The organism is Mycobacterium sp. PO1 (assembly GCF_017312405.1).
GTDB lineage: Bacteria > Actinomycetota > Actinomycetes > Mycobacteriales > Mycobacteriaceae > Mycobacterium.
On the sequence record NZ_BLTG01000020.1, the window covers coordinates 1 to 57,671 of the forward strand.

General features: G+C 65.2%; 46 protein-coding genes, 1 tRNA gene, 1 other RNA gene and 3 pseudogenes (1 of these 51 running past the window's edge). 28 read left to right on the forward strand and 23 right to left on the reverse strand.

Going from position 1 to position 57,671, the window contains the following annotated elements; translation table 11 throughout:
- The 3 genes from J3476_RS09510 to J3476_RS09520 form a co-directional block, all read right to left on the reverse strand.
- Positions 1-1,459, reverse strand: a 1,459-nt coding sequence (locus tag J3476_RS09510; RefSeq protein WP_207066249.1) for a P-loop NTPase fold protein, incomplete at its 3' end; no start/stop codon positions are given.
- 403 nt (positions 1,460-1,862) lie between these two features.
- Positions 1,863-4,955, reverse strand: coding sequence for an Eco57I restriction-modification methylase domain-containing protein (locus J3476_RS09515; protein ID WP_207066250.1), 3,093 nt, complete (start codon positions 4,953-4,955; stop codon positions 1,863-1,865).
- Positions 4,956-5,473: 518 nt separating this feature from the next.
- Complete coding sequence (locus J3476_RS09520; RefSeq protein WP_207066251.1) at positions 5,474-6,892, reverse strand: hypothetical protein; 1,419 nt, start codon at positions 6,890-6,892, stop codon at positions 5,474-5,476.
- A 480-nt stretch (positions 6,893-7,372) separates the two neighbouring features.
- On the opposite strand from J3476_RS09520, the gene J3476_RS09525 reads away from it, so the two are divergent.
- Positions 7,373-8,299 carry a hypothetical protein gene (locus J3476_RS09525; protein WP_207066252.1) on the forward strand — a complete coding sequence of 309 codons (927 nt, stop codon included), beginning with the start codon at positions 7,373-7,375 and terminating at the stop codon, positions 8,297-8,299.
- Between the two features lie 20 nt (positions 8,300-8,319).
- Here J3476_RS09525 and J3476_RS09530 read toward each other — a convergent pair whose 3' ends face one another.
- The 4 genes from J3476_RS09530 to J3476_RS09545 all read right to left on the reverse strand — a co-directional run bounded on the left by J3476_RS09530 (position 8,320) and on the right by J3476_RS09545 (position 14,446).
- Positions 8,320-8,997, reverse strand: coding sequence for a hypothetical protein (locus J3476_RS09530; protein WP_207066253.1), 678 nt, complete (start codon positions 8,995-8,997; stop codon positions 8,320-8,322).
- A gap of 552 nt (positions 8,998-9,549) precedes the next feature.
- Positions 9,550-9,780 carry a DUF2188 domain-containing protein gene (locus tag J3476_RS09535; protein ID WP_207066254.1) on the reverse strand — a complete coding sequence of 77 codons (231 nt, stop codon included), beginning with the start codon at positions 9,778-9,780 and terminating at the stop codon, positions 9,550-9,552.
- Positions 9,781-10,053: 273 nt separating this feature from the next.
- Complete coding sequence (locus J3476_RS09540) at positions 10,054-12,579, reverse strand: hypothetical protein (RefSeq protein ID WP_207066255.1); 2,526 nt, start codon at positions 12,577-12,579, stop codon at positions 10,054-10,056.
- Between the two features lie 604 nt (positions 12,580-13,183).
- A complete protein-coding gene (locus tag J3476_RS09545) occupies positions 13,184-14,446 on the reverse strand; it encodes a hypothetical protein (protein WP_207066256.1) in 1,263 nt (420 codons plus the stop codon).
- 122 nt (positions 14,447-14,568) lie between these two features.
- On the opposite strand from J3476_RS09545, the gene J3476_RS09550 reads away from it, so the two are divergent.
- The 13 genes and pseudogenes from J3476_RS09550 to J3476_RS27905 form a co-directional block, all read left to right on the forward strand.
- On the forward strand, positions 14,569-15,459 hold the full coding sequence (locus tag J3476_RS09550; RefSeq protein WP_207066257.1) for a hypothetical protein: 891 nt from the start codon (positions 14,569-14,571) through the stop codon (positions 15,457-15,459).
- A gap of 1 nt (position 15,460) precedes the next feature.
- The gene (locus tag J3476_RS09555; protein ID WP_207066258.1) at positions 15,461-16,549 is read left to right on the forward strand and encodes a hypothetical protein; all 1,089 of its coding nucleotides are present in this window, start codon (positions 15,461-15,463) and stop codon (positions 16,547-16,549) included.
- Positions 16,546-17,340: a vWA domain-containing protein gene (locus J3476_RS09560; protein WP_207066259.1), complete on the forward strand. Its 795-nt coding sequence runs from the start codon at positions 16,546-16,548 to the stop codon at positions 17,338-17,340. The genes J3476_RS09555 and J3476_RS09560 overlap by 4 nt, the downstream gene beginning before the upstream one ends.
- Entirely contained in the window at positions 17,337-17,885 is a 549-nt protein-coding gene (locus J3476_RS09565) for a hypothetical protein (RefSeq protein ID WP_207066260.1), read from the forward strand. Before J3476_RS09560 ends, J3476_RS09565 begins: the two co-directional genes overlap by 4 nt.
- The gene (locus tag J3476_RS09570) at positions 17,882-18,085 is read left to right on the forward strand and encodes a hypothetical protein (RefSeq protein WP_286182822.1); all 204 of its coding nucleotides are present in this window, start codon (positions 17,882-17,884) and stop codon (positions 18,083-18,085) included. Before J3476_RS09565 ends, J3476_RS09570 begins: the two co-directional genes overlap by 4 nt.
- 103 nt (positions 18,086-18,188) lie before the next feature.
- Positions 18,189-18,485, forward strand: coding sequence for a hypothetical protein (locus J3476_RS09575; RefSeq protein WP_286182823.1), 297 nt, complete (start codon positions 18,189-18,191; stop codon positions 18,483-18,485).
- Positions 18,478-20,676, forward strand: a complete 2,199-nt coding sequence (locus tag J3476_RS09580) for a type IV secretory system conjugative DNA transfer family protein (protein WP_207066261.1) — start codon at positions 18,478-18,480, stop codon at positions 20,674-20,676. Before J3476_RS09575 ends, J3476_RS09580 begins: the two co-directional genes overlap by 8 nt.
- Complete coding sequence (locus J3476_RS09585) at positions 20,673-21,668, forward strand: replication-relaxation family protein (RefSeq protein WP_207066262.1); 996 nt, start codon at positions 20,673-20,675, stop codon at positions 21,666-21,668. The genes J3476_RS09580 and J3476_RS09585 overlap by 4 nt, the downstream gene beginning before the upstream one ends.
- Complete coding sequence (locus J3476_RS09590; RefSeq protein WP_207066263.1) at positions 21,665-22,696, forward strand: site-specific DNA-methyltransferase; 1,032 nt, start codon at positions 21,665-21,667, stop codon at positions 22,694-22,696. The genes J3476_RS09585 and J3476_RS09590 overlap by 4 nt, the downstream gene beginning before the upstream one ends.
- Positions 22,697-22,782: 86 nt before the next feature.
- A complete protein-coding gene (locus J3476_RS09595) occupies positions 22,783-23,109 on the forward strand; it encodes a hypothetical protein (RefSeq protein WP_207066264.1) in 327 nt (108 codons plus the stop codon).
- A 138-nt stretch (positions 23,110-23,247) separates the two neighbouring features.
- Positions 23,248-23,865, forward strand: a complete 618-nt coding sequence (locus J3476_RS09600) for an antirestriction protein ArdA (RefSeq protein WP_207066265.1) — start codon at positions 23,248-23,250, stop codon at positions 23,863-23,865.
- A gap of 61 nt (positions 23,866-23,926) precedes the next feature.
- Entirely contained in the window at positions 23,927-24,472 is a 546-nt protein-coding gene (locus J3476_RS09605) for a helix-turn-helix domain-containing protein (protein ID WP_286182824.1), read from the forward strand.
- Positions 24,473-24,546: 74 nt separating this feature from the next.
- Positions 24,547-25,509 (forward strand): annotated as a pseudogene (locus J3476_RS27905) (recombinase family protein); the annotation flags it as partial.
- 682 nt (positions 25,510-26,191) lie between these two features.
- Here J3476_RS27905 and J3476_RS09615 read toward each other — a convergent pair.
- The 3 genes from J3476_RS09615 to pgm form a co-directional block, all read right to left on the reverse strand.
- Positions 26,192-26,267, reverse strand: a tRNA-Ala gene (locus J3476_RS09615).
- 56 nt (positions 26,268-26,323) lie between these two features.
- Positions 26,324-27,598 carry an MFS transporter gene (locus J3476_RS09620; protein WP_207066266.1) on the reverse strand — a complete coding sequence of 425 codons (1,275 nt, stop codon included), beginning with the start codon at positions 27,596-27,598 and terminating at the stop codon, positions 26,324-26,326.
- A gap of 13 nt (positions 27,599-27,611) precedes the next feature.
- Positions 27,612-29,258, reverse strand: a complete 1,647-nt coding sequence (pgm, locus tag J3476_RS09625; protein WP_207066267.1) for a phosphoglucomutase (alpha-D-glucose-1,6-bisphosphate-dependent) — start codon at positions 29,256-29,258, stop codon at positions 27,612-27,614.
- Between the two features lie 71 nt (positions 29,259-29,329).
- Between pgm and crcB (J3476_RS09630) the strand changes: the two genes are divergently transcribed.
- From crcB (J3476_RS09630) to mbtN, 6 genes are all read left to right on the forward strand, one after another.
- Positions 29,330-29,725 carry a fluoride efflux transporter CrcB gene (crcB, locus tag J3476_RS09630; protein WP_373889045.1) on the forward strand — a complete coding sequence of 132 codons (396 nt, stop codon included), beginning with the start codon at positions 29,330-29,332 and terminating at the stop codon, positions 29,723-29,725.
- Positions 29,722-30,090, forward strand: a complete 369-nt coding sequence (gene crcB, locus J3476_RS09635) for a fluoride efflux transporter CrcB (protein WP_207066269.1) — start codon at positions 29,722-29,724, stop codon at positions 30,088-30,090. Before crcB (J3476_RS09630) ends, crcB (J3476_RS09635) begins: the two co-directional genes overlap by 4 nt.
- 5 nt (positions 30,091-30,095) lie before the next feature.
- Entirely contained in the window at positions 30,096-31,118 is a 1,023-nt protein-coding gene (locus J3476_RS09640; protein WP_207066297.1) for a DUF190 domain-containing protein, read from the forward strand.
- 261 nt (positions 31,119-31,379) lie between these two features.
- Positions 31,380-31,703 (forward strand): acyl carrier protein, encoded by a 324-nt coding sequence (locus tag J3476_RS09645; RefSeq protein WP_286182835.1) that lies wholly within the window; start codon positions 31,380-31,382, stop codon positions 31,701-31,703.
- Positions 31,700-33,277: a long-chain-fatty acid--ACP ligase MbtM gene (gene mbtM / locus J3476_RS09650; protein ID WP_207066271.1), complete on the forward strand. Its 1,578-nt coding sequence runs from the start codon at positions 31,700-31,702 to the stop codon at positions 33,275-33,277. Before J3476_RS09645 ends, mbtM begins: the two co-directional genes overlap by 4 nt.
- A complete protein-coding gene (gene mbtN / locus J3476_RS09655; protein ID WP_207066272.1) occupies positions 33,274-34,446 on the forward strand; it encodes a mycobactin biosynthesis acyl-ACP dehydrogenase MbtN in 1,173 nt (390 codons plus the stop codon). Before mbtM ends, mbtN begins: the two co-directional genes overlap by 4 nt.
- A gap of 1 nt (position 34,447) precedes the next feature.
- Here the strand turns inward: mbtN and J3476_RS09660 are convergent, their stop codons facing one another.
- The 4 genes from J3476_RS09660 to J3476_RS09675 are packed head-to-tail and all read right to left on the reverse strand — an operon-like array spanning position 34,448 to position 39,425.
- Entirely contained in the window at positions 34,448-35,056 is a 609-nt protein-coding gene (locus J3476_RS09660; RefSeq protein ID WP_207066273.1) for a GNAT family N-acetyltransferase, read from the reverse strand.
- Positions 35,057-35,103: 47 nt separating this feature from the next.
- Positions 35,104-35,526 (reverse strand): hypothetical protein, encoded by a 423-nt coding sequence (locus J3476_RS09665; protein WP_207066274.1) that lies wholly within the window; start codon positions 35,524-35,526, stop codon positions 35,104-35,106.
- 26 nt (positions 35,527-35,552) lie between these two features.
- Positions 35,553-36,515, reverse strand: a complete 963-nt coding sequence (locus J3476_RS09670) for a DUF808 domain-containing protein (RefSeq protein ID WP_207066275.1) — start codon at positions 36,513-36,515, stop codon at positions 35,553-35,555.
- A 42-nt stretch (positions 36,516-36,557) separates the two neighbouring features.
- Positions 36,558-39,425 carry an MMPL family RND transporter gene (locus J3476_RS09675; RefSeq protein ID WP_207066276.1) on the reverse strand — a complete coding sequence of 956 codons (2,868 nt, stop codon included), beginning with the start codon at positions 39,423-39,425 and terminating at the stop codon, positions 36,558-36,560.
- Positions 39,426-39,605: 180 nt separating this feature from the next.
- On the opposite strand from J3476_RS09675, the gene J3476_RS09680 reads away from it, so the two are divergent.
- On the forward strand, positions 39,606-40,568 hold the full coding sequence (locus J3476_RS09680; RefSeq protein WP_207066277.1) for a DNA polymerase domain-containing protein: 963 nt from the start codon (positions 39,606-39,608) through the stop codon (positions 40,566-40,568).
- A 1-nt stretch (position 40,569) separates the two neighbouring features.
- Here J3476_RS09680 and J3476_RS09685 read toward each other — a convergent pair whose 3' ends face one another.
- Genes J3476_RS09685 through J3476_RS09695 form a run of 3 tightly spaced genes read right to left on the reverse strand, consistent with a single transcriptional unit; the run spans position 40,570 to position 45,729 of the window.
- Positions 40,570-44,700 carry a SpoIIE family protein phosphatase gene (locus J3476_RS09685; protein ID WP_207066278.1) on the reverse strand — a complete coding sequence of 1,377 codons (4,131 nt, stop codon included), beginning with the start codon at positions 44,698-44,700 and terminating at the stop codon, positions 40,570-40,572.
- On the reverse strand, positions 44,697-45,056 hold the full coding sequence (locus tag J3476_RS09690; RefSeq protein WP_286182828.1) for an anti-sigma factor antagonist: 360 nt from the start codon (positions 45,054-45,056) through the stop codon (positions 44,697-44,699). Before J3476_RS09690 ends, J3476_RS09685 begins: the two co-directional genes overlap by 4 nt.
- Position 45,057: 1 nt before the next feature.
- Positions 45,058-45,729, reverse strand: coding sequence for a PAS and ANTAR domain-containing protein (locus tag J3476_RS09695; RefSeq protein ID WP_207066280.1), 672 nt, complete (start codon positions 45,727-45,729; stop codon positions 45,058-45,060).
- Between the two features lie 164 nt (positions 45,730-45,893).
- On the opposite strand from J3476_RS09695, the gene J3476_RS09700 reads away from it, so the two are divergent.
- From J3476_RS09700 to J3476_RS09720, 6 genes and pseudogenes are all read left to right on the forward strand, one after another.
- Entirely contained in the window at positions 45,894-46,748 is an 855-nt protein-coding gene (locus J3476_RS09700) for a class I SAM-dependent methyltransferase (RefSeq protein WP_207066281.1), read from the forward strand.
- A 29-nt stretch (positions 46,749-46,777) separates the two neighbouring features.
- Complete coding sequence (locus J3476_RS09705; RefSeq protein WP_207066282.1) at positions 46,778-46,996, forward strand: DUF2945 domain-containing protein; 219 nt, start codon at positions 46,778-46,780, stop codon at positions 46,994-46,996.
- Positions 46,997-47,045: 49 nt separating this feature from the next.
- Positions 47,046-47,936: pseudogene (locus J3476_RS27910) on the forward strand (transglycosylase SLT domain-containing protein); the annotation flags it as partial.
- A gap of 135 nt (positions 47,937-48,071) precedes the next feature.
- Positions 48,072-48,683, forward strand: a pseudogene (locus J3476_RS27915) (DUF1460 domain-containing protein); the annotation flags it as partial.
- A 51-nt stretch (positions 48,684-48,734) separates the two neighbouring features.
- The gene (locus J3476_RS09715) at positions 48,735-49,895 is read left to right on the forward strand and encodes an LLM class flavin-dependent oxidoreductase (RefSeq protein WP_207066284.1); all 1,161 of its coding nucleotides are present in this window, start codon (positions 48,735-48,737) and stop codon (positions 49,893-49,895) included.
- Between the two features lie 62 nt (positions 49,896-49,957).
- A complete protein-coding gene (locus tag J3476_RS09720; protein WP_207066298.1) occupies positions 49,958-50,635 on the forward strand; it encodes an alpha/beta fold hydrolase in 678 nt (225 codons plus the stop codon).
- 4 nt (positions 50,636-50,639) lie between these two features.
- On the opposite strand, the gene J3476_RS09725 is transcribed toward J3476_RS09720, so the two are convergent.
- The 3 genes from J3476_RS09725 to J3476_RS09735 all read right to left on the reverse strand — a co-directional run bounded on the left by J3476_RS09725 (position 50,640) and on the right by J3476_RS09735 (position 53,676).
- Complete coding sequence (locus J3476_RS09725; protein WP_207066285.1) at positions 50,640-51,692, reverse strand: phosphotransferase; 1,053 nt, start codon at positions 51,690-51,692, stop codon at positions 50,640-50,642.
- Positions 51,693-51,695: 3 nt separating this feature from the next.
- On the reverse strand, positions 51,696-53,126 hold the full coding sequence (locus tag J3476_RS09730; protein WP_207066286.1) for a DUF2252 domain-containing protein: 1,431 nt from the start codon (positions 53,124-53,126) through the stop codon (positions 51,696-51,698).
- A 70-nt stretch (positions 53,127-53,196) separates the two neighbouring features.
- Positions 53,197-53,676, reverse strand: coding sequence for a DUF309 domain-containing protein (locus J3476_RS09735; protein ID WP_207066287.1), 480 nt, complete (start codon positions 53,674-53,676; stop codon positions 53,197-53,199).
- A gap of 157 nt (positions 53,677-53,833) precedes the next feature.
- Between J3476_RS09735 and J3476_RS09740 the strand changes: the two genes are divergently transcribed.
- On the forward strand, positions 53,834-55,186 hold the full coding sequence (locus J3476_RS09740; RefSeq protein ID WP_286182831.1) for an amino acid permease: 1,353 nt from the start codon (positions 53,834-53,836) through the stop codon (positions 55,184-55,186).
- A 161-nt stretch (positions 55,187-55,347) separates the two neighbouring features.
- On the opposite strand, the gene ssrA is transcribed toward J3476_RS09740, so the two are convergent.
- The 3 genes from ssrA to J3476_RS09755 all read right to left on the reverse strand — a co-directional run.
- Positions 55,348-55,717, reverse strand: a transfer-messenger RNA (tmRNA) gene (gene ssrA / locus J3476_RS09745).
- Between the two features lie 463 nt (positions 55,718-56,180).
- Positions 56,181-57,032, reverse strand: coding sequence for a maleylpyruvate isomerase family mycothiol-dependent enzyme (locus J3476_RS09750; protein WP_207066288.1), 852 nt, complete (start codon positions 57,030-57,032; stop codon positions 56,181-56,183).
- A gap of 10 nt (positions 57,033-57,042) precedes the next feature.
- Positions 57,043-57,671, reverse strand: the 3' portion of a protein-coding gene (locus tag J3476_RS09755) for a bifunctional diguanylate cyclase/phosphodiesterase (RefSeq protein WP_307726960.1). 1,618 nt of this gene lie beyond the right edge of the window; only the last 629 of its 2,247 coding nucleotides appear in the window; its start codon lies off the right edge, out of view — the gene reads right to left on this strand; its stop codon occupies positions 57,043-57,045.

Sequence of the window (57,671 nt, forward strand, 5' to 3'; positions counted from 1 at the left end):
CATTCAGCGGGAACACGCCATACGAAGCGATGTCCTTATCGCTCAGAGAAGGCAATACCCGCGCCCATCGGATGAAGTTGTCTGTGAACTTCGGCTTGCTCGCATCGCCTGCCTTCGCGCCTTTCGTGGTGGCGGCAGCCCTAGCCACTTCCTTCTCACCGTCGGCGTCAGGTGGGCTCGCAGGCTCACCCGACTCAGTATCACTCGGTGTTCCCGCCTGCCGCTCAAGCTCACGAACGTTGTCGCGTAGCGAGTTATTGCTTAACCAGCCGGCAAGCATGCGGAACTCATCGTCGAAGTACGCCTCTAGAATCATCAGCTTGGCTATGGCGGTGGGATCGAGCGTGATTCCACGCTTCGCCGCAACGTTCTGGCGAACGGACAGGTCGTTGAGGAAGCGTTTGATTCGTCGCGGATTGCCCTTCGTCTTCTCGTGCACGATCGGCTTCAGCCTGGTCGCGGTCGCGCGCGCCGCAACGTACTGTTCCGCCGACAGTGCCTTGACATCATCAAGCGGATTTCCACTGCGCCGGGCGTCAGAAACCTCGTTAACCAGCGTGTCGTAGTCTTCCCGGGTCATGCCTGACTTCACCTGCAGGAGAACGAGATAGGCTTCTGTGTCAAAGTCGCTGAGCGCAGGAACGGGGACTGACGTCTGAACGATCTTGTGGAGATACAGCTTTGATGGAGACTCCTCATCGTCGTCAGTCTGATCGGTCCGTGGGAAATGAGCGGCAATCGCTTCGGCGATGCGCGTCTCATCAGCCGCGATGACGAATGACATCTTCGGCACGGACAGGAACAGCCGGATCGTCTCAAGCGTCTCGACGACGGTTGGCGGTAGGCATCGATCGAGATCATCTACAAGAATGACCACGTTCTGAATATGTGCCAGTCCGTCGGATTGCAGCAGCTCGTTGAACTCCGCCCGGAACTCCACCATGTCGGAAATCGGCTCGGGATCATCATCGTCCGGCTTCGGCTTGATAAGCCCAAGAACCGAGTCGACATCGGGGAGCGTCATCGTGATCGAAGATTTAGCCGCAACCTGGAGCGCCTTCCCCCAGTCCACCCGCTTCGCGAGCCGCTTCACAAGCTTTTTTGCCTTGCTGCCAGTGTCCTCATCTTCGACGATCTGGCCACTCAGCTTGGTGAGGATCTCACCGATCAGTGATTCCTTCGCGCCGATCGCCGGGTCGTAACGCCAGGGGTCCGTCTCAATCACCAGCGTTGACACCGGCTGCCCCTCGGCCGGCTTCAGCTGTTTCGCAATCAACCGAAGCACCGAGGTCTTGCCACTCCCCCACGATCCCGACAACCCCAATGCGATCGGGTCCAGTGTTTCGTCCCGGAGCGCGTCCGTGACCGCGCCGGCTACAGCATCAAACGAAAGCAGATCGACATCTGCGGGCTCATCCAGGTAAATCGGATACTTCGGATCGGAACCCGGCTCGCTCATGTCTCCCCCTTAACGCTTCATGCGCATTCTATTTTTAGCTGTGTTTCATTATGACAGTTTCGCAGTAACTGTAAATACGAACTCAAGCATAGCGGCGAGGTCCGACATGTGGATATACCGTCCTCGAACTGCATCTTTACCTCAGCATCGCCGTTCAGTAGCGGCGAACCTGACTACGTGCCGCGTTGCTCAGATAGGGCAGCGCGAACAAAGGCGATCACGGATAAACGGCGGATTAGATTTCGTCTCCTTGGTCCAATAATCCCCGCCGGGCATACCATTCGCACCAATCTCCTCGGCTACGGGTTTCGCAAATGCATGACCATTGGGCGAACGTCAAACCAACACATCGATCGACGCACAGGGAGGTCTAGATCGACAGTGCTCCGACATCAATCGAACATCAGAGGATGGTGAACTCCATCGCCTCCACGAGTTCAATCTCCCGCCTGGTCAACCCGAACAGCTTGTAGAAGGACCTGTCGATCTGCTGAGTGAGCTTCGCAATCTCGGCCACCTTCTCTCCGACCACTGCACCGTGTTTGGCATGGGCACCCATGAGGTCCTCGACTTCCGAGATGTTGAACCGCCTGCGGAAGTTGGACACGAACGCCGGACTTTCTAGGCTCCACCATGCACCGTTGGCAGTCGGCCATGAAGTCAGACCGAACGTTGTCTTGATCAAAGTCTTGAACGCGTCGTCTGCCTCGGCTCTTTCTCGGTACAGGGCCGACAGCCGGCTCGCAACCTTGACGAATGACTCCTGCGCGTCGGTATCGATCCGCTTAATTGGCGTGCATCGGAGGTTGGGGGCGGAGAATCCGAGGTAGCCGCCGGCCATCCGGGCGCCGTCGAACAGGCACGTGAACACGTAGTTATAGAGGCGTGAGTTGACCCAAGCAAGAACGTATTCCGGAAGGAAATCGTCTTTTATCGTGTGAATGCAGTTGGTGTCGATTGACGCGTATTCCCCCAGGCTGTCGTACACAGCCTCCGACCGCAGTGCGATCTTGGCGAAGATGATCTTGGACGACTCGTAGAGCCGCCGACGGTTCTCGCTCACCTGGTCCAGGTCGAGATAGGGCTTCGCAATGACCCGACCTTGCTTTCTGAAACCGCGAAGACCCCACAGGCTTGTGTACTGATCGATCGTGCCCGTGTTGATAATCTTGTGTCCCGGAACGTCGCTGACGTGGGCTGCGTACTGATCGGCTTCGGCTGCCGTCGACGTTGCGTTGATCTCGCCAACGATCCCCAGACGGGCAGACTGACCGAAAACTTTCTCGGTGATCGGCAACTTGTCGTTGAGCAAGAACCCCATGATGTTGTCCGGGAGTGAGGACAGTTTGGTCGAATCATGGTCTGTCCCAAGCGGAACAGCAGACATTTCTTCCAGGCGTCCGGCCGTGATCTTGTACGGGACGCCTGTCGCGCGCTTGTTCAAGATAGTGATGACGGGGTAAACGTCAGCATCCTCGAAGACGTGGGTGTCGGACGCGTTGAGAATCGAGTCGAACTCGGTATTGTCGATCAACCATTGACGCAAGGCCGCTCCATAACTGACGGATAGCCAGCGGTTCGGTGTGATGAACCCGAGCTTGCCGCCCGGCTTCAGCAGTTCAATGCCGCGCTCAAAGAAGTAGATGTAGAGGTCGACGGCACCGACGGCCGTCGTGTAGCCCGACCGCATGAACCTACGCTCCGGCGCGGCGATATTTCGAGACATCTCAATAGCGTTGACGTACGGCGGGTTCCCTACGACCACATCGAAGCCGCCCTTGGCGATGACTGCGGCGAAATCTTCCGACCAGTTGAATGGCTTGTCGGTGAACATGGCGTTGTCGATCAGCGAATTCCCGCACTTGATGTTGCCGTCGAGCGAGGCGAGTGGCTTGTTCTTCTCGGCCGTCTTGAGCCACAGACTGAGCTTGGTGATCTCGACGGACTCACGGTTCAGGTCGACGCCGAAGATATTGGTCGTCAGGATATTGCGCACGAAATCGTCGGTCGAGTACAGCGCCGCGTCGCCGAGGATGTCGGCTACGCGCTGATTCTCTCGGAACAAGTAGTCGAAGACGTAAACCAGGAAAGCACCTGAGCCGCAGGCGAGATCGAGCACTTTGATGTCCTGCAAGATGAACTGAAACTCGATGTAGGCCTTCTGCTGGCGCTCCGCGTAGCCCTTTTCGCCAAGACGTCCAGTCAGCCGGTGCTTGGCTTGTATCTCGCGTTCCTTCTCGCGTAAGTAGGCGCCGACCGTGTTATCGACGATGTACCGGACGATGTAGTCCGGGGTGTAGTAGATCCCTTCTCTGTGTCGCTGACCGTCGTGCGTGGCTGCGTCCGGCCTTAACTCATCAGGATCTACGTCGTCATGTACCTGGCGACGAATACTTTCGAGGTCGGTGATCGACTGCTCGAAGATGTGTCCCAGGACATTGACGGGGAGTTGTTCCTCGAACTCGTATCCCGACAGTTTGGCGAGACGCCTCATCACATCGTCCGAGATGTCAAGGCTGTCGATGACAGAGTCAGTTGCGAAGAGGCCGCCGTTGTATCCGTTGGGAATCTCAAGCGTCGCGCTGCCTTTGTCGATCGCCGCGAACAGTCGCTTGAACGCGTTGAAGATCGAAGTGTCCACCTTCGATTCTTCGGCTTCTCGGACCACAATCTCAACGATGTCCGGCGGCAGTAGCCCGATGTCTTCCGCGAAGCACGCGAAGACCACTCGGTCGATGATCGTCTGGGCCTTTTCGATGGCAAGGTCGGAGTCAACCGTTGGGTTCTTCTTGAGGATGTCGCGCAACAGTTTGATGCGAGCGTCCTTGTACCGCTCGTAAAACTCCTTACCGATCTCTTCCTGCGCCGTCAGGACCAGACGGAGAAGAGTTTGGGTGTTCGACAGCCCGCGCGCAGCAGTGAAGTTATCGACGTGCATTAGCACGTACCAGGTCTTGAACTTGATGTAATCGTCTTCGGGGTCGACAAGATCGTCGAGCGTCCAAGACTCAAAGACCAGCTCGTTGGTGTTGTAGAGCCGGAACTCCCAAAAATTGCTGACCACGACGAATGGGCACGTCGGGTATTGAGGCTTGTACTTGAACGCTTGTTGGACCGGCGTCAGGTTGCCTTCCCGCTGCTGCGGCTTGTCGAGGGGTGTGCTAGCTCCTTTGAGTTCCACCACGGCGAAAATGTTCTTGATGTCGGCCGATGGGTCCTCGTACTTCAGTACTGCGTCCGGGAACTGCTTACTCTCGGTCGTGTCCTTCGGTTTGAAGGTGGTAGGGACGATCGGCGCCTGCCGATATCCCAGAATCGTGACGAAGAAGTCCTGGTTATATCCCTGCTCACGGCTAGTCTCGTTGTCCGTTTTGAGCTGACCCTGGTGGTAGTCGGAGTGCCAGGTCCGCACCAAATCAATATGAGCCTGCACGTCCTGCGTCTGAATCTGCTGCGCGCGCTCCCGCAACTTGGACTTCCCAAACAACCCCGCCATGACTCGCAGCTTAGAGCGAGGTACGGAAACGCCGTCGGTGATCCAGGCTTCCGCGGTGCCAGCCGCATCGAGCCCAGGCTCCGACTCATGTCTGTTCATCGGCAGGCGCCCGTCGTCCCCGACGCGGATGGACGCAGGTGTGGCAGATTCGGTCCGTCGTGGTTCCTGCCGATAGCGGGTCGGAAGGGGTACCGGCGGCAGGGCGTGAGGACGTCATCCATCGACGACGCAACCGGACCGTGGAACCCCCAACGACCTGTTCGACGGTCAGACGGCACAGGTGGCGATGGTACGTCCTTCTGACCGTGAGAGACAAGGCATAGCAAATTGATCGACCTCCCCGGTGGTCACTTAAATAGCACTTCATTGACACAAGAAGCCAAACAACCTCAGGTATACAGCTAACTACTCGACTGAGGTAGTTCGGCGATGGCGCTTAACCCGACTCTGACAGAGACCACCGACAAGAAATTCAGATGTAGCCGGCGCGCTCAGGTCAACGGGTAGGGCGGTGCACCTCACCACCGATGGGCGAAGCCGAGGCGTTGTCGGAAGTCGCGAAGCTCGGTGTAGTCCGGTGGCTTGACCTTCGGCTGGCGAATGGGCTTCGTCAGCGGGTCACGTTCGCCGCTGTAGCGCTCGCACCAATGCATCCACTCGATGGCTGCCGCTCGTTGCTCCTCGTCGGCGATGGTTCCGATGCGCTCGGCCATGTCAGCGAGGTAGAGGCGCAGCCGGCCAGCCAACTCCCAGTCCTTCATGTCTGCGATCAGCCGCTCCCCCAGCGCGTGCTGCACGTAGGCCTGGCGGGCGAGTTCATCTTCCCGTTCTTGCCGCTTCTGCTTCTCGACCTCCGCCAGTCGCTCGGCTTCGGTGCGCTCGGTATGAATCAGCGACCAGCGCTCGAACAAGGTCATGACATCCGGCAGCCGCGACTCCAGCGGGATCGTCTTGGTGTCCGCCCACGACACCTCCGAGGAATACCGGCTGTCGGTGTTCAGGGTGATCGACAGTCGCTTGGACGGTACGTAGTCATGGGTAGGGATTCGGTACCACGACTCGCGCTTGGCCCGTTCGAGTTCCTTCAGTGTTGCCTCGTGGGGCGCCTTGTCCTGCAGCTGCTTAATGCCGATCCCGCACTTGACCGGCGTCACGCCGACGATCACGCATCCGGGCAGCTCGTTGCGGTCATGGTAGCCATAGCCGCGGTGCTCCCGTTTCGGTGCTTCATTCACGGTGTAGCCGCGTGCTTCTGCCTCACGTGCCAGGGCGTGCAGCAATCGCAGCGCGCGCTGCCGCTGTGGTGATTCGATCGAAGTGAGCCGGTTCTCGCTTCGCAGCGCCGCCACCGCGGAGTGCCAGCGCCCAATGCGGTCGGCAGCCACGACCTCGGCTGGTGGCTGCGTCTTCCACTCGGCGACCGACGACAGCCGAAACACCTTCTGGTAGCAGCTGGCGCCATCCATCAAAATCACTTGCTGGCCGTCCGGAGCCATCTCCCTCCTGTTGATGATCGCGACCAGATTGCCGTAGTTGGTGTCATCGCCCTTGGTATTCAGTTCCAGAACGCCACCAGCATCGATGATGTCCTGCAACAACTTTCGGGTCGGCGTGGGATCGTCGGGACCTGGACGGGTGAGCGATCGTTGTGGATTCCCTTGCTCTGAATGCGCCAACCGAATCGTGCGACTGTACGACCGACGCTTGTTCGGGAAGTGATCCTTCGGGTAGTCGCCGTGCGTCAGGTAGTAGGTGCCGGCTGGTTCGATCGTCGCCTTCCAACCACCTCGCTTGCTGATCGTGACCAGACGCCGGTTCTGCAAGGCGGCAGCAGTCGCCTTATAGCCGGTGTTGGTCCATCGACCGTCGGGACAGCCGTCACCGATCCAGCGGAGTACGTCGAGCTGGCGTGTGTTGAGGGGAGTATCCAGCGCCATACGGAAATTCTCGGCGACCGACTACCGCAGCGCGATCCAAGCAATCGGACGGCGGAGACTGCCCTGCACGCAGAACGTCGAACCCGCGGCGAGCCGTGTTCTGCCAGCAAGCTGAGGTGGGTAAGAACTCAAGCGTGTGCATTCGGCTGGAGCGGTTCAACGAAGACAGTTGTCGGCACCCGTCGATAGGGTCGCGGTGAGCACAACGTTGGACGCTGCGAACGGAGGGTGGGCGATGGTGAGCACACGTGGTGATGGCGGGGTGTCAATCCTCGCCGAGGAGGTAGTCGCTGGCGACATCGTACTGGTGCCTCACGAAGGTGGCGGGCGGCGTCCGCTCCATGTCGTGTCGGTACGCCAAGAGCAGATTGTGGGAGGTCGTCCAGTGGTGCTCCTCACTCTGGAAATAGAACCACCGGCCGCACGGCCGGTGGTCGTTCAGGCACCCGTGGGCAGCAGGGTCATCCGCCTTCCTCGCGCATGACCGAGGCGCAGCCGAGCGCATCGCCACCGAAGCAGCAGATTCAGCTCCATGCCGAGTACGTGGGATCAGTGCAGCTGCGCATGCTGTTCAGCCCGTCGGGGCCGGATGCCAAAGCTGACGATAAGGACTTCCGGCTGCTCGCGCACGGGAGTGCTTTCGTATACGAGTGCGATGGCCAGACCTATCTCGTCACGGCAAGGCACAACCTCACCGGACGGCATTGGCAGACAAACGTCTACCTCGGTGAGTACGAAGTCAGTCCGACCCATCTGCAAATCACGCTGCTGACCAAGCCACCAGCTGAGGGATGGCAACTTCAGCCCACCGGCGATGACGCACGCACGGCATCGACGGCTTTTCGTGCGCGGCAGTTTCTCGTCTCGCTGATCGGCGAGGATTGGGCACCCCTCTGGAAGCAGCATCCCGTACACGGAGGTGACGTCGATGTCGCGGTGCAGGCCATCAACTTCGATGACGATGACCTGATATACCCGTGGAAGTATCCGGTTGAGGAAACCGATCCTCGGGCGACGAAGTGGTCGAATCTTGCTCCAGCTCAGGACGTTTTCGTGGTCGGGTATCCGTATGCGCTATCGACCGGCCCCTTGTTCCCGTTGTGGATACGCGGCACGGTTGCCTCGGACACTCACTTCGGTGTCGTCGTTGACGGCAAGCAGCTGCCACTGATCCTCGTGGATGCGCGGACACGAACCGGCCAGTCTGGCTCAGTTGTCATCAGACACATCCCCGAAGGCGCCGTGGTCCCCACCATGGGCAACAGCATCGGCATTACGCAGCGGCCACAGTCGCAGATTGTCGGCGTCTACTCGGGTCGAACCAGCGACGAGTCCGATCTTGGATACGTATGGCCGATCGCCGAGGTCGAGGACATCTGCCGCCACGGGAATGCCGGAACCATCTAACTCGTCGACCTGCCGTCGCGTTACTGACCGCGTTGGTAGTTCCAGATCGCATGGTCCAGTGCGCTGGCGGTCATCGATAGTTCTTCTGCGACCGCGGTCAGCAGGCCGACGCAGAAAGCTGCACCGACAGTCTTGAGAGGACGATCGAGCGCGTTTGCGACAAACCGGGCGATCATTCGGTCGGGCTTGATACCGGGAATCCCGGCCAGCATCTGGACGTAGTGCCACGTGACACCCGGCCCCTGACCGGGAACCTTCAGCCAGGCCTTCTTGACCTTCGCAAGCGCGTCAGGGTCCTCCGCGGCAATACGCAGATCCTCCGCATTCAGGACGCCGAGATCGATCATGTTCTTGGCTTCGACTTCGATGGCGTAGGCCTTGAGAGGCGCGCCCCGGTGTGTCGACGTCCGATTGCCATTGCCGATGCGTTTGGCCCAGGCTTCATGACCGCCGAGCTGAGCGAACGTGGCCGCGAGGTCGGCGGCGCTGTCTGCATTCGGGTCAGCGCCGTGCTCACGCCGGTAGGCGCGATAGTTCTTCACGACCTTCTCGACGGTCGGGTAGCGGACCATTGTCGACTGCACGGAGTCCACGATGCAGAGCGCCAGACTGTTCGGATAACCGTCCGGGGCCTTGGAGCCACGGAACTGTTCGCACCGCTCGGCGACGACCCGGACCTGTTGGGGCGACAAGCTCATGCCGGAACCGTCTCACACTGGTCCGACAGGGCGGTATCAATTACCAGATCGACGATTCGGTTAGATGCCGCTGCCCCGAGCGATGAAGACACCGTCTGCACCGCATCGGGGGCACGGGTAGTCGTCGAACTCAAGCAAGCACGGGGCGATCACCCATAAGACATCCTCGCAGAGCAAGAGGGTGCACCCACACGTGAGGATGCAGCGCCACGAGGCCGGATGGGCGGCGACTGCGCATCCCGATGTGAGGGCGTCGCATTCCATGACCGGTGTGAAATCCAGCGCCAACAACACGGGGTCGTGCCACCAGTCGGGATCAGGGCGGGTGTCGGCCATTCCAGAACGTCGGTCTTCCGATCGTCGGTCTACGCAGACGGGCATGAATGCGGATCAGACCGCCCGATCCTACGGACATCCCACCCAACCGGCAAGGTTCTGGCTACCGAAACATTCCAAAGGATAGCTACGAATTATTCTGTATCAGAACCTTTTTCGAGAGACACTCTATGTCGCCAGCTAAATCAAACAAGCTAGCCGCGTGGCAACAGGCGGTCAGCCCCTGGGTGGATTCTTGTCACGACTCCGCGGGTAGGTGTTCCGCTCGCCAATCGTGCCGTCCATCTTCTTGATGACATGCTCCACGCCACGATCGCGCGCCATGTCGCGTCCTACTGCTTGCGCCTCGGCCTTCGTCTCAGCCGTGTTCGACGCCCGCTGGCCACCTTGGACGCGGTTCTTCCACACCCCATCCTCGTTGTAGGTCTCGATGTCGCCCTTTACCATGACTAATCCCTTCAGCTCCCTAGACACACGCTAAACCTGGCCAACGACACATACGGGGACCTGCGATGTGCGTTGCCGCGCGATTGTCGGGCTCGGTGAGACGATGAGCCTTATGCAGCAGACCTCGGCGCAGGCCTACCAGGCCCTACGTATGCGCTGCCCGCGATCATGTGGCACAAGCGGGCCTTCAAGTGTGCCAACGCGCGACGCGGCAGGCCTTCAGCCGTCGCGCGAGACGCTCACGCGATGGTGGCAGCTACCCAGAAACAACGATTACAGCGCGCCTTTATCGACCGTGACCCATGCCGACCCGGTCCACATGCGGCGTAGCCACGACCCGGCCGCGGTCAACGAATCCGCGCCGATGTTCCAGTTGAACGCTCCTGTCGCGTTGGCGGTGCGGACGTAACGGATCTCCCGCCCGGTGGCCATGCGATAGGTTGAAATCGGTTCGGTGATCGTTCGCGTCGCCGTCAGGGGGGTATCGAGAAGCTGTGTGCCCTTAGCAAATCCATTGAGCGATACGCTGCTGTCGCCTCGCGTGTCGATACCCGTGCTGATCGCTTGCTGGCTGACAACGAGATCATCGAAGTATGCCGTCGCGGAGACTCCGACCGCGATGAAGCCTCCGTTGCTGACATTGGGCGCGGTGTCGGTTTCGATCCTGCCCACGGTGATTATGCCGTTGTTGCTGGTGAAATCACCAATGCGCCATGTTGTTCCGCTCGAACGGACGACGAGCCGGTTCACTCTCACGGCAGACGTGCTGTCGGTGAGGTAGAAGATGCGTTGATCCCCGGTCGATCCGCGCAGATCCATAACCAGCGTGTCGATGATCAGTTCGCTGTTGGTGAGCTGAATGGGGCGGAACGGATTTTGTGTACTGGCGACTACGATTTCCAAGAGAGGTATCCGCACGGTCGCGTTGTTGACCGTCACTAGAGTCCCGTTGTAACTCGGTGCATAGATCCGTCCGGACAGCTCAGCATTACCACGCGACGACATGCCGCTGTAGTTGATGTTGATGGCGTTAGTTGCCGTGTACGGGATGGGGATAGTGTGGGTGTGGTTGATAATTTTATGGTCACCGCCACCGTCATCGGCGGCGACGAGTTCAATTCCACTCGGGCCAAAACTTGTGCAGTCACGGACGATGTTGTTGCGGCCGCGGATTTTGAACGCATACAGCGAACCCTCTGGCTCTTTGTGATTCCATCCGACGTAGCAAGAATCGTAGGTGATGAAGTTGGCGTCTTCGTGAGTGTCGAACGCTGCATGACCGACCTCGCCGGCATTGCCGCCAAACACCCGATGACCAATATTTGACCCATAAAACCGCAAGGTGGATGAGTCCGCACCGCTCGCGTGCCCCGTCGTGGTAACGAGGTGTCGCAGATAAGACCCCTTCGCCCCCGCGATGTAGAAGTCGTTGCAGCACTCCAGCCTTATTCCGTATCCAACCCTGCTCTCAGCCGAAGACGTTAATAAATTGTGCATATTACCGCCATCGACCAATCCGCCGACGCACCCGGCGAATCGGATCGCCTGACCCACCAGGTTTTGACACACCGGCCCGATAACTTGCGGCTCTACCGCCTGCAATATGTCGATGGCGGGAGTGGTCCTATCCGCGGTAGGGGAACCCGGTTCATCCTCTACCCAAGGGGATTGTAGCAATACATCCTTGACGGTGAGACGAGCGATACGGATGTTCGTGGTCAGCGTGACCCGCAACAACCGGGCCAAATACAGGTAATTCCCCGACACGCCAGCAACTCGCACCCGCTCACCGTCACGCCAGGTCGACGCCGCAGGAGTGCCCGGGATCAGGTCGTCTGCGACTATGATCGCCCAATCACCCGCGGCCCAACCCACCGTGCTGGAAAGCTCGATCCTGGTGGCCGAGGTTGTCGTGCCCGATCCGCTCCAGTCCCAGAGGGTGTTAGTCAGGCCGACAACGTTCTGGATGGTGCTGTTGCTATAGGTAAGCGTCAGTACCGGATTGTTCGGCATCCCCGTGGAGCGAAGGACCTTCGCGCCGTTGAAGTTGACCCGTGCATCAATGTCGGTCTTCGTCACGCCCGAATCGGCTGTGTAGGTTTTCGCCGTTTCAAAAACCACTGTGCCGCCATTTGCGTCGGCTTCGTCGAGCGCTGCCGATAGGGCTGCGGCGAATCCGGCGTCGGGGTTGAACCGTTCCAGCGGCACGATGCCGCCGGTAGCCTTCTGGACTGCCGGGTCGAATCCGACTGCATCCCTCGCTTCTTGTTCGGTGCCAGCAGTAAGTAAGTCCCGCCCCGTCGCCGTCGAGTCACTAATGTCAGTCGAAGCCGGATGGTAATCGCCGGCCTTGGCTGTGCTTGATGTCGTCCCGATCGTCAGATTGCTTGTGCCTGCGCCGATGGCTGTTCTCGCCGCAACGCCATCAGCGGCAGTCAGTACAGCCCGGCCCGTTGCCGTGGCGTCGGTAATATTGTTCGAATCTGGCTGGTAATTACCAGCTTTAGCGGTAACAGAAGTTGTACCGAGTGTCAGGTCACTTGTACCCGCACCGATCGCCGCCCGTGCGGCGGCCTGATCTCCTCCGGCCGCGATTACTACAGGCTTGTCAGTGATGTCATCCCATTCTGGGATGCCGCCAGTCGCGTTAAGTTTCGACCGAACAGAACTGTCGAGTAGTCCCTCAGAAACTATTCCATCTCTCAATGTGCCATCTGGCTTGTGCGCTTGCGATAGATAGTCATTGAGTACATCGCCCCACGTACCGGCGTCCTTGCCAGGGATCGGAAGCCTCGCCATCAGGCAGTCCTCCGCGTCGGCTGATCACCACCTTGCTTCACGCCGCCATAGGCGCTGCCACCGTAGCCGGACTGTTGCGATACACGGCCAGATCCGCTGCCCGACATACCTATTCGTAGTAGGGCACCGCCCCCAACCACCGCGACGGCTCCTATCGCAATGTGCTTGATGAAATCCTGCCGATTCATCGGCTTGCCGAGAAGTTGGTTCAGATTCTTTTTTATTTCCATACCCATATAGCAGTGAACTGCTACCTCAATTACATTTGTAATACTGTCAATATTAATGCGTTTATGTTATTTTGACAAGAGCAATAATTGCGAGAACGAAATGGCGACATACAACTGCATTGATAGCACAAACAACGCATATGGCTCGGGCGGGTACGGCACCTGCACCGGCCAGACTATTGGTGCGCCAAACACGGGATTCTTTGACCACGCACTGACGGGTGGCGGCTTCACCGTACTATTGCCGCTCGCTGTGGCCATCCTCATCGTGGGCGTCGCAACGCTACTGTTTCGCCGTCGCCGATCGCGGCAGCATCCGTCGAGCTGACGCCGCCGATCGTGAACGTCGCGGACGTTGGTTCAGACTTGTCTCATCACCATTCAGCTTCGCCTTCCATTCCCGCCTCCGTGGAACCAGTTGCCTGATCAGAACTTTGGGCCGAAGCGGGACCGGCTTGGGCGGGCGGGGCGAGGCGCGGTGTGTCACTGCCGTCGGGATCAATGAACGCTGCAATACCGATCTTCATCACGGCGTCGTAGTCGACGTCTATCCCGATGCCCTTCGCGCCGTAGTCGGTGATCCGCCACAGTCCGTACCGGTCGATACGGACCACGATCCGTGCAAGCAAGCGAGCCGTCTGCTCTAGTCCGTCCATAAAGAGATCGTTTGCCGCTGTGTCCTGGTAATTGAAGAAGCGCTTGCCATCGAGAAACAGATCTTTTCTGTACCGCGGCGGGAACCATACCGGCACGTACCCGGCGTCACGGAGAAGCTGGTCGGCTGCTTCGGCTGCGTAGGCGTAGTCGCTGTTCGTGGGCCAGCGACTTGCGGTGACCAGCTTGATGATGACGTCAAAGGGCAACAGCAAGGGCTGACTGCTGCGTAGGACATCTGTGATGGTTGAGATCGACGGGTCGTACACCTGTCGGCCAACAGCGACCACTGCGTCGAAGAACAGTTGTCGGGTCTTTGGTAGCGGATACTTACGCCCCTTTGCTGATGGCAATGACTGCGACAGGTTCGGCAGCATGTCACCGAGCCGAGGGGTCGGTGCCGCCCGGTCGTTGAAGGTCGCAGCGCTGCACATTAGAGCAGCGAAGATCGCACGCTCCCGCAGGGATTCGGGCAGCTTGTTGATCCGTGCTGCCTCGTTTGCCTCCCACTCGCCGGGTGTCCAGCACAGTGATCGCACGAGCTGGAGAAGTTTTACCGCAAACGCTTCAATGATGGCCGACGATCGACTCTCGTACTGTTTCTCGCCGAGATCACCCAAATCTGCTCGTGCACGGAGCTGCCGGTCCCCCAGATTGAAATGGAAAGCGGCTTCGAGGTTCAGCTCGTGGTTTAGCACCACCCATCGCTGGTCGAAAGCTTCGCCTGGAACTGGGTGTGCCGTGCGATAGCTGTTCACGACGCATTTGAGCGCCTCGACGGTCGCGATGGCGAGATCGACACCATGGTGTTGCGTTCGTGCGTATTCATCGCGGCTGATCGGTAAACGCTGCAGGTTGGCTCCATCACGCCGCACCTTCGCCGGCGTGATGCCTTCGCGCTTCTTCAGCTCCTGTAATTCACGGAGCAGGTCGTTAAAGACGGGCGGCCGGGTGCCGGAGGTATCGCCCAGGGTCGTCGTCATCGGGCCATTACACCATCCAGGCATGCCAAAGAACCTCAGCTCATAGCCCGTTTTGTCCCCACATCTGCCGACAAAGTGACCCCCAAATCTCGGTTCCGACGAGTGCGCGGTCTGCGGCTCAATTGATCCCGACGTTCCCGCGTCAATCGTCATCGAGACCTGGCTGGCAGTGCCGCGAGCCACCCGTCGTCAGCGGTACTGGCGCCCACTACTCGAAGGAGGAAGCGTTGTATCGACTCACGAGTACGCACACTCTCGCGGCATTCACCGCTGTCGTTGCCCTGGTGACTGGCTGCAGTACGGGAGGAGTATCCGATTCCCTAGCGCAGGCCGAACGAGTCGCCGCGTCCTGCCCGCCCGATGGAGCGCGCATCGCCGCCCTCGTGCAGGTGGATTGGTCCGGCAGTCGCCGCAGCCTGGCAGCGACGCCTGCCGAGGAGCAGGTAGTCCGTGCGGCTGCCGAGCGTGCGCTGATCTGTGGCGGCCATCTGCGGATGACCGTGTTCTCAGGCTCGATGATCGCAGTCACGGTCTTCGACGCCAATCTCCACCTCGACGGGGCGACAACGAACGCGCGGCTCCGCAAGGCACCGAAAGCGGTCGACGCGGTGATGGCGCAGGTCACCTCCGCATTCCCGGAGGCGATCGAGCGGATAAGTGACGGCGCAACCGACATCGTGGCCCAGTACCAGCTCGGTGAGGAGTACTGGACGCAGCTGTCCGCAACCGACCACAGCGTGTTGGAACAGACGATCGTGACCGACGGCATCCAAACCGCCGGCCAGGACCTCAGTGACCCGTCCCTCACCATCGCCCACGCCGAAGCGCTGGCTGCCGCCGTCTCGGTGCCGGATTTGACCGGCGCGACCGTGCGTCTGATCGGCATTGGTCGCCAGGCTGACGACGCTTCGCTCCCGACGCCCTACATCGCTGCCTTGCGGGCCTTCCACACCACTGTCTGCGACAAGACCGGGGCGGACTGCTCTGTCGTCACCGATGCGGCGGGAGCCTGACATGGCACTCATCCCAGCCGCGACCCGCAACACGCTTGGTCGCCGGTCGCCCGATCACGCGCCGGTATCCATCGAAAGCGTCAGGTTGATTCCGGTCGAGTCCGCATCGGCCTTCGCTCGTCCGAATGCTGTCGAGCAGACCTACCTCGAACTCGCACACGACAAGCTGGCGCTCGAACAGCACCACCTCTTCGCCGCCGAAGGCGAGGCGAGATGCCGCGCAGACATGGCCGCCGCGAAATCGTTGGCCTATGCGGTCGCCGAGACCAAGGCGTCCGTCGCGCGGGCGGCGGTTGCTGCGGACAAGGCGTTCGAGCGTTACGAACAGCTCCGCGACCTATTGGGCTGCTTTATGCGCCGCAAGGCAACCTCCGCTCGGGGATATATGGCACGCACTGCGGCACTGCTGCTCGGGGACATCGCCGGGTTATCCGGGGCGGCAATCGCACTGGGCGAGTACCCGGTGCTGGCAGTGGCGCAGGCGATGTCGGCCGGAACGGCAACGGTGACCGCAGGGTTGGCAGCAACGCAGCTTCGTCATATGCAACAGGCCGTCGACCGACAACAAGACGTGCTGCCCCAAGATCTCGAACCATATCGACATCTCTTCGGCGGTCCGCCGAAGGGGAAAAGGCTGCAGGCCACGGTGTTCGGCGTCGCGGCGCTGGTCACGCTCCTGCTATCGGTCGGGATCTTCGCGCTGCGGACCACCGTTGAGGGTCCGATCTCGGGGCTGACTTTCGGCGGCTTGGCCGCAGCCATCGCGCTGGCCAGCTTCATCAACAGCTGGTACTACGCCGATGCGGTAGCCGACATCATCGAATCCGCTTACCACGAAGCGGTTGTCGCCGACCGCCGTCATCGACGACTCGCAGGCTCACGGTCGATCAGCCGCGCTGAACACGCTGAGACACAACAGAAGTCGATCGTGACCGAGTACACCCATCGCGGCCTGGCTGCAGCTGGGCACATTGAGGCGAATAAGTACCGCGCCTTGCTGGCGAGCCCTGATGTGGTCGGGCACGGGCCTGCCGCAACGCCACCAGCAGCCAAGCCGGTCGCACCGACGAGGCGAGCGAGGTCGGCATGAACACGACATCGCAGACAGTCGTCTCGCCGCTGCCCACATACCTCCAGCGCGGGCGGCTGCTTCCATCGGTAGTCCACGGGGGTGGGGGTGGTCGCAGTACTGATCAGCAGCGAGCGGAGGGTACGCCCATCCAGCTTGGCGACCCCGGACCCTGCCCAGCGGGCGGCACGACCGTCTTCATCGTCCTGGACGAGTCGGCGAGTGTCGCAGCCAGTGACGGCAACGATCCACTCTCGCGTCGTCACGTTGAAGCAGCGCTGGCAATCCGTCATCTTGCCGCTGCGTGCCACTGCCGCCGTGACAGGGTTGCGCTGCTGCCCTTCGACCGTTTCTCGGCCGGATACGTTGCGCCCCAACCACTGAGCGCTAAAGGGGTCATCCGGCTGCGTCGCGGGCTGCGTCATTTATCCCGAGGGTGCGGCACATCCAGCGAACTGGGGCCGGCCTTGAACGACATCGAGGCGAAGGCTGGTCGTGAGCCTGGCGCCGTGGCCGTGGTCGTACTCTCCGACTTCCTGCTCACCGACCGCAATCCGGCCGCGGTCCTATCGCGGCTGCGATCCATTGGCGATTCCGTCCACGCTGTCGTGCTCGGCGCATACCCACCGGCCGCCCTGCTCGACGATCCGAACGTCACGGTCACTCGGCTGACCCCCAGTTCGGCACCCGGAGCAGCCGCCCGCGCGGTCTTCAGCGGGCTTATCAGCTTCCGCACCCACAGCACCACCGATCAGGGCAGCGCCGCCCGCCACCACCAAACCGACGACGAAGAAGGAGAACTCATCACATGACCATTCTCGACAACAGCCGCCATCACCTCAGGGACGACCTCCTCGACGCCGCCGACACCTTGTCCGCCTTCATCCTGAGTGCCGCCGCCCGTACGACCGAGCAGGTGGGTTTCGGCTATGTCCTGGTGTCAGACGCGCCGAGTACCTTCCCCACCTTGAGCGCCGCCTACGCCCACAGCGTGGCGACGGGGGATCCGCTGCCGATCTCGAATGAAAACAGCGACGACGTGATCTACACCCCACCCAGCGTCAATGGAGCCCTGCGGTTCTGGCACGACGTTAATCACATCCGCCGTCAACTTGACTTCGGGCTGGTCGATGAACTGGAGCTGTCACTGTGGCACCTGGGCGAACTGGAACACGCCGGCCACCGTCCGGGATCGCTGGTCTGGCGGCTGCTGCATGCGGATTTGACCGGCCAGGCGTACGTTCAGGCGTTCGCTTCCCGGTTCCCGTTCGACCAGCGGCGCTTCGTTACTGGTTGCGTCACTGCAGGATTCGACCACGGGCTCCTGGCTGAACTACGCAGCCGGGAGTCGGAGTGAGCCAGGAACCGAGCAAGTGGATGGACAAGATCATCGGCTGGTGTTTCGGCATTTTGCTCGGCGTCATCGCGCTCTACTGCGCGGTCAGTTTGATCGAATCAATCATGCCGACGCTGATTGTGATCATCGGCGTGATCGCGCTCATTGCGGCCGTAATTGGTGTCTTCGTTGTAATTTCTACATGGCGAAATAGGTGGTGATAATAGGACATTCTACCTCTATTGACAGATAGTCAAAGTTGTTGTGCTGCAACATAAAAGTATTGACTATTGATTCAATTCAATAGATAATGCGCATACGGCATTGAACGAATTCAATAGCCGAAATCAATTAGCAACTAATTCTCAGTGGAGGATACCTATGTCTAAAACAGGAAGAACCAATTACCGCCGCGGCTCCCGCGGCACCCCGAAACCCGAACGGCAGATCGTCGTACGCAGCATCCGCCGCGACCCGCCCGACCTTCGAAAGTTAAGCCGCGCGGTCATCGCCATGGCACTACGCGACGCCGAAGCCGCAGCCGAGGTGCGCGAAGCCGAAAGCATGACCGCCGCAACGCCGACCACAAGGGATCTGAGTGTGGAGTCCGTCGATGACTGATCCCAGTGATGCCACTACGTCAGCGGGATCGCTGATGTGGCAGCAGCTGTTTTGGCCGCAGCCACTTAGTGAAGCAACAGCGTTCGGGCTCCTGCGGTATTTCGCCGCACGGACCCACGCCCCGCAACTCATCCTGGAAGCGCGCGCCGACGTCACCGGCGTGGAATACCTAATCGGTTGTCAGCTCCGGCACCGGGCGGCCGTCCGCCGTGCTGTCGAGCAATTGGTCGATGGATCCATTGTCACCACCTTTGATGCAACCGATAGGGACCGCGTCGTTACTGCGCGCCGAATCCAGTTGAGCACTACCTCTCGCCAGCTTGAGCCCGCTGACGCAGTGGCATCACAACGCTCCATCCTGCACGCACTGACCGCCGTGCAGAAAGGTGAGCAGCTCATCATCCAAATCGTGCTCGGCCCGCGTCATCATCCGAAATCCGCACCACACGAACCAAAGCGGGAGCATCAACCAGTCGCGTCCAAGCTGCTGCACGGCATCCAGGCCGACACCAGTGCCGGCGCCCGCCAGGCCCTGGCCCACAAGCTCGGCCAGCACGCCTTCACCGCTGCCGTGCGCCTCGGTGTCCACGCCGCGACTGCCGACCGCCGCCGCAGTCTCTTGCTGAGCCTGGCCTCAGCCATCGGAACCGCCGAGTCGCCGGACGTACGCGTCACCTTGAAGAACGAGAAGGCCGACCGGATGAACACGCCCCGCGCCTCGTGGTCCGTGTTCACGCCATCGCAGCGTCTGACCGTGACTGAGATCGCCCGGCTGTCGGGCTGGCCGATCGCGGATAAAGACGAACGCTTTCCCGGCCAGCCACCGCTGCACCCGCGCCCGGTACGTCCCAGTAGTGCCGCCGCGGCTGGCGCCCGCGTGGTCGCCGACGCCAGTGCACCGGGGGCGAGCGGCACCATCGGCTACGACCCGACCGACGCCCTCAGGCACACCTGGGTCATCGGCCCCAACGGCGTAGGGAAGTCGACGCTGCTCCTCAACCTGATCGTGCAGGACCTGGAGGCCGACCGGCCAGTTGTGGTCATCGAACCCAAAGATCTGATCGCGGACCTGCTGGCCCGCATACCGGAGAAGCGCCAGAAGGACATCGTGGTCCTCGATCCCTTTGACCCGGCACCGGTCGGCATCAACCCGCTCGACGCAGCGCACCGGCACGGACGCCCACCAGAAGTGGTCGCCGACAGCTTGTTCGGCACCTTCAAAGCCATCTGGGGTGACAGCCTCGGCCCGCGCAGTTCGGACATCCTGCGCAACTGTCTCGATCTACTGGCGCGCCGCGACGACGCCTCACTGGTCCAGTTGCCGCTGCTGCTGACCAATCCCGGCTTCCGGCGCCGCCTGACCCGCGGCGTCATCGAGCGCGACCCGTTTGCTTCCGGTCCGTTCTGGCAGTGGTTCGACAGCCTCTCCCCCGAGGCCACCGCCACCACCATTGCGCCGCTGTCCAACAAGCTCCGCCCGCTCCTTGGCAAACCGCTGCGGGACGTCCTCGCACAGCAACATCCGAAGTTCAACGTGCGCCAAGTCCTGCGCGAGAAGAAGGTGCTGCTGGTCCCACTACAGAAGGGTGTCATCGGCCCGGAGAACGCCCAATTGCTCGGCGCACTGGTTGTCGCGGAACTGTGGCAGGCCATCCGCGAACGTGCTGGAACACCGGAGAAGTCGCGTGATCCCGTGATGGTCTACATCGACGAGGTGCAGGACTACCTACGGCTGCCAACTGATCTCGGCGACGCACTCGCCACCGCCCGCAGCCTCGGTGCCGGCTTCCATCTGGCCCACCAGTACGAGAAGCAGCTGCCGCCGTCGATGCTCGATGCCTTTAGAAACAACGCCCGCTCCCGCATCTGCTTCGCGCTGCAAGCCGGGGATGCCAAGGAGATGACCGCCGGCCAATCCGTGCTGTCGGTCGAGGACTTCACCAAGCTCCCGGCCCATCATGTTTACGCCAGCCTCGTCCGCGATAACGCCGTGCAGCCCTGGGCCTCCGGCGTCACCAAACCGGCACCCGCCCCGTCAAGCGATCCCGCTGCCATTCGCCGCCGCAGCCGCGAAGCCTACGGCCAACCCGTCGCCGACATCGAGGCCGGATTCACCGCACTCATGGAGGGTGCAGCAGCGACCGACGACACCACCGACATCGGCGCACCCCGGCACAGGAGGCAGTCATGAACCACGAACCGCAGCAGCCGAATACGGCCGATGGTAGTAGTCCGATCGCTGGTCCGCTCGCGTCGAATCCACCGACGCCATCACCGCTGGCAGACCGCCAATCTGCCGGATTACCGTCAGGGAATAGTGGTGCCCTACAGGGCACCACAGCACGGTCCAGACGGACCACAGACACCCGTCTCTCCGCTGCCGCTGTCGACGCCATCAATCAACGTCTGTCCGATCGTGACCGCAACATCCTGCGCTCCGTCGACGACCATCAATTCCTGACCGTCGGTCACATCGAATCGCTTCATTTCGGCACCATCGCCCCGGATGCTCGCAGCCGCATCACGCGCCGCGTCCTGGCACGGCTGCGTGGCATGCGCGTGTTGGACACCCTCGACCGCCGCATCGGTGGCGTCCGCGCCGGATCTCAGGGCCTGATCTATCACGTCGGCGTCGCCGGAGACCGGCTCATACAGCGACCCGTGCGGCGCGGGGCACGACTGCGCTATGAACCCTCAGCCCGATTCCTGGCTCACCGGCTGGCCGTAGCGGACACTCACGTTGCACTGATCACCGCTCATCGCAACCGGCTGTTTGAACTCACCGACAGCGCCGTCGAACCCGCAACCTGGCGCACCTACACCGGCATCGGGGCCGCCCGGCGCACCCTCAAGCCCGACCTGTTCGCCGAGACCGCCGACGCTAGCGATCTGGTGCGCGCCTGGTTCGTCGAGATCGACCTCGGCACCGAGCACCTGCCGACGCTGCTGACCAAGTGCCGGGAGTACGAGAGCTATCGCCAGACCGGCATCGAGCAGGACCGCCACGGCGCCTTTCCGCTTGTCGTGTGGTCCATGACGCACCCCGACCCAGCAACCGCTGAGCGCCGCCGCGACGCGCTCATCGAGGCCATCGCCAAGGACCGCCAGCTACCGAGTGCACTGTTCCGCGTCGTCACACCCGAGCAGTTGCTGCCGCTCATCCAGCGGGGAGGCTCCCAATGAGCGCGCCACCTACACTGCCGCGTAACTGCATCGTCGTCGGTGACGCCCTCACGCGGCTGACAGCCCTGCCGAATGCGTCCGTGGACTGCATCGTTACCTCGCCGCCGTACTACGCGCTACGGGACTACGGCGCCGATGGACAGATCGGCCTGGAGCGCACCGTCAATCACTGGGTCGAGAACCTGGCGGCCATCAGTCGGGAGGCCGCCCGCGTGCTCGTGCCCACCGGCACCTACTGGCTCAACGTCGGCGACACCTACTCGGTCCATGCGAAGCAGGGCGCTGCTCGCAAAAGCCTGCTCATGGCACCCGAACGCTTGGCACTGCGGCTGCAGCAAGACGGCTGGATCGTGCGCAACAAAATCGTCTGGGCCAAGCCGAACCCGATGCCCACCAGCATTCCGGACCGACTCAACACGTCCTATGAGGTCATCTACGTGCTGGCGCGCCAACCGCAGTACTTTTTCGACCTCGATGCCATCCGTGTGCCACATGTGTCCGCCCGTACGCCAATTGCAGGCACGGCACAGCGGCCCGTACGGAAGGAGTCGTGGCGTGGCCCGAACAGCGATACTGTCACTGGCCTTGCGTCGCTCAAGGCCCGCGGGAAGGTCGGGCATCCGCTCGGCAAGAACCCCGGCGACGTCTGGACCATCACCCCCGGCGGCTACCGCAGCGCCCACCACGCCATCTATCCGCTTGCCCTGGCCAAGCGCATGATCGCCGCCGGCTGTCCTGAAGCTCGTTGTAGCGGCTGTCGGCTGCCGTGGAAACGGCGTGTCATTCGGGCAATCGGCGGAACGGCGACGCGCGCAGCGCTGGCCCCGAGTTGCGACTGCGACGCGGCCAGCGAGCCCGGTCTGGTTCTCGATCCGTTCGTGGGCAGCGGCACCAGTGCCGTGGCCGCCGAACAGCTTGGTCGGGACTGGCTCGGCATCGAACTGAACCCCGCCTTCGCCAGCGCCGCCCGAGCACGGATCGCTGAATCCCGCGATGAACCAACCGCACCCGGAAGGGCAGCCGCATGAGCCCGCGGCTGCCTCGTCGGTGTCATGCGGCCGCACCTGTAAGCGCACCAAGCGTTTACCGGCCGCAGTGCACCGAGGAGGTCACGATGTCCACACCCAATGAGTCCGTCAAAGGCGTCAAAACCCTTGGCATCCGGCTCCAACCGGACACTCACGCCCAGCTGAGCTTCATTGCCCAACTGCGCGACGGCACCATCACCGATGAAATCCAGATCGCCATTGCCGCCCACATCGCGGCGGCCAAGAACGATCCGGACCTGACCAGCAAGGCAGCTGAGGCCCGCGCCGAAATCGAGCGCGAAGCCGCAGCCCGCCAGCAGGCCATCGCCACCTTGTTCGCCGACAGCGGCGAGTCCAATGGCACCCGGCCCCGCCGGACCACGAAGGGAGGCGACACCTCATCGGAAACCTGACCGTGCCCATGGGACACGGGCGTCCGTGATACCTCACGGCGCACACCGGGGCCGGCGGGGAGCAGATCGAGCCAACCGCTCTCTGCTTCCCGACCGGCCTCATACAACCTCAGAAACAACACCAGAAGGGAGGTGAGAATGAATGAAACCCACCACGAACCAACACAATCCGAACCGCAGCCAGAAGCTGATCAGCAGCATGAGACGGAGCCGAAACCGTCCCCAGCCATCTACATCGCCAGCCTGGCCGATTACAACAACGGCATCCTGCACGGTCGATGGATCGACGCCGCCCGTGAGCCCGACGCCATCCAGGCCGACATCGACGCCATGCTGGCCAGCTCCCGCGAACCGAATGCCGAAGAATGGGCCATCCACGACTACGAACAGTTCGGCCGCTGGAAAGTCAACGAACATGATTCCGTCGAACAGATATCCCGCATCGCCAAGAACATCGCCGAGCACGGCTACGCCTATGCGGCCTGGGCAGACGTGTTCGAGGGCGAAGAGGCGAGCTACGACATCGACAGCTTTCATGAGGCCTACTTGGGCCACTACGACTCAGTGCTCGATTATGTCGAGCAGATGGCTGACGACCTCGGCTACGAAGATGAACTCGCCGAATTGCCTGAGCATCTGCAGAGCTACGTCCGCTTGGACTACGGCATGCTCGCCCGCGACCTGCGCCTGTCAGGCGACATCGCGACGGTTGAAGACCCGAACGGCGGAGTCTGGATCTTTCGTACCAGTCTGTAGTCAAGGACTGGCCGACGGGCGGACTCAGCCGTATTTCAGAACTGCAATAAACCATTATGAAATGGTCGGATTTTGCGTTAGAGAATTGCATATTCGTATTGATTATGTTCAATACGCCATTGTACAATTACTGGTACAAGGGGATGCAATTTTTATGACACCAGAACAAACAGTCAAGCTTATCAATTTACTCAAGGACACACGCGAAAAGTTGCGACTCAGCGTCAACGAAGTTGCACGTCAGGCCAACGTCGATCCAGGCACGGTCTGGCGCATCGAGCAGGGCATGATTGCCAAGCCGCGAATGGAAAGCCTGGTCGCTATCGCCCGAGTGCTTGACATCAACACTGTCGATCTATTCACGGCGGTGGGCTGGCTAACCGAGGATGATCTTCCCGCACTTGATATCTACCTACGGGCTAAATTCGGCAATCTGTCCGATGCGGCAATAACCGACATCGAGCATTACGTCCACCGAACGCAGTACGTCTACAGCCTGGCTGACAGTCACACGCGCAACGCGCCAGCCGCTGCCAGGCTCGCGGACCACCGCGCCCACCGTCCTCCGCACGCGCCACCATCGACACCACCACGTAAGGGGAACTAGACATGAGCTTGCCGAACGACATCGAGTCTGTCGCCAAAGCTGTGCTTTACCTGCGCGTGTCGAGTAAGAAGCAGATGGATACTGCAGTCGACATTGATCCTGACGGCAACTCCATTGCCACGCAACGCGAGGTCAGCACCCGCAAGGCCAATGGCCTTGGCGCGAATGTTGTCCATGAGTTCGTCGAACCCGGCGTTTCCGCCTCAACCATCGAGAAGCGCAAAGCGTTTCAAGAAATGCTGACGTTCCTACGTGAGAATTCGGACGTGCGCTACGTCATTGTCTACGCCCGCTCCCGCGCATTTCGTAACTATATTGACGCCGCGATCACCAAGCGACTGCTCGACAAGCTGGACGTCAAGTTGGTCTCAGCGCGTGAAGATTTCGGCGACGGCGTGTATGCCGACATGATGGAAGCTGTCACCGACATCTTCAACGACGTCCAAAACAAGCTCAGCGGCGAAGACATCCGAATCAAGCTGCAGCACAAGGCTCAGAACGGCGGCACTACTGGTAAGGCGCCCCTCGGCTATCTCAACGCGCGCGTCGAGCACGAGGGGCGACTGATCAACACGATTCAGGTCGATCCCAAACGTGCACCGCTGGTGCGGAGGGCTTTTGAACTGTACGCAACGGGCGAGTATGGACTCGAACGCCTCGAAGAGGTGATGGCCGACCTTGGGTTGACCGCACGGGCCGCGGGCGACCTTCCCGAACGGCCGGTCACATTTAAATGGCTACACCGCATGCTGCAAGACCGTTACTACATCGGCTGCGTGGTCTACAAAGGCGAGGTCTACGCCGGACGCCACGAACCGATTGTTGATCCGATCTTGTTTGACCGCGTACAAGAAGTAATGGCGTTCCGAAGCAAGAGTGGTCAGCGTGACCGAGTGCTCCAGCACTACCTCAAGGGCATGCTGTACTGCGATCGTTGCGAACAAAACGAACGCACCTCGCGCCTCATCTATACCGAAGCAAAGAACCGATTCGGGAACCGATACGGCTACTTCCTCTGTCGCGGTCGCCAAGACGGCCACTGCGATCTCCCATACCTCCATGCGGACAGAGTGGAACAGGCAATCGTGGACCACTACGCGACGCTGAACCTGCCCGCGAACTTTATCCACGACATCCGCAAGCTACTCGACGACGCTCTGGGCGAGGAGCAACGCAGTGTTGCCGAACTTCATGCGGCTGTGAGCCGCAAGCTCAAGGAGTTGGAGACGAAGGAGGACCGACTCCTCGACCTGCTCACCGACGATCAACTACCTCAAGCAAAGGTCCGGGAGAAGCTGCGCAAGATTCAGATCGAGCGAGCTGCTACGGAGGCGAGACTGGCAAACACAGGCGACGTGCTAGCGGTCGGAACGAAGGTCCTTCTCGGCGCTCTCGACTTCATGTCCGACCCTGCGGCCACGTATACCTCCGGCACCGATTCGATTCGTCGGAATCTCAATGAAACCTACTACCAGCGCATATTCCTCGACGAGCAAGGAGTTCAAGCAAGTGACTTGAAGCCGCCGTTCGGCGACTTTCACGCCGCGCTTCGCATGACGAGGACTAATCGATCATCCGAAGCCGCAGAATCATCCCCAGACACGAAACGAGGCCCCCTCGCGGGAGCCTCGGATCGAGCACTTGATCATTGTGATACTTCTGGGTTAGCTCCTACTCTCGCCGGCATCCTTTCGGGCACGGGTTCGAGTAAGACCTCTTTGGTGGAGCTAAGGGGACTCGAACCCCTGACCCCCACACTGCCAGTGTGGTGCGCTACCAGCTGCGCCATAGCCCCGTGAAGTTGTGCCCACCGAAGTTACACCACCAGGGGTAGCCGCTCAAAATCGCTGGTCACGGCACCTCACCTCCGGCTTCGGGACCCAGCGGGCGGGCTTCGGTGGGTTCGGCAGCGGGGCGGGGGCGGGTTTCGGGGGCGAACACCCAGCCGAGGGAGGCGAGCGCCAGGATCAACCCGCTGATGGCAAATGCCCACGCGAACGACGTGTACTGCGCGATCAGGCCCACCAACAGCGACCCGCCGATCGAGCCGAAGTCCGCCATCATCTGGAAGGTCGCCACCGCGGTGCCACCGCGAGACTTGTTGCCCACCACGTCCGCCACCGCGGCCTGCTGCGGGGAGACGAACACCCCGGTCGCCGCGCCGGCAACGTAGGCCGCGACCAGAAACAGCGGAAAGGACGGGGTGAAGCCGACGACCGCGGTCGAGACCGCCGCCACCGCCAACCCACCGATCAACAATTTGCGTCGCCCGATCCGGTCCGAGAGGTATCCACTCGGGATCACCACGGAGATGTTGCCGACCGCGAAAGCGGCCAGCGCCACTCCCGCCGCTCCGGCGCCGCGGTCGAGCACCTCGACGACGAACAGCGGCACCAGCGCGATGCGCAGCCCGAACGACGCCCACCCGGTCGCGAAGTTGGAGAACAACGCCGCCCGGTAGGCGCGGTGCCGCAGCACCGCTCGCACCGGGACCGGGTCGTCGGTCTGATCGTTGCCAGTCACCACTGTCGAGTTCCGCAGGCTGACGAACACCACGACGGCGGCGACGAGCAACGCGGCGCCGTAGATCAGGAACGGCGCGGACAAACCGAGGCCGACGGTCAGACTGCCCAGGATCGGCCCGGCGACCGAGCCGATCATGAAGCCCGACGAGAACAACCCCGCGACGCGGCCGCGCGCACCCGGCGGCGAGATCCTAATCATCAGGCCCAGCGACGACACGGTGAACATCGCCGAGCCGACACCGCCCAGCGACCGGAACAGCAGCAGCTGCCAATACGTCTGCGCGAACGCGCACGCCCCGGTCGACAGCGCCACAATCAGCAGACCGCTGATGTAGATGCGCCGCTCCCCCAGCCGCTGCACGAGCAGACCGGCCGGGGGCGCACCGATCAACCGCATCACGGCGAACGCGGTGATGACGAACGTCGCCGCGCTGATGCTCACCCCGAAGTGCCGCGCGTACTGCGGCAGTACCGGCGCCACCACGCCGTAGCCGAGCGCGACCACCACATTGGCGACGACCAGCACCCAGACTTCGCGGGGCAGCCGCTGTTTGGCTTCGGCCGAGGCCGCCGGCGGAACGCCGCGGGACCCCGGCGTCACGAACGAACCGGCCTCAAGAGATGACCTTGTTCACCACGTCGCGGGCCGCCTCCTGGACCTGCGCGAGGTGGTCGGCACCCTGGAACGACTCCGCATAGATCTTGTAGACGTCCTCGGTGCCGGATGGACGCGCGGCGAACCAGGCGTTCTCGGTGGTCACCTTCAGCCCGCCGAGGGGCGCCCCGTTTCCGGGGGCGGTGGTCAGTTTGGCGGTGATCGGCTCGCCGGCGAGTTCGGTGGCGGTGACCTGTTCGGGTGACAGTTCCGCCAGCCGCGCCTTCTGCTCCCGGTTGGCCGGTGCGTCGATGCGGGCATAGGTCGGTGCGCCGTACTTGTCGGCCAGTTCCGCGTAGCGCTGCGACGGGGTCGAGCCGGTGACAGCAAGGATCTCCGAGGCCAGCAGCGCCAAGATGATGCCGTCCTTGTCGGTGGTCCAGACGGTGCCGTCGGTGCGCAGGAAGGACGCTCCGGCACTCTCCTCGCCGCCGAAGCCGATCGTGCCGCCGAGGAGTCCGTCGACGAACCATTTGAACCCGACCGGCACCTCCATCAGGTTGCGGTCCAGCCCCGCCACCACGCGGTCGATGATCGACGAGCTGACCGCGGTCTTGCCGATCGCCGTTCCGGCGGGCCAGGTGGCCCGGTGCGTGCACAGGTAGTCGATCGCCACGGCCAGGTAGTGGTTGGGGTTCAGCAGCCCGCCGTCGGGGGTGACGATGCCGTGCCGGTCGGAGTCGGCGTCGTTGCCGGTGGCGATCTGGTAGAGGTCAGCGTCGCCGACGACTTTGTGCACCAGCGAAGCCATCGCGTTCGGCGAGCTGCAGTCCATCCGGATCTTGCCGTCGCCGTCGAGCGTCATGAACCGCCAGGTCGCGTCGACGAGCGGGTTGACCACCGTGAGGTTGAGGTCGTACCGGTCGGCGATGGCCGCCCAGTAGTCGACGCTGGCGCCGCCGAGCGGGTCGGCGCCGATGCGGATGCCCTCGGCTTTGATGGCGTGGATGTCGACGACGTTCGGCAGGTCGGCGACGTAGGCGTCCAGGTAGTCGTGACGCTCCGCGGCGCCCAGGGCACGCGCCAGGGGCACGCGGCGCACTTCCTTGAGACCGTCGCGCAGGATCTCGTTGGCCCGCGTCGCGATGGCACCGGTGGCGTCGGTGTCGGCGGGCCCGCCGTGGGGCGGGTTGTACTTGAAGCCGCCGTCGCGGGGTGGGTTGTGCGAGGGCGTGACGACGATGCCGTCGGCCAGTCCCGTCTCACGTCCCCGGTTGTAGGTCAGGATCGCGTGGCTGACCGCCGGGGTCGGGGTGTAGCGATCGGCCGAATCGATCTTGACGACAACGTCGTTGGCCGCGAGTACCTCGAGCGCCGACACCCACGCCGGCTCGGACAGGGCATGGGTGTCGCGGCCGATGAACAGCGGCCCGGTGGTGCCCTGGGCGGCCCGGTATTCGACGATGGCCTGCGTGGTCGCCAGGATGTGCGCCTCGTTGAAGGCCGCGTCGAGGCTGGAGCCGCGATGCCCGGACGTGCCGAAGGCGACCTGCTGGTCGACGTCGTCCGGATCGGGCGACACGGAGTAGTAGGCGGTCACCACCTGTGCGACATCGATGAGGTCTTCGGGTTGTGCCGGTTGCCCGGCCCGGGGGTTCGCAGCCATGCCCTCGATTCTGCTACGCGGCGGCCCGTCGCAGTACCCGGGCGGGGGTCTGCTGTGCATACTCTTCGGTGATGGCTGTCGACCGGCGGGAACTGGCTGCGGTGTTCGCAGGCGGTGCGCTGGGCACCTTGGCTCGGGCGGGTTTCGAAGAGCTCGCCGCCCCGGATCCCGGCCGCTGGCCGTGGCCGACGTTCACCGTCAACATCGTGGGCGCGTTCCTGCTCGGCGTGTTCGTCACCCGACTGCTGGAACGGCTGCCGCTGTCGAGCTACCGGCGACCGTTTCTGGGGACCGGCTTCTGCGGCGGTCTGACCACGTTCTCGACGATGCAGGTCGAGACCATCGCCATGCTCGAGCACGGCCACTACGGACTGGCGGTCGGCTACACCGCGGCAAGCGTCGCACTGGGCCTGCTCGCCGTCTACCTAGCCACGGTGTTGGTGCGCCGGGGGTGGATGCGGCGATGACGACGGCGCTGAGCTGGCTGGGCGTACTGGTGTGCGGCGGGCTGGGCTCGCTTCTGCGCTTCACCGTCGACCGCGCGGTGTCGCGCCGCTCGGGGGGCAGCTTTCCGGCCGGCACGCTGGCCGTCAATCTCACCGGAGCGCTGCTCTTGGGTTTCGTCGCCGGCCTGGCCCTGAGCCCACACCTGGCGTTGGTGGCCGGCACCGCCTTCGTCGGCGCCTACACGACGTTCTCGACGTGGATGCTCGAGACGCACCGACTGGCCGAGGAGCGCCAACTCGCACCGGCGGTGGCGAACATCGTGGTCAGCATCGCGTTGGGCCTGCCCGCGGCCTACGCCGGGCAGACGATCGCGGGGTTGCTGTGAACCCGATAGGTCAGGAGATCCTCACCCTCACAGCGTATTTCGCCGAACGCGAGCGGCACGGCGGTCGCTTTCTGGCCGAGGAGCTGTTGGACCGCTACGACCAGCAATCGATCGCCACCAGCGTCATGCTGCGCGGTATCGCGAGCTTCGGCCCGGCCCATGTGGTGCGCAGCGATCGCTCGCTCAGCCTGTCCGAGGACCCGCCCGTGACCCTCACCGCCGTGGACAGCGCGGACCGCATCATTCCGCTGGCCGAGGAGGTCGCCGGGGTAGTGGACCGTGGCGTGCTGACCCTCGAGCGCGGCCGCACCCTGCCCGACCCCGCATCCAGCGACGACGTGCGCCTGTCGGTGTATCTGGGCCGTCGGCAGCGCGTCGCGGGTGCGGCCGGCTATCTGCGGGTCTGCGAGGTGTTCCACCGACTCGGATTCCTTTCCGCCGAGGTGTTTCTCGGGGTCGACGGCACCGTCTCCGGCGAGCGGCGGCGGGCGCGGTTCTTCAGCCGCAACGCCGACGTACCGCTGATCGTGGTGGGCGTCGGCACCGCAGCCCAGGCGGAGGCCGCATTGACCGAACTGCGGCCGCACCTGGCGGACCCGCTGATCACACTGGAGCGGATTGTGGTGTGCAAGAACGCCGGCCACCTCATTGCCGAACCAGGGAGGGTGCCCGGCGGTTACCTCAAGGTGACGGTGCGCACCGACGAAGACAGCCGCCATGACGGCACCCCCGTCCACCGCGCGTTGGTGAGCAGGTTGATGCAGACCGACCACGCCAACGGCGCCACGGTGCTGCGGAGCATCTGGGGGTACCACGGCGCACAGGCGCCACATGGTGATCAGCTCTTTCAACTGGCCCGGCACGTGCCGGTGAGCACGGTGATCGTCGACACCGCCGAGAGCATCGCAGCCAGCTACCCCGTCATCGACGAACTGACCGTCACCCACGGCCTGGTGACCTGCGAAGCCGTTCCGGCGATGCTCGCTCTGGACCACGGCCGCACCCAGGGCGGCCTTCTGATGCAGTGACGGCACGCCACCAGTTCGAGGTGTTGCGACACCACGGGATGCCACACGAATGCGTGCCCTACATCGGCCTCGGGTCGCGATCGAGGTAGGCGATCGAGGTAGGCGATCGAGGTAGGCGATCGAGGTAGGCGATCGAGGTAGGCGATCGAGGTAGGCGATCGAGGTAGGCGATCGAGGTAGGCGATCGAGGTAGGCGATCGAGGTAAGCGATCGAGGTAAGCGATCGAGGTAAGCGATCGAGGTAAGCGATCGAGGTAAGCGATCGAGGTAAGCGATCGAGGTAAGCGTAGCCTACCTTTAGTAGTCGGTGTAACGTCTCGCCGCATGGAGACGCCCATCCCGCCCCGCATCAGCGCCGCGCTGGCCGACATCCTGCGCGACGACCTCAACGTCGATGTCACCCGGGTGAACCGTGATTCACGCCTGATCGACGATGTCGGCCTCGACTCGGTCGCGTTCGCCGTCGGGATGGTCGCGATCGAGGACAAGATCGGGGTGGTCCTGTCCGAAGAGGACCTGTTGACGTGCAACACCGTCGGCGACCTCGAGGCTGCGATCCTCGCGAAAGCCCCGGCCGAGCAGTGAGTGCGCTCGCGACCGCAGCACGGCAGACGATGACCTCGTCGCCACACGATTTGGTGATCTTGAACCGCGACAACGCCGAGTGGCGGCGCCACCCCTGGCAAGAAGTGCACTCCCGCGCCGAGAACATCGCCGAACGAGTTCTCGACAGTGGCGACGGCGATGTGGGCCTGATCGGCGAACCCACGGTCGAGATCGTCGCCGCCATTCAGGGGGCGTGGCTGGCCGGGCGCGCGGTGGCCATCCTGCCGGGCCCGGTGCGCGGCGCCGACGAACGCCAGTGGGCCGCGGCGACCACCACCCGCCTCACCGACATCGGCGTGACGCAGGTGTTCAGCCACGGCGACTGCCTGAACCTGCTGCGCGACTGCGACTCCGGACTGACCGTGCACGACGCGGTCGCGGCGGGGCATCCCCGACGCTCGTCCACTCTGCTGCCTCAACCGACCCCCGCCGACACCCCAGCCGTCCTGCAGGGCACCGCCGGGTCCACCGGAACCCCGCGCACCGCGGTGCTGCCCCCGTCGTCGGTGCTCGACAACGTCTCCGGGGTTCTGCAGCACACCGCAGTGGACCCGGGCCGCGACGTCGGCTGCACCTGGCTGCCGCTGTACCACGACATGGGCTTGACCTTTTTGCTGACCGGCTTCGTCAGCGGCCCGGAGATGTGGCTGGCGCCGACAGGAGCGTTCTCGGCGTCTCCGTTCCGCTGGCTGCGCTGGCTCTCCGACAGCGGCGCAACCCTCACGGCGGCACCGAACTTCGCCTATTCGGTGCTCGGCCGGTACTCCCGCCGGGTCTCCGACGTCGACCTGAGCCGACTGCGTTTCGCGCTCAACGGCGGCGAACCCATCGACTGCGCCGGCTACGAGTTGTTCCTGACCGAATTCGGCCGCTTCGGCCTGGACCCGCATGCGGCCGCCCCGTCCTATGGCCTGGCCGAGGCCTCCTGCGCGGTCACGATCCCCCGCCCGGGAACCGGACTACTGGTCGACGAAACCGTCGATGCGACAACGGGTTCGACCCAACGGCATGCCCTGGTCGGTGACGTGATCCCGGGGATGGAGCTGCGGGTGGTACCCACCGAACGCAGCGACGCCGCCGGCGGTGACGTCGGCGAGATCCAGATCCGCGGCACATCGATGATGAGCGGCTATCTCGGCGAGGAACCCTTGCCCATCCACGACTGGTTCACCACCGGCGACCTGGGCTACCTGACCGATTCCGGCCTGGTCGTGTGCGGCCGGGTCAAGGAGCTCATCACCGTGGCCGGGCGCAACCTGTTCCCCAGCGAGATCGAACGTGTGGCCGCGCAGGTCCGCGGCGTGCGGGAGGGCGGTGTCGTCGCCGTGGGCGCCGGCACCGACTCGGCCCGGCCGGGGCTGGTCATCACCGCGGAGTTCCGCGGGGCCGACGAGGCGGGCGCGCGCACCGACCTGGTGCAGCGGGTGGCCTCACAGTGCGGCGTCGTCCCGGCCGACGTGGTGTTCGTCGCGCCCGGATCGCTGCCGCGGACAACGTCGGGCAAGCTGCGCCGATTGCAGGTCAAGAACACTCTGGAGGCGGTGCGCACATGACGGTCCCGGTAGCGGTCGGCCTGGACGACTACCGCGACCTGCTGGGCCGGGTCTTCGACGACACCGTCACGGGCTGGACCGCCGACGCCGAAGCGGCCGAGCAGTTTCCCCGCAAGTTGATCGAGCATCTGGGCTCCGCGGGGGTGTTCCGCGCGAAGTGGGGTCCGCGCGGCGGCCAGCACCCCGACGTCGCCAAACTGAACGAGCTGGCATTCAGCCTGGGCCGGCTGGGGTCGGCCGGTATCGGCGTAGGTGTGAGCCTGCACGACTCGGCGATCGCGATCCTGCGCAGGTTCGGCAAGTCCGAGCACCTCCGCAACGTCTGCGAACAGGCCGTCGACGGCCAGTCGGTGCTGTGCATCGGCGCGTCCGAGGAGTCCGGCGGCTCCGACCTGCAGATCGTCCAGACCGAGGCACGTTCCGCCGGTGAGGGGTTCGAGGTACGGGGCGTCAAGAAGTTCGTCTCCCTGTCCCCCGTCGCCGATCACATCATGGTCGTCGCCCGCAGCGTGGACCACGACCCCGCCAGCCGGCACGGCAATGTCCTCGTCATCGCCGTTCCCACCGCACAGGTCCAGGTGCAGCCACCGTGGCGCAAGGTCGGGGCGGGCCCCCTGGACACCGCCGCGGTCCACATCGACACCTGGGTGCCCGCCGATCATCTCGTCGCCCGCGCCGGCACCGGGCTGGCGGCCATCTCGTGGGGTCTGGCACACGAACGCATGTCGATCGCGGGTCAGGTGGCGTCGTCGTGCCAGCGCGTCCTCGCAATCACCCACGCCCGCATGATGCGACGCACACAGTTCGGCGCGACGCTGTTCGAACACCAGGCGCTGCGGATGCGGATGGCCGACCTGCAGGCCCGGGTGGACCTGCTGCGTCACGGCCTGCACGGTATCGCCGCACAGGGCCGGTTGGATCTGCGGGCCGCGGCCGCAGTCAAGGTCACTGCCGCTCGGCTGGGTGAGGAGGTGTTGTCGGAGTGCATGCATCTGTTCGGCGGCGCCGGATATCTGGTTGACGAGACTCCGTTGGGCCGGTGGTGGAAAGACATGAAGCTGGCCCGCGTGGGAGGCGGCACCGACGAGGTGCTGTGGGAGCTGGTCGCCGCGGCGATGCGCCCCGACTACGACGGTTATGACGCGATGATCGGGGCAGCGCCCGAGTGAGTCACTGCCCGTCGGCGGGCCGGTTCAGCGCGTAAAGGGCCATCCGGCGGTTGGACATCTGGTGCTCGCCGAGGAAGTCGCAGCGGGCGTATTCGCACAGCCGGCGCGCCGCGGTGTTGCGGTGGTCGGGGTCGAACATGATGCGCTTGCAGCGAGGTTCGCTCTGGAACAGGTTGGCGGCCAGCCGAGGCAGCAGCAGCGGGCCGAAGCCACGGTTGACGATGTCGAGGTCGGCGATCGCGGCGTGCAGTCCGAGGTCGTACGGGTCGGCGTCGTAGCACGGGGCGATGGAGTCCTTGGCCGCGCGGTAGACCTCGATGTAGCCGAGCGGATCGCCCTTGAAGACGCCGAGGAACGGTCGTGAGTACTCACCGGCCAGCTGCGCCTGGAGATAACGACTCCACCACGTCACCGGCCGGTCGTACTCCCACGTCTCGGCCAGATGCGGACGGTTCATCCACTCCGCGATCATCTCCGCGTCGGCGTCGGGCTCGACCAGCCTGACCGAGAAGGGTTCGCGCAGCTGCGGTGTCGGCGGAGGCGGCACCACGCGCACCTCCTCGCGGAGGTCGGTGAGCTCGCGGGGCAGGATCGGCAGCACATCGGTCATCGTGGTGGCTGACCCTACCCGAGCAAGGTGAGGGTAGGGTTACCTACCTAGGATGCGGTCGCCGCGAGCGCAACACCCGCGGTGGCGAGCGCGATCACCTTGACGATCTCGAGACCGACATACACGAGATGCGCGTGGGAGCGTGGCCCTTCGGCGCCGGCCAGAACCTGATCCGATCGGCGCGTCAGCGCCGGCCGCACCGCGACGATCTGCACGGCCAGCATCACCACTGCCACCGCCGCCGCCGCGACGCCCAGTGTCGAGGCGCCACCCGCCCACACCGCGACAATCACCGTCACCGCCAGCAGTGCTTCGCAGACGTTGAGCGCACGGAACACCAGCCGCCCGATGCCGAGACCGATCTGCAGCGTCACCCCCGGCGCACGGAATTTCAGCGGCGCCTCCAGGAAGGAGATCGCCAGCACCATTCCCAGCCACACGAACGTCGCGGCGATTCCGGCGACCTGCATGGCGCTACCTTAGGACGTCCAGGGGCTCAGCCGTGGTCGGCTCGATCTGCCGGCGCCGCCGGATCCTTCTTGCCGAACGGCAGCACGTGCACGACCGCCACCACCACGGCTCCCACCACGAGGCCCACCACCGCGGAGGCGGCGGTGTTCACCAGCCATGCCAGGACCCCGCCCACGGCGGCGACGTGGTGCACATACTCCTCGGCGTGATGCACCAGCTCGTAGGGCAGATGCCACCCGAGTTCGTCGGTGCCCAACAGCAGGATGTGCCCGCCCACCCACAGCATGGCGACGGTTCCGACCACGGACAGGGCGGCGAGCAGTTTCGGCATGCCGGCAACCAGGCCGCGGCCCACCTTCTTGGCGAATGCCGACGACCGCTGCGTCAGGCGCAACCCCACGTCGTCCATCTTCACGATTCCCGCGACGACGCCGTACACCACCGCGGTGATGACCACCGCGACCACGAGCAGGATGATCAGTCGGGGCAGGAACGACTGGTCGGCCACCTCGTTGAGCGCGATGACCATGATCTCGGCCGACAGGATCAGGTCGGTGCGGATCGCGCCGGTCACCATGAACCGCTCGGCATCGGGCCCTGCCGCGGCGGCCGGTACGGCGTGCCCGCCGTGCCCGGTGATCTTGCCCCACACCTTCTCGGCGCCCTCGTAACACAGGAAGGTGGCACCGAGCATCAGGATCGGGGTCAGCAGCCACGGCGCGAACTGACTCAGCAGCATGATCGCGGGCAGGATGAAGACGATCTTGTTGCGCAGCGACCCGATGGCGATCCGCTTGATGATCGGCAGCTCGCGCTCCGCGGCGATGCCGTGGACGTACTGCGGGGTGACCGCCGTGTCGTCGATGACCACGCCCGCAGCTTTGGCCGTGGCGCGGCCGGCGGCCGCCCCGATGTCGTCGACCGACGCGGCGGCCAGCCGGGCCAGCACCGCGACGTCGTCCAGGAGGGCGAACAGGCCGCCGCTCATCGCGTCCCCTCGCTCATGGGTGGCAACGCTACCCGTCGCCGGTCAGCGCGGCGCGGCTGGAGTGACGGTGCTCGGGCCGCATCCGATCGCGGCCAGCCTTCGCTGCGACGCCTGGTCGGGCACCCGGCGGGGCCACCAGAACCACCTGCCGAGCAGCGAGGCGACCGCCGGTGTCATGAACGAGCGCACGATCAGCGTGTCGAACAGCAACCCCATGGCAATCGTCGTCCCGACCTGCGCCATCACCTTGAGATCGCTGAACGCGAACGAGGCCATCGTGAATGCGAACACCAAGCCCGCCGACGTCACCACCGAGCCGGTACCGGCCATGGCCCGGATGATGCCGGTCTTCAGGCCACCGCCCAACTCCTCCTTGAACCGCGACACCAACAGCAGGTTGTAGTCCGATCCGACGGCCAGCAGCAGGATGACCGACATCGGCAGCACCATCCAGTGCAGCTCGAGGCCGAGAAGGTGCTGCCAGACCAACACCGAGAGCCCGAACGAGGCCCCCAACGACAGCAGCACCGTGCCGACGATCACCCCGGCGGCCACCACACTGCCGGTGATGACCAGCATGATGCTGAAGATCAGTGTCACCGCCGCGATCCCGGCGATGAGCAGGTCGTAGTTGGACCCGTCGCGCATGTCCTTGTAGGTGGCCGCGGTGCCGGCCAGATAGATCGTCGACCCCTCCAGCGGGGTGCCCTTGATGGCTTCTTTGGCTGCGGTCTTGATCGGCACCACGTGCGAGATACCGTCGACGGTCGCGGGGTCTCCCTCGTGGCTGATGATGAATCGGACGGACTTGCCGTCGGGCGAGATGAAATTCGCGATCCCGCGCTTGAAGTCGTCGTTGTCGAAGACTTCGGGCGGAAGATAGAACGAGTCGTCGTTCATCGCCGTGTCGAACGCGTCGCCCATCGCATCGGAGTTCTCCTGCGCCGCGGCGAGCTGGTCCTGCATGCCCTTCTGCGACTGGTACATCGTCAGCATCATCGATTTCATCGTCCGCATCGACTCGATCTGCTGCGGCAGCAGAGCCACCAGCTGGGGCATGAGCGCGTCGAGGCGCTCGAGTTCGGGGACCAGGTCCTGGATGTCGTCGGTCAGGGGGTTGATGCCGTCGAGGGTGTCGAACACCGACCGCAGCGCCCAGCATGCCGGGATGTCGTAACAGTGTGGCTCCCAGTAGAAGTAGCTGCGGATGGGACGGATGAAGTCATCGAGGTCGGCGAGATGATCACGCAGTTCGACGATGTCGAGCGTCATGTCCTTGGTCTTGGCGACCATCCGGTGGGTGGTGTCGGCCATCTGCTCCGTGATGGCCGACATCTGAGCCATCGTGTCGATCGTGGTCTGCATCTCGTCGGCCTGCACCAGCATGTCGGCGAACCGGTCCTGCAGATAGGTCTGGTTCAACTGGTTCGTGGTGCCCCCCTGCATGCTCATCTGGAACGGGATGGTCGAATGCTTGATGGGTTTGCCGTCGGGGCGGGTGATGGTCTGCACCCGCGCGACACCGGGCACCCGGAAGATCGCCTTGGCGATCTTGTCGATGACGAGGAAGTCTGCCGAGTTGCGCAGATCATGATCGCTTTCGACCATCAGCAATTCGGGGTTCATCCGCGCGGCACCGAAGTGCCGTTCGGCCGCCGCGTAGCCGACGTTGGCCGGAATGTCAGCGGGAAGATACTGCCGGGCATCGTAATTGGTTCGGTACCCGGGCAGGGTGAGTAGCCCGACCAACGCCAGAGCGATGGTCGCGGCCAGCACCGGACCTGGCCACCGGACCACTGTCACCCCGACCCGGCGCCAACCGCGCGAGCTGATCGCGCGCTTCGGTTCGAAGCGTCCGAATCGACTGGCCACCGTGACCACCGCGGGGCCCAGCGTCAGCGCCGCCACGACGGCGACGAACGTTCCGACCGCGCAGGGCACGCCCAGGGTCTGGAAGTAGGGCAACCGGGTGAAACTCAGACAGAGCATGGCTCCGGCGATGGTCAGCCCCGAGCCCAGCACCACGTGGGCGGTGCCGTGAAACATCGTGTAGTAGGCGGCTTCCCGGTCGTCTCCCGCACCCCGGGCTTCCTGATAGCGACCGATCGCGAATATCGCGTAATCGGTGCCCGCGGCGATGACCATCAGAGTCAACAGGTTGACCGCAAAGGTGGACAGCCCGATGATCTCCTGATCGGCGAGGAACGCGACGATTCCGCGGGCAGCGCCGAGTTCGACGAACACCATCAGCAGGATCAGCACCATGGTGCCCAGCGACCGGTACACCACCAGCAGCATCACGGCGATCACGCCGATCGTGATGAGGGTGACCCGGAAGACGCTCTTGTCGCCCGCGTGGTGCTGATCGGCGACCAGCGGGGCACCGCCGGTGACGTAGGTCGTGACTCCGGGCGGGCTCGGCGTCGTCGCGACGAGGTCCCGCACCGCCGCCACCGATTCGTTGGCCAGCGATTCGCCTTGGTTGCCGCGCAGGTAGACCTGCACGTAGGCAGACTTGCCGTCGGTGCTCTGGGCGCCCGAGGCGGTCAACGGATCTCCCCAGAAGTCAGCCACGTGCTGCACGTGCGCGGTATCGGCCTCCAATCGGTCGACCAGGCCGTCGTAGTACCGGTGCGCGTCCCCGCCGAGGGGCTGCTCCCCCTCGAGGACGATCATCGCGTTGCTGTCGGAGTCGAATTCCTCGAAGTCGGCCCCGATCCGCTTCATCGACACCATCGACGGCGCATCCTTTGCGCTCAGCCCGACGGTGTGTTCTTCGCCGACCTTTTCCAGAGGCGGCACGGCGACGTTGGTGACGACGGTCAGCAGCACCCAGCCCAGGATGATCGGCACCGCCAAAACGCGGATCGCTCGGGCCACGCCCGATCGGCCGGCAGTCGACTTCGCCACGTGCACTGCCCCCTGCTCAGGCGCGGGCCTCACCCCGCAACGACGCTGCCGGCGTGACACAACGTGTGTCGCGTGTCATACATCTAGCCCGTCAAAGCATCGGCTGTCAACGGCGCGCCGCAGGCCGTTCTGACAGGCGTTTCACAGCTTCTGCCGTGTGCCGGAACCTAGGCTGGACCGATGAGCGCCGGAGAGCAGCGGGCCGGAGTCGACCTGACCAATCTCGACCAGCCGCTCGGTCCCGACGCCGACGCGACCAAGCGGGACCTCGTCGACTACCTCGATGCCGTAGCCGACCGAATCCTGCCCGCACTTGCCGGTCGCCCGCTGACCGTGCTGCGGGCGTTGCGGGGGCGGGCTCCGTTCATGCAGAAGAACGTGCCCAAGTACACGCCGGATTGGGTGCGCACCGTCGAGATCTGGGCCGAGGCGTCGCGACGATCGATCCGCTATGTGCTGTGCGACGATCGACGGACACTGCTGTGGCTGGCCAACCAACGCGCCGTCGAGTACCACCCGACACTGGGCCCGGCCGAGAACATCTACCGGCCAACACATCTGGTCCTCGACCTCGATCCGCCGGCGCAGGCTCCGTTCGCCGCGGTCGTGGCGGTGGCGAACCAGGTTCACACCGCGCTCACCGCCTGCGGGCTCTCCGGGGCGGTGAAGACCAGCGGCTCCCGCGGCCTGCACATCGTCGTTCCGGTCGCCGGCGGCGCCGCGGCCGACGACGTCGCCGCCGCGACACGTGCGTTGGCCGCGCGCAGCGAGGCTCTCGACCGGTCCGCCGCCACCACCGCGTTTCTCGTCGAGGAGCGCGCCGGCAAGGTCTTCGTCGATGCCACCCGCGCCGGCGGCGCGACGGTCGCCGCGGTGTACAGCCCGCGATTGCGGCCGGGCACCCCGGTGTCCTTCCCGTTGGCGTGGTCAGATCTGGACCGCGCCGACCCGCGTGAGTTCACCGTGCACACGGCGCCGGGTCTGCTGTCGGGTGGGGACCCGTGGGCCGAGGCGATGCCGGCGCCGCAGCGGCTGCCCGAGGACGTCGTCGACGAGGGACACCGCATCCCGGTCGCCCGGGTCGCCGCGATGCACGAAGGCAAACGTCGCGCCCGGCAGCGCCGGGGCGAGCGGCAGGACTGAATCAGGCGATCTTGCGGTGCATCTGCACGGTCGTGCCGGCGGGCCGGGACTCGATCGTGACGTCCTGCATCAACGCCCGCATCAGTTCCAGCCCCCGACCTCGATGCCGGGCGGGCACCGCCTGCGGTGTCTTCCACGATCCGGTGTCGGTGACGGTGACGTAGACCCGCTCGGCCACGACGACCGCGTGCAGGTACACGGTGCCCTCCGGATGGTCGCGGTGTCCGTGCTCGATCGCGTTGGCCAACGCCTCCCCCACCGCGATCAGCACATCGAGAGCTTCGTCGGCGCCCGCGCCGGCCTCGTCGAGCCAGTCGCGCAGGGCGTGTCTGCTCTGGGCGAGTTCCCCCACGTCGGCGCCGAGCTCCAGATCCAGCGCGGCGGGCTGCCGGTAGACGAGTACCGCGACGTCGTCGCGGTACCCGCCTGGTGGCGCCAGCGTCGTCATCAACCGGTCGGCCAGAGCGTCGAGCGCGTCGCTGCGATGCTGAGACACAAGGTCGCCCGCGCGGTCGATGCCTTCGTCGATCGACAGACGTCGGCGCTCGACAAGTCCGTCGGTGTAGAGCAGCAGGATCGCCCCGGCCGGGAGCACCGTGTGAGTCTCCGGCCGGGCACCGTGAGCGGTCACCCCGAGCGGCGTGGCTCGCGCGCTGTCCAGCAGAGCCACAGCGCCACCACCGTCGACGAGAATCGGCGGCGGCTGTCCGGCGCAGGAATAGGCCAGCTCCCCCGACCCGGGGCTCAACACCGCACAGAACGCGGTGGTGCACCGCGCTCCGGGCAGCCGCGTCGCGAAGCGGTCCAGCGCCGAGAGCACCGCCGCCGGGCTCGGGTTCTCCAGCAGCAGAGCCCGGCACGCGCTACGCAGCTGCCCCATCACGGTGGCCGCCGACAAACCGTGCCCGACGCAGTCACCGACGATCAACCCGATCCGGCCGTCGTCGAGGTCGACCACGTCGTACCAGTCGCCGCCGACCTGCAGCGGCCGGGTCGCCGGCTGGTACCGCACCGCGAATCCGTCGGACGTGGGGGGGCCGAGTATCGCGTGCTGAAGCGCCAGCGCGGTCTCGCGTTGCTGATCGATCTGGTGCACCCGCTGCAAACCCTGGCCGAGCCGGCCGGCAAGCACCGTCAACAGTGTGCAGTCATCCGCGGTGAAGTGTCGCCGCTCAGTCAACTCGAGGTGGATGACCAATACGCCCTGGGGATGCTGCAGAGCGATACCGGCCTCTCCCGGTTCGAAGGACTCGGGTTCGAGCAGCTCACGATCGTGCAGCGCCGCGATCTGCCCGCGATGCTCGTCCGACAGGGCCCCCCACTCGACGGCCTCCCCGGCGCACACCAGCGTCGGCACATCCGCCTCCCCGCCGCGCCACGTCGCGGCCACGACCCGACGCGCGCGCCAGACCGCACGCAACTGTTCGGCCGCGGCGGCCACCGCGTCGGCGAGGGTGTCCGCCTGAGCCAGCTCCTCGTTCAGCGCTGCCAGCGCGGACTCCCGCAGCACGACGTAGTGCTCCGCGGTGACGTCGCGCAACGTCCCGACGATCACCTTGCGGCCCGTGTCGGGATCCTCGGCGTGGGTGAACGTCGCCGTCACCCACAGCCGATGGCCGTCACGGTGGGTCACCGGAACCGCGGACAGCGTCCCGTGCGACTTGTCCATCAGACTTGCGAACGCGTCGGAAACCTCGCGGTGGGCGTCCGGATCACTTTCTGCCGACGGCCACCACGGGTAGGGCGGCGGATACGGCAGGCCGGCGCTGTCGTAACCGAGCATGTCGGCGAAGGTCGTGTTGATCTCGGTCACCGCGCCCGTCTCGTCGCAGACGAACAACGCCTCCTGCAACGAGTCGATGAGCGCGGTACGCCAGCGGGCGTGGTGGTCACGCATACGTGCCAGCACGATGTTGGTCCGCACCCGGGCCAACAGTTCGGTGGCGGCGAACGGCTTGACCAGATAGTCGTCGGCACCGGCGCGCAGCCCGGTGACCGACGCCTCCGGCCCGGCACGAGCCGAGAGCAACAGCACCGGCACCGACGCGGTCCGCCGGTCCGCCCGCAGCGCCGCGACCAGCCCCAGGCCGTCCAATACCGGCATCATCACATCGCTGATGACCAGGTCCGGCGCGGCCGCTCGCACCGCCTTCAGTGCCGTGCCGCCGTCGGCGACCGATTCGACGACGTAACCGTCGGAGCGCAGCAGCCGGCTCAGATAGTCACGCATGTCGGCGTTGTCGTCGGCGACCAGCACGCGCATGGGCGGTCCCTGCACGTCATGTCCCGGCGTCGAGGAGAGGTCGGCTCCGGGGTGCGTGGCTGACTCGGGTGACCAGCGCAACGCCTCCTGGACAAAAGCGTCCCCGCTCTGCGCGGCACGCACCGTCGACCCCACAGCGACAGCGTCGGCAGGCAGGTGCGCGGAACCCAACGGAAGCCGGATCGTGAAGACGGTGCCCTCCCCCTCGACGCTGTCGACGTCGATCGAGCCGCCGTGCAATCCGATGAGTTCCTTGACCAGAGCCAGGCCGATCCCGCTGCCCTCGTGGGAGCGCGACCGCGTGTTCTCGATCCGGTGAAACCGTTCGAACAGACGCGCAACTTCGTCGGCGGGGACCCCGACACCGGTGTCGGCGACGACGACCGTGGCCTGATCACCTTCTCGGCCCACCCGCACCGAGATCGTGCCGTCGAAGGTGAACTTCAGTGCGTTCGACAGCAGGTTGAACAGCACCTTCTCCCACATGTCGGGATCGACATAGACCGGCTCGGCCAGCGGTGCGCAATCCACGACCAGCAACAGACCCGCCCGCTCGACGGCCGACCGGAAGACGCTGGCGAGCTCGGCAGTGAGTACGCCGAGATCGACCGGCTGGTAACGGACTTGGGCGCGGCCAGCCTCGATTCGGGAGAAATCCAACAGCGCGTTGACCAGTTTGCTCAGCCGTAAAGCGCTGCGCCAGATGATGTCCAGTTCATGGCGGGTGTCCTCGTCGAATCGGTCGTCGCGTCGCAGCGTGTCGACCGGGTCCAAAATCAGCGTGAGCGGAGTACGCAACTCGTGGCTGGCGTTGGAGAAGAAGGCGGTCTTCGCGCGGTCCAGCTCGGCGAGCTGCTCAGCCCGCAACTGTTCGGCACGGTAGCTGCGGGCCAGCCCGATGTCGGCGGCAATGCGCGCAGCCACCAGGGAGACGAAGCCGCGGTAACCCTCGTCCAGAGGGCGGTACCGATTCAGGCCCGCGACCAGGAACCCCATCGGCGACTCACCCTGCTGCAGCAACGGGACGGCCAGCGCCTGCACCGGCGGCTCCCGCCAATCGCCGGTCGGCAGAGTCGGATACGCGACGCCGCCGAGTTCGACCGTGACGATCTCGCCGCGGCGGAGCTCGCTCAGCGGCCACACTCCGTCCTCGGCCAGAACCGCCGGCGCCGCTGCGTGCTCCCCGTCGAACCCGCTCGAACCGGCCAGTCGTGCCGCTCCGCCGGCATCGAACAGGTAGGTCAGCGTGAACGGCAGATCTCGCGCGTTACGGGCGAGTTGGCCGTCGATGAAGCCGACGATCTGCTGCTCGTTCCGTGCGGCGCTCGGGGCGGACCCGAGATCGCGCAAGGTGGCCATCCGCCGTTCGCCGATCACCTGCACGGTGTCTTCGCTGACCACACAGAGCAATCCGACGACATGGCCGTCGTCGTCACGCAACGGACTGTAGGAGAAGGTGTGATAGGTCTCCTCGGGGTAACCGGAGCGCTCGAGGAACAACAACAGCGACTCGTCCCAGGTCGCCTCCCCGGTCGAGAGCACCCGCCGGATACGGAGTTCAACCTCGTTCCACACCTCATGCCACACCACCCGGAACGGCTGACCCAACGCCCACGGGTACTTACGCCCCAACGTGTCACGCCGATACGCGTCGTTGCAGAAGAAGGTCAGGTCCGGCCCCCAGGCCATCCACATCGAGAACTTCGACGAGAGCATCACGCTCACCGACGTCTGCAGACTCTGCGGCCATCCCTCGACCGGACCGAGCGGTGTTGCCGCCCAGTCGACGCGGGCATGCTCGCGCCCGACGTCGCCGCCCACCGCGAAGAAATCGGGCAGCGCGCCGTCCCCGGCTTGCCGGCCGGTCACCCGGAGCCCGACATCAACGCGTCTGTCACAGTGGGATAAGGGCGGAGGAGACCGTCGAGTTTGGTCACCTCGATGGGCCTGACCACTTCGGCGTTGGTGGCGACCACCCGCACCGCCACCCCGTCGGAGACGCCCTGCTCGTAGCAGCTGAGCACGGCGTTGAGGCCGGCGCTTCCGAAGTAGGTGACGTCGTCGAGTTGGAGCACCAGCATCCGGGCGGGCGGCCCGCCGGCGGCGGCAAGCCCGGCGGCCAGCGCCTCACCGAGCAGATCCACTGTGCCCGAGTCGACTTCGCCGCGGGCGTGCACGACGACAGCGCTGTCGCTGACGTCCTGCGTGATGTCGAGAAGACCCACCTCAGCTGCCGATCCGCTGATGGACGGACAACAGCACATGGTCGAACTCGCGCCGGAGGGCGTCCATCGACGAGTCGACCGATGTCAGCTCGGCGACAATCTGCGCAGCCAGCGCCCGCAACTTGGTGTTGGTCTGCTGGGAGCGCCACTGCAACAGCTTGAACGCCTGATCGGCGTCGACCTGATAGACCAGCATCAGCGCGCCCTTGGCCTGTTCGATGGCGGCCCGCGCGGCGAACAGGTCGGGCAGCGACTCGTCGAGGACGTCTTTGCGGGCGCGGTCCAGGGTGCCGCTCAGGTCGAGGTAGTAACCCTCGGTGCCGCTCACGGCCCCCCGGTCGTCGCACATCCGGTCGCCGATGACGAGAACGCTGTGTTCGCGTCCGTGGGTGTCGAGAAACCGGTGGCGGCTGGAGAACGAACCACCGTGGTGCAGCGCGTGGTCGAGCAACTCTTGGACGTGTCGGCGGTCGTCCGGGTGTTTGTGCGAGAGCACCAACTCGGTGGTGGGCGTGACCGCGCCCGGTTCGTAGCCGTGCATCCTGGCCAGCTCATCGGACCATTCCCAGCGCTGACCGACGAACCAGAAACGGAAGCCGCCGACGTCGAGGGCGGCGGCGGTGGCGACGGCCTCCCCGGCCCGAGGGGCGGAGGCGCGAACCGGATCCGGCATCTCCGCATTATTCCACCCTGGTCCGGCACGGAAACACATTCGGCGACAACGCCCCAAACGGGCACCCGAACCGGTGCTCCGAATCCGTGTACAAACCCACTACGAGCTCGGATGATGGACTCAGTGGGGTTTCGGCCCCAGCCCGTCAGCCGAGGAGTCCGACGATGACTGCACAGGCCTCCACCCCGTCGTCAGATCATGATGCCGACCGGTTACTGAAAGGCAGGCACCGCGCCCTGTGGGCTTCGGGCGACTACCCGTCGGTCGCCACCGACCTCATCCCCCATCTCGGGCCGCGACTCGTCGACGCCTGTGGCGTGCGCGCCGGTCAACGCGTGCTCGATGTCGCCGCCGGCGCCGGAAACGCCGCCATTGCCGCCGCCGCGGCCGGCGCCGACGTGACCGCCGCCGACCTGACGCCCGAGATGTTCGACGCGGGCCGCGCAATCGCCGAACGCCGCGGCGTGAGCGTGGACTGGGTCGAGGCGGACGCCGAGGCGATGCCGTTCCCCGACAACGGCTTCGATGTGGTGATGTCGTGCGTGGGGGCGATGTTCGCACCACACCACCAGCGCACCGCGAACGAGATGGTGCGGGTGACCCGCTCCGGTGGCACGATCGGGATGATCAACTGGACCCCTACCGGGTTCATCGGTCAGCTGTTCGCCACCATGAAGCCCTACGCTCCTGCGCCGCCCACGGGAGCCGGTCCACCGCCGTTGTGGGGCGACGAAGACCACATCCGGGCTTTGTTCGGAGACGCGGTGACCGACCTGACGATGCGGCGCGAGATCACCGTCATGGACCACTGCCCGAGTCCGCTCGAATTCCGCGAGTACTGGAAGCGCAACTACGGCCCCACCATCGCGGCGTACCGGTTCAACGCCGACGACACCGACCGGCTCGCCGCGCTCGACCGCGACTTCCTGACTCTCCTCGAGCAGTGGAATCAGACGACCGAGCCGGGACACACCTCGTATCCGGCCGAGTATCTGCTGGTGACCGCCACAAAGCGGTGAGACGGTCGTGCTCTGGGTATCCCCGCGCCATGACCGAACAGTTCAAGAAGGGTGACAAGGTCACCTGGCAGAGCCACGGCAGTACCGCCGAGGGGACCGTGCAGAAGAAGATCACGTCCGATACCGAGGCCGCCGGCCGCACGGTTCGCGCCTCGCAGGACGAACCCCAGTACCTGGTGCGCAGCGACAAGAGCGGCAACGACGCCGTGCACAAACCCGAGGCGTTGACCAAGAAGTCCGGCAGCTAGGCCTTCGACGACAGTTGACGTTCAGGACGCGGCGGTAGCATCTCCGGCGATGCTCCGCGTCGCGCTGATTCTCGTCGTCGTCGCGCTGTCGCTTGCCGGCTGCGCGGGCGCGCCGACTCATACCGCGCCCACCGCCGAAACACGTGCGGCCGCGCCGCCGTCGACGGTCACGCAGGATCGGCCGCTGGCGGCCGAACCCGCCCAGATCGCCGCCGACCTGGTCGCCGACGAGTTCGCGCTGCGGGATCCTGCGTCGCCGGGCGATCTGCTGGCCGCGGCGGCACATCGACAACAGGCGGCCTATCGGATACTCGGTCGCCATCCCGAATGGGATTCCCTGATCCGTCCTCACATCCCGGCAGGACTGCACCAGGTCGTCGACCGCAACATCGACGCGCGGCGCCAGCTGTCGGCGATGGGTCGCCCGAAGGACACGCTGCCCGCCTGGCGCATCGTCGAGCCGCGTCCGGCGCAGGAGCTGATCGGCTACTACCGCGAGGCGCAGTCGGAGTTCGGCGTCGACTGGAACTACCTGGCGGCGATCAACTTCATCGAGACCGCGTTCGGGCGGGTGGCAGGCGTCAGCACGGCGGGAGCCCAGGGACCGATGCAGTTCATGCCCGCCACGTTCGCGGCCTACGGCGCCGGCGGCGACATCCTCGCACCACGCGACAGCATCATGGCCGCCGGCCGCTACCTCGCCGCCAACGGCTTCGACCGCGACCCCGACCACGCGCTGTACCGGTACAACAACTCTCAGAACTACGTGCGCGCCGTGCACGACTACGCCGCCGTCATCGCGGCCCACCCCAGGGCGCTGGACGCCTACCACCGGTGGAGCGTGTACTACAACACCACCTCCGGTGACATGCTGCTGCCCGTCGGCTACTCGCAGGATGCGCCCGTTCCTGTCTCCGAGTACACCGGCTCGAACACCGAGCCCTACACACCCACCTCGGCCGAGGTCCGGATGTCACCCCGCAGCGCCGAGATCCTCGACCGGCTGCTGGACGTCCGACGCGAAACGCCCGGCGCGGCCGGGGCGCCACCGCCGGCAGCCGTGCTGTCCCAGCGTTTCCTCGGCACCGCTTACGGCGCAAACACTCTCGTCGGTTCGCAGGGAGTACCCGAGCAGCTCGTCATCGACCTCGAGAGGGTGGACTGTTTCACGCTGGCCGACTACGTCGAGGCCCTCAAACGCGCCGAGAACCGAGACCAGTTCATCGATGCCCTCACCGCGGTGCGCTACCAGGACGGGCTCGTCGGGTTCGCCACCCGCAGACACTTCTTCACCGACTGGTCGGCCGGTTCACCGCCGATCGCGACCGACGTCACCGCCGACGTCAGCGGCGACGCGGTCACGGTGACCAAGAACCTGAACCGGCGTGACGACGGCGGCACCTATCTGCCCGGGCTTCCGGTGACGCGCCGCGAGGTCACCTACATTCCGGCCGAACGTGTCGACGGCGCGGTACTGGCCCAGTTGCGGCCCGGTGACTACATCGGCGCATACGCCGAGGACGGCGGCCTCGACGTCACGCACGTCGGGCTGTTCCTGACAGGCCCGGACGGGCCGGTGCTGCGCAACGCGTCGTCGCTGAGCAGGGATCAGCAGGTGGTGGACACGCCATTGCTCGACTACGTCGCGACCGTGCCGGGCATCGTGGTGCTGCGGCCGCTTCGGTGAGATCGCCGCAATCCGGACCGACGAGCCGCGACTGCAGGCCAGAATCGTCGCATGCGCTTCGGAAACTTCATGGCCCCCTTCCACCCCGTCGGACAGAATCCGACCCTCGCCATCGAGCGTGACCTCGACCTGATCGTGGCGATGGACCGCCTCGGCTTCCACGAGGCGTGGATCGGCGAGCACCACTCGGCGGGTTTCGAGATCATCGCCTCCCCCGAGGTGGTCATCGGCGTGGCCGCCGAACGCACCAAGCACATCAAGCTGGGCACCGGAGTGAGCTCGCTGCCCTACCACCACCCCCTGATGCTGGCCGACCGCATGGTGCTGCTCGACCACCTCACCCGGGGCCGGGTGATGCTCGGCTGCGGTCCCGGGCAACTCACCTCCGATGCGCACATGCTGGGCATCCCCGCCGACGAACAGCGCCCGCGCATGGAGCAGTGCCTCGATGCCATCATGCGGCTGCTGCGCGGCGAGACCGTCACGATGCACACCGACGGATTCACACTGCAGGACGCCCGCCTGCAACTGAAACCCTATAGCGACCCGTGCTTCGATGTCGCTGTAGCCGCGTCCTTTTCACCGACGGGTCCGCGCGGGGCCGGCCGGCACGGCATCGGCATGCTCTCGATTGCGGCCACCGCCAAACAGGGCATGGACCTGCTCGCCCAACACTGGTCGACGTGGGAAGAGGTCGCGTTCGAACACGGGCACGTCGCCGACCGCTCCAAATGGCGCCTGGTCGGACCGATGCATCTGGCCGACACCCGCGAGCAGGCTGAGCGGGATGTCGAATACGGTATCGCCGAATTCTCCCGCTACTTCAGCCACATCCTGCCCGCCGGACCGGTGCAGGGCGACACCCCGGCCGAGATCATCGCCAACAACCGGGAATCCGGGTTCGCGGTCATCGGCACACCGGAGGACGCGGTCGCCAAGATCTCCGAACTCGTCGAGGCGAGCGACGGCGGCTTCGGCGCTTTCCTGCTCTTCGACCACGACTGGGCGCCCCCCGCCGCCAAGATGCACAGCTACGAACTGTTCGCCCAGTACGTGATGCCGCACTTCACCGGCCAGCTCACCGCACCGGCAGCGTCGTGCGACTGGGTCACCGCCAGCGGAACCGAGTTCGTCGACCGGGCCGCGCACGCGATCGGCAAGGCGATCGACGACCACGCCGCCGAGCGGGAGTCGAGGCACGCCCCACGGTGAGCGGCGACGCATTCGCGGCCACCTCCCGTTACACCCGGCACGGGGACGCGCGCCTGCACTTCATGGACTCCGGCGGGGACGATCTCGGTGCACCAATCGTTTTCGTCCCCGGCATGACCGACACCGCCGAGGACTACCGCGCGGTGCTGCCGCTGTTCGGGCGCCGCACGGTGGTGGTGGAACTACGCGGCCACGGCCGCAGCAGTGCACCGGCCGTCGGCTACGACTTCGCGACCCTGCGTGACGACGTGGGCGCCGTGGTCGATGCCGTCACCGACGGCGACGTGCACCTCGTGACGTTTTCCCGCGGCACCACCTACGGAATCGGATGGGCACTCGCGCACCCCCACCGGGTGCGCTCGGTGTCGATCGGCGACTACGTACCCGAAGAAAAGGTGCTCACCGCCGACCAGGCACACCGGCTGCTCACCGGGCGCTGGCGTGGTTCAGCCGTCGCGGACCGCCTCGACGTCGCGGCCGCGCAGCTGACGTTCGAGGCGGCACGACCGCAATCGCTGTGGACGGCGTTGGCACACAACGGCATCCCGCTGCTCGCGGCGCGCAGCGGTGGCAGCGTGCTGGTCGGCGACGGCGACTGGGCCCGGTATCGCGAGCTGTTCCCCGAGGCCGAGTTGGTCGAGTTCGACGAGTCGCCGCATGACATCTTCCGGCCGGACCGCGCCCGCTACCCCCGTCTGGTTCGCGCACACGCCGAGCGCGCCGACGCCGCGCACCACTGACGGATCAGCGTCGACCGACACGTCGCCACAGTTCGTTGAACGACCCGAGGTCCTGCACCGCGCACACGGCGCGGTCCAGGCCGGTGCGGGTGACGGCCTCACCCTGTAGGCGCGCCCCGAACGCGGCGGTGACCCCGGCTGCGATGAAAGCGGTCACGGCGAGCATCCGATAGTCGGCCCAGGTCGGCTCAGGCGCCAACCGGGGACCACCGTGCACCCGCAGCGTCTCGAGATACTCGGCGAGCAGCTCCCTTTCGATCTGGCGCCGCACGTCGGTGTCCAGCGAGGTGACAGCGAAATAGGCGAGATCTTTGACACCGGGCCCCTGAGCTGCCACCTGCCAGTCGAACAGGATCGGGCGATCACCGACGAAACAGATGTTGCCGCGGTGGGTGTCGCCGTGCACGAGAGTAAACGGAAGCTCCCGCATGACCTCGGCGACAGCGCGCCGTCGCCGACGCAGCATGCGGGCCTCGGCGCGCACCTCCTGCGGGAGCAGGTCGTGATAGCGGCGCGGGATCGCGGCCAGCAGTCGCCAGGTCCGCGGTCCCCACGTCACCGAGCGGGCCGCCGGCGGCGCGAAGACGGCGAGATCGGTGGTGAAACGCGGCGATTCCCAGAAGGCGGCGTGGAATCGCGCCAGCGCCCTGGCCACAGCGCGCGCCTGGTCGGGCGCGCAGGAGCCGGCGACGTCGCCGAAGCGCGCCCCGCGCGACGCCAGATCCTCCATCAGCACCAGCGAACGGCCCCGCGCCGAGGCCGCTCCATACACCACCGGCGCGACCTCACCGAGCTCCGCGCCCACCCGGCGGTAGACCTCGACTTCGTTGCGCCCCAGCCGCATCGCGACGTTGAACAACCGTTCCACCGGCCGGGTCGGAGTCAGTTTGGCGAACACCCGCGCCGGTGTTCCCGGTGGCCCCGTCACCTCCAGGCGGGCGCGAACCGCGGTGCCGTGATCGGCGTGGATGACCTTGACACCCGTCACGGCGGCGTTGCCGGTCAGCTGTCGGAACACCTCAGCTGTGATGCCGTCCGGACGCGCCGGCACCGTCATGCGCTACACCCCGCGCTCGACCGGCAACCGGCCACTGTTCACAGCCTCGACCAGCGCCGCGTGGTCGGCTTCGGTCTGGTCGGCGTACCGCCGGGCGAACCCACTGAGCGCGTCGGCGACCCGGTCCGAGCGCCCCAGGTAGCCGGCGATCATCGACGCCCCGCTGGTGCGGGCATGCCCCTTGGCGAGCAGCTGGCCCACCACGGCGGTGTAGTCGACCAGCGCCGTCGAGTCCATCGCGTCCAACGGGATGGTGCCCTTCATGTTCCGGAACTGCCGGACGTAGAACTGCACGCCGCCCATCGTGGTCCAGCCCAGCAGCGGGTCGCTGACGGTCTGCAACGCCTGCTGGTACTCGACCACCCGCTGCCCCTGGTGGGCGTGCCAGGCGGATTCGCCGTGTACATAGCGCGCCAGCACGGATCGGCGCGCCTGCTTGAGCTGCAGGAAGACGACGTCTTCGGACGACGATCCCTCCAGCAGCGCGACGTAGGCGCGCAGTCCGACACTGCCCACGCCGACCACCTTCTGCGCGACGTCGAGCAGGGTGTAGCCGCCCAGGACCCGGCGCCAGTGGGTGGACAGTGTGGGCAGGTAGTCGTCGAGCGCCACCGCCAACGCGTCGGCTTCGCGTTGCGGAAGGCGGGTGATCAGCGGAGGCTCCTCGACGATCCTGCGCTGGCCGTCGACCTCCCGGGTGAACCGGGGCAGCGCACGGTCGCTGGTGCGGTTGCGTGCCCGTTTGGCCGACCGCTGCACCTGGTCGGCGAGCGGGCCGGCCGCCTGCCCCGCCAACCGGTCGACATCCAGCCGGGTGAACGACCGGGAGAACAGGGGCTCGTCGGCCAGGCGACGCAACTCCCGACGGTAGGCCGTCACACAGGAGTGCACCGCGGCACCGCAGTCGTCCTCGGAAGTGCCGTTGTGCCGTCCGGCGACCCAGATGCTGGCCACCAGCCGACGCAGATCCCATTCCCAACCGCCCGGGTGCGCTTCGTCGAAGTCGTTGAGGTCGATCACCAGGTCGCGTTCCGGGGAGGCGTAGAAACCGAAATTGCCGAGATGGGAGTCGCCGCAGACCACGGGGGTGATGCCCGTCGACGGGAGATGTGCCACGTCATCGGCCATCACCACCGCGGTGCCCCGCAGGAAGCCGTACGGGGAGGCGATCATGCGACCCACCCGGATCGGGATCAGCGAGGGCAGCCGGCCCTGGTGGTTCAGTTCGATCAGACGGACCGGGTCGGGCCGGTCCGGCGGCGCGGCCCAGTCGGCCAGTGTCCGGCGTTTCACACGCTTGCGCAGGCTCTTACCGAGGGCGTACCGCTCGGCACGGGTGACCGGCCGCCGACGCAGCGAACGGTAGGAACCGCCGTCGGCCTCGGGCAGGACGGTGTGTCTCGTCGGGTCGGGCTCGGGTGCCGTGCTCGTCATCTGTCGCCGGTTCCCCACCGCTTCCATGGTGCGCGATGTGCGCCGGCGGCGCGCTGAGTTGAGCACATGGCTACCCCGGCCCGGCCACCAGACGGGGTTTCAAGCGCTGCGGAGCGACATCGGCTCCCGCGGCGAGGTCCTCGCTCAGCGCCGTGGCGTGGGCCGCCAGCCCGGCGGCGTCGATGCCGTAGGGGGCCTCTCCGCCGGCCGAGAGGCCGTCCGATGCGCGCCGAAGGAGAGTGATCGCACCCTTGGCGTTGCCCCGCTGGATGTGGGTGACACCCACCGCGAGCTGCGCAAGCGCCTTCCACAGATGCTTCTCGCTGTCCGGCCCTGTCTTCCAGGCCGCCTCGAGCACATCGTGGGCGTGGAACGGGAAGCCCTGGTCAAGGAGTCGCTGGGCGTAGCTCAGCGAATCGTGCGGCGCCAGTTCGAGGTCCTCAGGTATCCGGGCGACACCGGTGCTGCCGTGCGGGAGCGGACGGCCCAGCGCATCGCGCGGACGGTCGTTGCGCGGGCGACCGGTTTCGTCGCGGTCACGGGCAGCCACTCGTCCATCTTGGCATCCTGGCGTCGACGCAGACTGCTCTGCACCCGCATCGCGGGGCCAGCAGCCGACAGCGCTGCGCCCTCCGCCGCCGGCCACCTCGGCGACAACGTGAGCACCGCCTGAGCGCGGGCTTGACCAAGCATCGACAATCCTCGTTGTGGCACAGCGGACCGGCGGGACAGCGCTGACACTCGCGTTCGCGTTCACCGTGATGGCAGATCCGGTTTCGTCCGTGGCCTACGCAATCGAGGCGGCACTGCGAGGTCTGCACGGAAATCTCAGCAGCCTGCTTCCAGCGATGGCAGCGGTCATCGCCATCATCGCGGTGATCTCGGCGACCTATCACTATCTGATCGGCCGGTTCCCCACCGGGGGTGGCGGCCCAGAGGGCGTCGCGCACGCCTTCGGCGAAGGCTGGGCGTTCATCCCACTGGGTGCGCTGCTGATCGACTTCACACTCACGGTGGCGGTGAGCTGTGCGGCCGGGGCGTCGGCGCTGATCGCCTACCTGCCGGCATTGGAGTCGTGGCGGACACCCCTCGGACTCGGCCTCGTCGTCCTCGTCGCCGGCACCGTATTGCTCGGCCAAGTCGGACGCGTCGTCTTCGCCACCGCCACCGTTGCGTTCATCGCATTGTCGATCGGTGTCATCGCCTCTGGCGTCGTCGGTACTTCAGCGCATGCCGCCGACCCGGGCCACACCTCGGTGGGACAGACACCGCTTCTGGTCGGCGCCGGGCTGGGCCCGGTGCTGCTCGCCATCCCGCTCGGAATGGCGTTGGCAACGGGTGTCGAGGCCCCGTCGAACGCGATCGCTCAAGTGCCTCAACTCCACGACCGAGGCCGGCGGCGGCTCGGGCGCCTCACCCTGTGGTCAATGGTCGGAATCGTCGGCACGCTGACAATCGCCTTCACCGCGCTCACGGTGTACCTCGGCACCGGCCTGCCGCCGGCGGATTCGACGCTGATCGCCGAGGTGGCCCGGCAGGCCACCGGAGGTGGACCGTTGTTCGTGGCCTTCCAAGCCAGCAGCGCGCTGTTGCTGTTGTCCGCCGCCGCGTCGTCGTATCTCGCGGGGTCGGGAGTCCTCAAGGCACTGGCGACCATCGGCGAGAACGGCCCGGGGCTGGTGCCACCCCGATTCGGTCGAATCAACCGCTTCCTCATACCGGAATGGGGTGTGGGACTCGTGTTGGTCGCCGCGGCGATTCTGGTGGCCGCCAGCGGACGCGAGCAGAATCTCGTCGGTTTCTACGCGGTGGCCGTCTTCGCGAGTTTTCTGGCGGCCACGATCGCCTGCGCCCGCCTCTCCTATCGGGAAGGACGGCGGGTGACCTTGTTGCTCAACGTCGTGGCGGCGGTCCTCGTCGCGATGATTCTCGTGATCAACGCCACCCGCCTGGACGGGATGATCGCCCTCGCCGCCTCCGCGGCGGTGGCGGCGTATCTGTGGCGGACCTGGGTCCGGCGCGGCCGTCCGCGCGGCGTGGCAACTGCCGGCGCAGTATGACTCCGCGGGGATACCGCCTCACCGGGTTGGGCGACCCGTACACGCCTCGCCGTGCTCCGGACGCACGTCGACGAACAGCCCCCACCGACTCGATCGTCATCGCTTCGGCCGCCGTCCGGAGCCGGACAGACTGAAGGGGCCGCATCTCTGCGGCCCCTTCTTTGTGGAGCTGCCGGGAATCGAACCCGGGTCCTACGGCATTCCCTCAAGGCTTCTCCGTGCGCAGTTCGCTATGCCTCTACTCGGATCCCCTGATCACGCGAACAAGTCAGGATGACGATCCCAGTCGCTGTTTGGTGTCCCGATGAGTCCCGCGACCGGACTCAACGGTTGATCCCTCTAGATGACGCCAGGATCCGGGTCGAGGGATTACCCGGTCTGACGGACTAGCTGTCGCTTAGGCAGCGAGAGCGTAGTCGCGCTGATTGGAATCGGCGCTTAATTGGTTGCAACGACGCTTAACGGTGGTCAATTGCCTGCACCGGCACGCTTCCCTTGATTCGATGCGCGAAGTCGAAACCGTTCAGCCCCTTGTCTGTGAAAACTTCGGCACACCCGCCGACCGTCGGCGGACACTCCATACTACCGACGAATCCAACACCGCCAACCGATTAACTGTTCCCGCGCGCCCATCCGCCGACCGATGGGGTGTTCCCACGCCCGAACAGCCGACCGATGGGGTGTTCCCGCGCGCCCCACCCCGCCGAGAGTGAAACCAGTGCGAAAAACGGCCGGGCAGATTCGCAAAGGATTCACACTCGGCGAGGACCAGGGCGGCTCGGCAAGGGAGCGCCAGGCATCACGGCGGCTCGGCAAGGAAGCGCGAGGACCAGGGCGGCTCGGCAAGGGCGCACGAGGACCAGGGCGGCTCGGCACGGGAGCGCGAGGCAACACGGCGGCTCGGCAAGGGAGCGCGAGGAGCGGCACGGCACGAGAACTGCCAGAAGCAGCGCGGCTCGCCGAGGCAGCTCGGGAACCGCGCGGACCGGCCCGCTCAGATCACGTAGTTCAGGTTCTCGACAACGCGCCGGCCGACAGTGTCATCACCGTCGAATTCGATGTCGGCCTCGTGCTCCGCTGCCGGTGTTCGGCCGCCGGCAAGCCGGGTGAACAGCAGGCCGTCGATCGTGATCGTCGTGGTCGGATCCGCCCCGCCGAAGTCCTCGACGACCTTGGCGCGCCCGTCGACCTGCACCTTGATCGTGCGCTGCAGCGGACCGGTCAACTCGATCGCCACACGCGACCCGTCGGGGGCACCGGCACGCTTGCCGACCACGAAGCCCATGCTGCCCGCCATCTCGTCGAGGGACAGCCGGGCCGTGGTGGTGGCCAGCTCGCGGTCGGAGGCGGGCGTGCCGATCGCGTCGCGGATGTCGTGCTCGTGCATCCAGCAGTCGAAGATGCGTATCCGCATGAACCGGCCGTAGCTGTCCGGCCCGGCCGGGGTGAAGGTGACCTCGTTCCAGACCTGTTCGCTCATGTCCTCGAGCGCCGCGCGCCGCGCTTGCAGAATGGCCTTCAATTCGTCCCGCATCTGGTCGGGGCTGTGCGCGCGCATCGAGTGAACCCAGGATTCGTTCATCGCCCCGATCTCGTTGCGGACGTGTCCGAGAGCGGAGACGTCGATGTCGATGTCCGGTGCGGGCAGCCCCTGCAGGAACGACTCGGTCCCGATGATGTGGGAGACCACGTCCTGCACGGTCCACCCCGGCAGCGCCGTCGCCGTCTTCCACTGGCTGTCCGACAGGTCGGCGAGCAACTTCTCGAGGTCTGCCCAGACGGCGAAGAGACCCGAAAGCACCTCGGCTTTGGGCAGGACGGTGACGGGGCGGTCGGTGCTGTTCACGGCCCGAAACTTAGTCCCCTTTCTGCGAGATCTCCGGCGAATCGGCTCCGCTGCCGGTCAGCCGGCCCTGCCATTGCGCGGCGAATTGGGTCATCGGCGCAGGCCACCCGAACAGCCGCCCCTGCGCCATCCGGCACCCGGCGGTGGCGATGGTCGCGAGTTGCTCGGTCGACTCGATGCCCTCGGCGATGACGTCGATACCGAGGTCGGCGCACAGTCCGATGACCGAGCGGTACAGCGCCAGATCGCGAGCGCGATCGGCGACCACGGCCAGGCTGCGGTCCAGCTTGACGACGTGGACGGGTAATGCGTGCAGATAGGTCAGCGAGTTGTAACCGGCGCCGAAATCGTCCAGGGCGACGCGCACACCGCCCGCGTGCAGCCGGGCGATCTGGGCTGCGGCGTCCGGCAGGTCCACGATCGGCACCGTCTCGGTGATCTCGACGACCAACCGCTCGGGCGCGACCTGGTACCGGTCCAGCGTGTGCCGCAGCCGCCGCTCGAAATCGATGTTGCCCAGCCGGGCCGCGCCGATGTTGACGTGGATGTCGGCGCCCAGGCCGGCCGCCTGCACCTCGCGACAGGCGAGGTCGAGCACGAGGGCATCGAGCACCGCTCCCAGACCCGCGGACTCGGCGA

Excerpts from the sequence above, each read along its gene's own strand:
- J3476_RS09720 (WP_207066298.1), top strand. The coding sequence starts at position 49,958 with ATGGACTCCGGCGGGGACGATCTCGGTGCACCAATCGTTTTCGTCCCC.
- J3476_RS09705 (WP_207066282.1), top strand. The coding sequence starts at position 46,778 with ATGACCGAACAGTTCAAGAAGGGTGACAAGGTCACCTGGCAGAGCCAC.
- J3476_RS09565 (WP_207066260.1), top strand. The coding sequence starts at position 17,337 with ATGACCATTCTCGACAACAGCCGCCATCACCTCAGGGACGACCTCCTC.
- J3476_RS09660 (WP_207066273.1), bottom strand. The coding sequence starts at position 35,056 with ATGACCGATGTGCTGCCGATCCTGCCCCGCGAGCTCACCGACCTCCGC.
- J3476_RS09605 (WP_286182824.1), top strand. The coding sequence starts at position 23,927 with ATGGTCGGATTTTGCGTTAGAGAATTGCATATTCGTATTGATTATGTT.
- J3476_RS09715 (WP_207066284.1), top strand. The coding sequence starts at position 48,735 with ATGCGCTTCGGAAACTTCATGGCCCCCTTCCACCCCGTCGGACAGAAT.
- J3476_RS09730 (WP_207066286.1), bottom strand. The coding sequence starts at position 53,126 with ATGACGAGCACGGCACCCGAGCCCGACCCGACGAGACACACCGTCCTG.
- J3476_RS09585 (WP_207066262.1), top strand. The coding sequence starts at position 20,673 with ATGAACCACGAACCGCAGCAGCCGAATACGGCCGATGGTAGTAGTCCG.
- J3476_RS09700 (WP_207066281.1), top strand. The coding sequence starts at position 45,894 with ATGACTGCACAGGCCTCCACCCCGTCGTCAGATCATGATGCCGACCGG.
- J3476_RS09515 (WP_207066250.1), bottom strand. The coding sequence starts at position 4,955 with ATGGCGGGGTTGTTTGGGAAGTCCAAGTTGCGGGAGCGCGCGCAGCAG.
- mbtN (WP_207066272.1), top strand. The coding sequence starts at position 33,274 with ATGACGGTCCCGGTAGCGGTCGGCCTGGACGACTACCGCGACCTGCTG.
- J3476_RS09725 (WP_207066285.1), bottom strand. The coding sequence starts at position 51,692 with ATGACGGTGCCGGCGCGTCCGGACGGCATCACAGCTGAGGTGTTCCGA.
- J3476_RS09580 (WP_207066261.1), top strand. The coding sequence starts at position 18,478 with ATGACTGATCCCAGTGATGCCACTACGTCAGCGGGATCGCTGATGTGG.
- J3476_RS09665 (WP_207066274.1), bottom strand. The coding sequence starts at position 35,526 with ATGCAGGTCGCCGGAATCGCCGCGACGTTCGTGTGGCTGGGAATGGTG.
- J3476_RS09525 (WP_207066252.1), top strand. The coding sequence starts at position 7,373 with ATGACCGAGGCGCAGCCGAGCGCATCGCCACCGAAGCAGCAGATTCAG.
- J3476_RS09670 (WP_207066275.1), bottom strand. The coding sequence starts at position 36,515 with ATGAGCGGCGGCCTGTTCGCCCTCCTGGACGACGTCGCGGTGCTGGCC.
- J3476_RS09520 (WP_207066251.1), bottom strand. The coding sequence starts at position 6,892 with ATGGCGCTGGATACTCCCCTCAACACACGCCAGCTCGACGTACTCCGC.
- J3476_RS09695 (WP_207066280.1), bottom strand. The coding sequence starts at position 45,729 with ATGCCGGATCCGGTTCGCGCCTCCGCCCCTCGGGCCGGGGAGGCCGTC.
- crcB (WP_373889045.1), top strand. The coding sequence starts at position 29,330 with ATGGCTGTCGACCGGCGGGAACTGGCTGCGGTGTTCGCAGGCGGTGCG.
- pgm (WP_207066267.1), bottom strand. The coding sequence starts at position 29,258 with ATGGCTGCGAACCCCCGGGCCGGGCAACCGGCACAACCCGAAGACCTC.
- crcB (WP_207066269.1), top strand. The coding sequence starts at position 29,722 with ATGACGACGGCGCTGAGCTGGCTGGGCGTACTGGTGTGCGGCGGGCTG.
- J3476_RS09540 (WP_207066255.1), bottom strand. The coding sequence starts at position 12,579 with ATGGCGAGGCTTCCGATCCCTGGCAAGGACGCCGGTACGTGGGGCGAT.
- J3476_RS09560 (WP_207066259.1), top strand. The coding sequence starts at position 16,546 with ATGAACACGACATCGCAGACAGTCGTCTCGCCGCTGCCCACATACCTC.
- J3476_RS09555 (WP_207066258.1), top strand. The coding sequence starts at position 15,461 with ATGGCACTCATCCCAGCCGCGACCCGCAACACGCTTGGTCGCCGGTCG.
- J3476_RS09545 (WP_207066256.1), bottom strand. The coding sequence starts at position 14,446 with ATGACGACGACCCTGGGCGATACCTCCGGCACCCGGCCGCCCGTCTTT.
- J3476_RS09590 (WP_207066263.1), top strand. The coding sequence starts at position 21,665 with ATGAGCGCGCCACCTACACTGCCGCGTAACTGCATCGTCGTCGGTGAC.
- J3476_RS09595 (WP_207066264.1), top strand. The coding sequence starts at position 22,783 with ATGTCCACACCCAATGAGTCCGTCAAAGGCGTCAAAACCCTTGGCATC.
- J3476_RS09600 (WP_207066265.1), top strand. The coding sequence starts at position 23,248 with ATGAATGAAACCCACCACGAACCAACACAATCCGAACCGCAGCCAGAA.
- J3476_RS09530 (WP_207066253.1), bottom strand. The coding sequence starts at position 8,997 with ATGAGCTTGTCGCCCCAACAGGTCCGGGTCGTCGCCGAGCGGTGCGAA.
- J3476_RS09680 (WP_207066277.1), top strand. The coding sequence starts at position 39,606 with ATGAGCGCCGGAGAGCAGCGGGCCGGAGTCGACCTGACCAATCTCGAC.
- J3476_RS09535 (WP_207066254.1), bottom strand. The coding sequence starts at position 9,780 with ATGGTAAAGGGCGACATCGAGACCTACAACGAGGATGGGGTGTGGAAG.